Below are 57,671 nucleotides of genomic sequence, written 5' to 3'. Positions count from 1 at the left end.
ACACTTCATCACTTTTTTTTCCAGCTAGGAGGCTGAGAAGAAGAGATGCCAGTTATGTTAAATCATAAAATAAATTTTAATTTTTAAATTATTTTGATATCTATAAAAATAGATTGATTTAATTATGAATTAACTTTTCAAGTAAATTATTTCTGTAATTAAAGAATTCCGAATGGAAAAAATCATTAATTAAAATATAGCCAACGGAGTCATTTTTATAGGGTTGATGATAACAAGGTATTACGCGCATTAACTTGAAAAAATGGGTAGAGAAAATTTCTTTCGTATAAGAAAGTATAAACGGTATGGGTTTTTTGATTATTCCCATATATAACAATGTATTATTTGATTTTCCGTACGATAAGGCATCGAATTCAATTGCTTTACTGACTTTACGGTTTATCGACAAGGTGTTAAATTGATCACGTTTCCGGTAATAAATTGGTAAAAATCATTCTAAATAATTCCATCGAGCTATAACAGCCGGAAACGGGGGATTTATCTGGGCACTGGAACTCAATCGGGCGAGACGTCTTGTACCTTTATATCGAAACACTGAAGCAGAGACTGGATGCGATAAACCAACTCAGGTTAGAACGCGCCTCTACCGCCATGAGTGCGGAATTTAAACAGGTATACAGTTTACTGCCAGTATTATTGCATTATCATCATCCGATGATGCCAGGTTACATTAACGGTAATGTTCCCTATGGCGTATGTTTTTTCGTGCATGATGAAGCACAAAAATCTTATCTTAATGATTTAGAAAATAAATTAGATCACTTCATAGAACAGCCTGCCAATGGTGAACTTCCTATTACCGGTATTTACTCAATGGGCAGTACTTCATCAATCGGGCAGAGCGGTTGTTCTGATTTGGATATCTGGGTATGTCATCAGTCATGGCTTGATAATGATGAGCGCCTTTTGCTGCAACGTAAGTGTACGCTTATTGAACAATGGGCGGCAGCGCTTAGTATTGAAGTCAATTTTTTTCTTATTGATGAAAACCGCTTTCGCCATAATGCGAGTGGTAGCCTCGGTGGTGAGGACTGCGGTTCTACTCAGCATATTCTGTTACTTGATGAATTTTATCGTACCGCTGTACGTATGGCGGGTAAGCGTTTGTTATGGGAAATGGTGCCCGTAGAAGAAGAACGCCATTATGATGAATATGTTTTATCGCTTTATGCGCAAGGTGTTCTGACGCCAAATGAGTGGCTTGATCTCGGTGGATTGGGTGAACTATCTGCTGAAGAGTACTTTGGTGCTAGCTTATGGCAACTCTACAAAAGTATCGATTCCCCTTATAAAGCCGTATTAAAAAGCTTGTTACTGGAAGCCTATTCTTGGGAATATCCCAATGGTAAGTTACTGGCAATGGAGATGAAACAGCGCCTACATGCGGGTGAAATAGTTTCCTTTGGCCTTGATGCATACAGCATGATGCTTGAGCGTGTTACCCGTTATCTGATAGAAATTAATGATACGACCCGTTTAGATCTAATACGTCGATGTTTTTATTTAAAAGTTTGTGAAAAGCTCTCTCTAAATCAAGATGATAAAGGCTGCATTGGCTGGCGACGTCAGGTTTTGACCCAATTGGTCTATGAGTGGAAGTGGGATCCAGAACGGTTGAAAATTTTGGATAACCGCAACTCATGGAAAATTGAACAGGTTCGTGATGCGCATAATGAACTGCTCGATACCATGATGCAGAGCTATCGTAATCTTATCCGTTTTGCTCGCCGTAATAATCTGAGTGTCAGTGCCAGTCCACAGGATATTGGTGTGCTGACGCGTAAACTTTATGCTGCATTTGAAGCATTGCCAGGAAAAGTAACGCTGGTTAATCCGCAAATTTCGCCAGACCTATCAGAGAAAAATTTAACATTTATTTATGTCCCTCAAGGACGTGCAAACCGTAGCGGTTGGTATCTCTACAATCAGGCTCCGGCTATTGGATCGATCATTGGTCATCAACCTCTGGAATATAATCGTTATCTCAATAAACTGGTGTCGTGGACCTACTTTAACGGTTTATTAACAGAAAAATCGTGTATTCATATTCATCATGGCGAAACTCAATGTGATGAGCTGAAGCTGCATGAATTGATTAATGATATTTCTACTCATTTTCCCATCCGTCTGCCATCACCGACACCGAAAGCACTCTATAGCCCATGTGAAATTCGCCATTTGGCAATTATTGTCAATCTGGAAAAAGATCCGACCGCTGAATTCTCCAATCAGGTTGTACATTTTGATTTCCGTAAGCTTGATGTATTCAGTTTTGGTGAATCGCAACAGTGTTTGGTAGAAAGCATTGACTTACTTTATCGTAATTCATGGAATGAAGTGAGGACTTTACACTTTAGTGGTGGGCAATCTGTGCTGGAAGCGTTGAAGACCATATTGGGTAAAATGCATCAAGATGCTGCACCGCCAGCGGCTGTTGAAGTGTTCTGTTACAGCGAACATTTACGAGGGCTTATCCGAACCCGGATCCAGCAACTGGTATCTGAATGTATTGAATTACGTTTATCCAGCAATCGTCAGGACCCTGGTCGTTTTAAAGCATTACGTATTGCCGGCCAGACTTGGGGGCTGTTCTTTGAACGTCTTAACGTATCTGTGCAGAAATTGGAAAATGCCGTGGAATTCTATGGGGCAATTTCTAATAACAAATTGCATGGGTTGCCGGTGAAAATTAATACCAAAGAGACACATTTGCCTGCGGTGGTTGATGGCTTTGCCAGTGAGGGCATTATTCAATTTTTCTTCGAAAATACGCAAGATAATCAAGGTTTTAATATTTATATTCTGGATGAAACCAACCGGGTAGAAATTTATTCTCATTGTGAGGGAAGTAAGGAAGAATTGGTACGTGACGTCAGTCGGTTTTATTCTTCATCTCATGATCGGTTTACCTACGGATCAAGTTTTATCAACTTTAACTTGCCACAGTTTTATCAGATTGTGCAAATGAAAGGCCAGATTCAGGTGATTCCATTTAGTGAATCATCTTTTTCACATTTGTGTGTGGCTCATGATGGGGAAAATGAAGAGCAGCCAGAACCTTATCGTTTTGTGTCACATTACTGATTTACCCCGCGATGCGGGGTAGGTTCAATTATGGAAAACTGAACTGTTCGCCACTTTGTTCGCTGATGGCGTGTGCTAGCATGGTTAAAAAATTGTCACCATTGCGGTCACAAATCCACTGACTTTCTTTGTAGTCAAAATGATAACCACCGCCTTTGGTTGCCAACCAGATTTGATGGAAAGGTTCCTGGCGATTGATAATAATTTTGCTGTCATTATCAAAGCTCAGGGTCATGACGCCGCCATTGGTTTCACAGTCGATATCAGCATTGCCATCATAATTATCTAACTGCCCTTCGATATAAAGCATCAGTTGGTCAGCTAACTGGTGAAATTCACTGTCGTTCATCTTCATTTCCTATTTGCTTTTCGAGGTCTAACTGCGATTATAGAGAATATTGACGTATGAATTACAGGCATTAATGCAATGAAGAAAAAATTACGCGGATTTCTGGCTATCATAACCTTATTTGTACTTTCCGGCTGTGGACTGAAAGGTCCTCTCTATTTTCCTCCAGAACAACCATCGACAGAGAAGGCGACAACTGCGTCTCAGATTTCCCCAAATACTGGGCAGCAAGGGCAGAAAGTGGATAGCACCTCTCAGAAATAAGCGAGATAAGCCGATAGTCAGTAGCTACGGTTTACGGTGGAGCATTATATGCAGTTCTCCAAAATGCATGGTCTAGGTAATGACTTTATGGTCGTTGATGCTGTGACCCAAAATGTTTATTTCTCACCAGAATTGATCTGCCGTTTGGCAGATAGACATACTGGTGTGGGCTTCGATCAATTATTAATTGTTGAAGCACCTTATGATCCGGATATGGATTTTCACTATCGTATTTTTAATGCTGACGGCAGTGAAGTTGCGCAGTGTGGCAATGGAGCGCGTTGTTTTGCCCGTTTTGTCCGTCTTAAAGGATTAATTAATAAGCGTGATATTAAAGTCAGCACGCAATCGGGGCGGATGATGCTGAGCATCACCAATGATGATCAGGTTTGCGTTAATATGGGGGAACCTGAATTTGAGCCGCATCATGTACCATTTCGTGCGTTAAGGGCGGAAAAAACCTATATTTTACGGGTAGTAGAGAGAACCGTTCTTTGTGGGGTTGTCTCTATGGGGAATCCTCATTGTGTGATTCAAGTGTCAGATGTGGAAACGGCCGAAGTAGATATTTTAGGGCCAGCTTTGGAAAGCCACGAAAGATTTCCTGAACGGGCGAATATTGGTTTCATGCAAATTTTAAACCGTGGTCATATCCGCTTACGGGTTTATGAACGTGGCGTTGGGGAAACCCAAGCTTGTGGCAGTGGTGCTTGCGCTGCGGTGGCAATAGGCATTCAGCAGCAACTGCTCGACAATCATGTTCGGGTAGATTTGCCGGGAGGTTCACTGTTTATCTGTTGGGATGGGCCGGGAAAACCGCTCTATATGACGGGGCCGGCGATGCATGTTTATGATGGTACAATTCACCTGTAATCGAGTCTGTTTTGAGCTGCGGAGCATCAGAGATGGAGAAAAAAGAAGAGCAGTTAAGCATCAATGGCATACTTGATGATCAGACTGTTGTGGATTATTTGTTGGAAAACCCCAATTTCTTTATCCGTAATGCATGTGTCGTTGAACAAATGCGGATTCCTCACCCGGTAAGAGAAACGATTTCTTTGGTTGAATGGTATATGAGCCGTCAGAGAACGCGAATTGCTTATCTGGAAGAAGATATAACTCTGCTCATGGAGCAGGCCAGAGAGAATGAACAACTGTTTGAGCAGTTGCTTAAATTACTTGTTAATTTAGTTGCGGCAGAGAGTTTACAAGATATGCTTGGTCGGTTAAGTTCATGGGCTAAGAATATGGGACTAAATAGTGCCAGTATTCGTCTTTTCAATGATAAATGGCATATTGGTGCACCACTTAATGCGCCTGATTTAGCGCTTGCTCGCAATGCTTTTGAACCAATCCGTATTCAGCGTTTTGGTAATAAAAACCACTATCTCGGTATGCTAAATGGGCCGGAAATTCTATTGTTGTTGCCGCAAGTTCGGCATGTCGGTTCGGTTGCCGTCTCTCTACTGGGAACGAGGGGCGAATTGGGGATGGTGATATTTAATAGTCGAAATCATCAACATTATCAAGCCGGTATGGGAACTGACATGCTTGAGCATCTGGCTAATTTATTGCCGGATATATTGTCTCGTTGGATTAAACGAATATGATGCAGGAAATTGACCGGTTACTGGAGCCGATTGAGGCATTTTTGCGGTATCTCAGGGTAGAGCGTCGGTTAAGTCCAGTGACTATCACCAATTATCGTCGCCAGCTTGCCACATTGGCTGAGATGGTTTTAGAAATGGGTGTCAGCCAATGGAAAGATCTTGATCCAGCGAAAGTGAGAATGTTGGTAACACGTAGTCGTCGGGCTGGCTTACAGTCAGCGAGCTTGGCGTTGCGTTTATCTTCCTTGCGCAGTTTCCTTGATTGGCAGGTGACTCAAGGGGAAATTTCCGTTAACCCGAGTAAAACCGTCAGCACGCCGGGAACCAAGCGTCACTTGCCGAAAAATATCGATGTGGATGAAGTGAACCAGCTGCTGAATATCAATTTTAATGATCCATTATCGGTGCGTGACCGGACGATGTTGGAAGTGATGTATGGTGCTGGATTACGTTTGTCGGAGTTGGTGAGCCTTGATTGCCAGCATCTGGAGCTTGAAAGTGGAGAAGTATGGGTTTCAGGTAAAGGCAGTAAAGAGCGGAAGGTGCCTTTGGGACATACCGCGGTTGAATGGCTTAATCGTTGGTTGGCAATGCGGGAACTATTCGAGCCGGAGGATAATGCCGTTTTTGTCTCAAAGAGTGGGCGGCGGATATCAACTCGTAATGTACAAAAACGGTTTGCTCAGTGGGGAATACGCCAGGGAATGAGTAGCCATATTCATCCTCATAAATTGCGCCACTCTTTTGCCACTCATATTCTGGAATCTAGTGGTGATTTGCGCGCAGTTCAGGAATTACTTGGTCATGCCAGCCTATCTTCCACACAAATCTATACTCATTTGGATTTCCAGCATTTGACAAAAGTGTATGATGTAGCCCATCCCAGAGCCAAACGGGGGAAATAGTAATGCGTTTTTACCGGCCTCTTGCGCCAGTGTTAGCGATGACATTTGATCTGGATGATACGCTGTATGATAATCATCCAGTTATGGATAAAACGGAAGAGGAAGTACTGAATTTTGTACGGCGGTATGATCCTAGGTTCAGTCATCTTAATCATCAGGATCTATGTGCTTTCCGTGAATTGACACTTGAGCAGTATCCTGAAATTTGTCATGACATGACTTTATGGCGCTGGCACTCTTCAAAGTTGATGTTTTGCCATTACGGTTTTAGCCGTGAAGATGCTGATCGGGGGGCAGATGATGTCATGGCGCATTTCACCCTCTGGCGTAATCGGATTGATATTCCTGAATCAACACATAAGACCCTGGCGGCACTTGCTGAACAGATGCCACTAGTAGCCATTACTAATGGCAATGCAGAACCCGCTGCTTGTGGTCTTGCCCCTTATTTTAAATTTGTGCTGAAAGCTGGCCCTGATGGGCGTTCAAAACCTTGCAGCGATATGTACTGTTTGGCTGCGGATCGTCTGGGTTTAGCGCTTGGGCAAATCTTACATGTCGGTGATGACTTGAATACTGATGTGGCAGGGGCACTGCGTAGTGGTATGCAAGCTTGCTGGATGAATACTAAGAATAAAAAATTATTGCAGACGATGGAAAGCTGCCTACTGCCTCACATTGAGATTTACGATTTGGCTTCTTTGACAGCATTGATATAATCAAGAAATTATTCTGTATAAAAACACAGCAGCCTCTGGGCGCTGTCTAATCAATTGATGGTAACTATGGACGTCTCCTATCTGCTCGAAAGTCTGAATGACAAACAACGGGAAGCTGTAGCTGCTCCGCGAACCAATATGTTGGTATTAGCTGGCGCAGGGAGTGGTAAAACCCGGGTTTTGGTACACCGAATTGCTTGGTTGTTGTCAGTGGAGAAGGCTTCGCCATTTTCCATTATGGCGGTGACTTTCACCAACAAGGCGGCGGCGGAGATGCGCCATCGGATTGAAAACTTGATCGGTACCAGTCAGGGAGGGATGTGGATTGGTACATTCCACGGTTTGGCTCATCGTTTGTTACGAGCCCATCATCTGGATGCTAATTTGCCACAGGATTTTCAGATTCTTGACAGTGAAGATCAAAATCGCCTGCTTAAACGCATTATCAAAGCAATGAATTTGGATGATAAACAATGGCCAGTTCGTCAAGGCATGTGGTACATCAATGGTAAAAAAGATGAAGGATTGCGGCCCCAGCATATTGAAAGTTATGGCAATCCTGTTGAGGCGACATGGCAGAAAATTTATCAGGCTTACCAGGAGGCTTGTGATCGAGCCGGGTTGGTGGATTTTGCCGAGCTTTTACTGCGAGCTCATGAGTTGTGGTTGAATAAACCTCAGATCCTGCAACATTACCGTGGCCGCTTTACTAATATTCTGGTGGATGAGTTTCAGGACACTAACAGTATTCAATATGCTTGGATTCATCTGTTGGCAGGGGAAACAGGCAAAGTGATGATTGTCGGGGATGATGATCAATCTATTTATGGTTGGCGTGGGGCTCAAGTTGAGAATATTCAGCGTTTCCTGAAAGATTTTCCCGGCGCTGAAACTATCCGTTTGGAGCAGAATTACCGTTCCACCAGTAATATTCTGAAAGTTGCCAATACACTGATTGCTAATAACAGTGATCGTCTGGGTAAAAATCTGTGGACTGATGGTATAGAGGGTGAGCCCATCTCCCTTTATTGTGCATTTAATGAACTGGATGAAGCCCGTTATGTGGTCGGCCGGATAAAAAACTGGCTTGAAAATGGTGGTGCCCTGAAAAACTGTGCCATACTTTACCGCAGCAACGCTCAGTCCCGTGTACTGGAAGAGGCGCTGTTACAGGCATCAATGCCATACCGTATTTATGGTGGTCAACGATTCTTTGAACGTCAGGAAATTAAAGATGCACTGGCTTACCTGCGTTTGATTGCCAATCGTCATGATGACGCGGCGTTTGAACGTGTGGTGAATACGCCTACCCGTGGTATTGGTGACAGAACTTTAGATATTGTGCGCCAAGCGGCTCGTGAACGGCAGCAAACGTTGTGGGACTGTTGTCAGATATTGCTTCAAGAGAAAGTGCTGGCTGGGCGTGCCGCTGCTTCCTTACAGCGTTTTATTGAACTGATTGACGCATTATCGACAGAAACTGAAGATATGCCATTGCATGTTCAGACTGACAGGGTTATCCGTGATTCTGGCCTGCGGGCAATGTATCAGCAGGAAAAAGGTGAGAAAGCGCAGGCGCGTATTGAAAACCTTGAAGAGCTTGTCACGGCGACTCGCCAGTTTAGCTATCAGGAAGAGGATGAAGATTTTACGCCATTGCAGGCGTTTCTCTCCCATGCTGCGCTGGAATCGGGAGAAGGGCAGGCCGATGCCTATCAAGATTCGGTGCAACTGATGACATTACATTCGGCTAAAGGACTGGAATTCCCACAGGTATTTATTGTTGGCATGGAAGAAGGCATGTTCCCAAGCCAGATGTCGATTGAAGAAGGTGGACGTTTGGAAGAGGAGCGTCGTTTGGCTTATGTGGGGCTGACACGTGCAATGGAAAAGCTGACCATCACTTATGCCGAAAGTCGTCGTTTATATGGCAAAGAGGTTTATCATCGGCCATCTCGTTTTATTGGGGAACTGCCGTCAGAATGTATTGAAGAAGTTCGGTTACGTGCGACAGTATCTCGTCCAGTTAGCCATAGTCGGTTAGGTACACCAATTAGCTCCAATGATAGCGGTTATGCTCTTGGGCAACGTGTTCGTCATCCTAAATTTGGTGAAGGAACCATTGTCAATATGGAGGGGAGTGGTGAAAATAGCCGATTACAAATCGCGTTTCAAGGGGAAGGGATTAAGTGGCTGGTTGCTGCTTATGCCAGACTTGAAATGGTCTGAAAATAATATCCAGGTTGAATGTTGACAGGCTTTTTCTTCTAAGCGTAACATTCGCGCCTTACGATCACGTAGGGAGTAAAGGAGACTTATGATACATGCTGAGCGCATTTAAGTTAGAGAATAATCGCCTGCTCCGTCTTGAATTTGAAGAGGGAGAAAAGTTATCTGATTCCTTATGGGTAGATTTGGTTGAGCCGGAAGAACAAGACAGGTTGCAAGTTCAAAATGAATTAGGCCAAATTCTGGCAACCCGACCGGAACTGGATGACATTGAGGCGTCGGCGCGTTTTTTTGAAGATGAAGACGGGATACACGTCCACTCATTTTTTTACTTTGAAGACGCGGAAGACCATGCTGGCAACGCAACAGTTGCATTTACTATTCGTGATGGTCGTCTCTATACGTTGCGAGAGCGGGAGCTCCCTGCGTTCCGATTGTATCGTATGCGTGCTCGTAATCAGACATTAGTCGACGGTAATGCTTATGAAGTGCTGATGGATCTGTTTGAAACCAAGATTGAACAGTTGGCTGATGTCATCGAAAATATTTACAGCGTGCTGGAATCCCTGAGCCGGGTCATTATGGAAGGGAAACAGGGTGATGAGTTTGATATTGCCTTGTCCAGTCTTGCTGAACAGGAAGATATTAGCTGGAAGGTTCGCTTATGTCTTATGGATACACAGCGTGCGCTTAACTTCTTGGTGCGACGGGCCCGTTTGCCGGGAGCTCAACTAGAGCAGGCCCGTGAAATCTTGCGGGATATTGAATCACTGTTGCCACATAATGAATCTTTGTTTCAAAAAGTTAATTTCTTGATGCAGGCGGCAATGGGTTTTATCAATATTGAACAGAGCCGAATTATCAAAATCTTCTCGGTTGTCTCTGTGGTATTCCTGCCGCCAACGCTGGTGGCTTCCAGTTATGGTATGAACTTTGAATTTATGCCGGAGTTACACTGGACATTTGGTTATCCGGGCGCAATTGGTTTAATGATTGCGGCCGGCCTTGCACCGTATCTCTATTTTAAGCGGAAGAACTGGCTTTAGCAAAAACTGCTGTAAACCCTTGCCCAATGTAGCATAGGTATTTACACATCGCTGAACTGATCCAAAACCTTTGCGGCTAGCTGGGTCGAAAACGCCAGACAGCCTGAGTGGCAACAGTTGTTTTTTGGGCGCTGGCGATATCTTTAATTATGGGAGCATTAAGGAAGCGACAGGCGCCAAAATCAGTGATGTTTGTTATCTCTTTATCTTGGTGTAATTGCATAAAGATTTCGGCATATAGTCTAGGTGACTCCCTGATTATTTGGTTCAAGTTGATGGTAGGTGTGAGCAAACTCTTGGTGTGTTTGTTGGTTGATAGCTCTCGCATTGTTTTTCTTGATTCTGCCAGTCAAGCACTTGCATTAGGCTGCCAGTTTTTAGGTAGAACCCGACAGCTACTATGATCAGAACTAATACACCAGGCACTAACGCCCAGCGATTAATGGGCTTTTTTTGCACTATTGGTTGTATAGGTATGTCACTCAGAAGGTTTCGTTGTAACTCTTGTACCAGCGCCAAACGATCATTTACCACACCCTGTGCTTCATTCTGCTCTAACTCTCTCAGATGCTCCTGATAAAGTATCTTGTTAAGCGTATCGCGGTTGGTATTGGTGTTTGCTTTGCCTTGGAGAATTGCAGGTACTACCAGTAGCGCTGAGGCACTAGCTAGTAGCATAATAATTATTAACCAAAAAATCATTAGGGTTTGTTCCTGTCAGTCTCTTTTAGTAACATCACTAAATGTTGTTGCTCCTGTTTGGTAAATCCATCGTCTGTTTCTTGATGACGGCGGAAATGTACAATTACTATAGCACCACCAATCAGTACAAACAGTAGTGGGCTGACCCAAAGGATCAGTGTTATAGGCGTTATAGGTGGTTTATAGGTTACGAAATTACCGTAACGTTCCACCATATAGTCGATGATATGTTGTTTGTTTTTCCCTTGTATTATTAACTCATACACTTTGGTGCGCATGTCTGCTGCAATAATTGAATTGGAGTCTGCGATGTTGTTGTTCTGACATTTTGGACAACGCAGTTGTTTTGTCAGTTCGTGGAATTGTTGTTCTTGTTCTGCTGACTTAAATTGATATGTGTCAATTGTTGCCCAAGTGCTGTAGCTCAGTAGCCCTGCCAACAATAGTGTTACTAGCTTCATGAGTCACCCCCATATTTCTTGTATAGCGGTAGTACTTTCTGCTCCCAAACTCGTTTATTCATGGCTCCGGCGTGGCGATAGAGGATAACGCCTTGTCCGTCAATTAGAAACGTTTCTGGTGCACCATATACACCAAGATCGAGGCCAAACATGCCGTCGCCATCGTATAGACTCAAGATGTATGGGGTTCCTAAATTATTGAGCCAAGCCACAGCTTTAGTACGATCGTCTTTATAGTTTAGGCCAATTATACGTATTCCTTTCGCAGCTAGGGTATTCAGATATTCGTGTTCAGCCCAGCAGGTTGGGCACCATGTCGCCCAAACATTGAGTAGTATTGGTTTGCCGTTGTGCAATATTGTTTGATTGCAGGTTTTTTCTGGTTGATTAAGCAATTCTAGCTTAAATATAGGTATTGATTTGCCGATCAAAGCTGACTCTAGCATGGTAGGCTCTTCACCGTTGTAGATGTTACGTGTCAGCTGCACTATGAACGCCGCCACTAGGAGAAGAAAAAGGATTAGCGGGATAAATAATAGCCTATGTCTCATGTCGGCTCCTTCATTTTACCTTTGCCCGTTAGCTTTCTGCCCATATGATAGCGAGGATCGAAGATGCACAGTATCCCGCCTATTGCCATGAATATGCCACCGAACCAGATCCAGCGTACAAACGGTTTGTAATGCAGGCGTATTGTCCAGGAGCCATCTTCTAATTCTTCACCTAGCACAGCATACAGATCGCGGGTAAAGCCGCCATCTATAGCCGCTTCAGTCATTATGCTACGGGCTATGTTGTAATAGCGTTTCTCGGCATGTAGCGTCGCTTCTGGTTTTCCGTTGCGTGTAACGTCGATAATACCCACACCACTAATGTAGTTAGGTCCGTAGATGCCGTGTATGTCACGGAAGATGAAGTGGTAATCATGGATATTTACTATATCGCCTATCTTCATGCGTACGTTGCGTTCGATACTGTAATTTTGGCTGAAGGTGATTCCGATAACCATTACCGCTAAGCCGAGATGGCCGAATATCATTCCCCAATGGCTACGAGAGAATTGTGTCAAACCACGCCAAAAGCTGTGTCGATGGGTGGCGCGTTCGTGAAGTTCTACCAGCGTCAGTACAATTACCCATAGTGCCATGATTAGTCCGACCACAGTCATCCCAACTATTCGATCCTGCAATAGCCAGGGTAGCAAGATAGAGAGTAGTAGTGTTAATACTATTGCCACGCATAAGCGCTTCCATAGATTGGATGGTTTATCGCGTCGCCAGCGTACCAGAGGTCCAACGCCTAATAGTAGTGCAAACGGTGCCATCAGCCAGGTGAACATAATATTGAAGAATGGTTCTCCGATAGAAATACTGCCAAAGCCGAATTGTTTGTGGATCAACGGTAGTAGTGTACCTAATAGTACTACCATCATTGCGGTGATCAGCAGCACATTGTTACCCAACAAGAATGTCTCGCGTGAGAATACTTTGTGCTGTATGCGGCTACGCATTTGGTCACCCTTCACTGCATATAGCAACAAAGAACCACCAATGATGATCACCAGATAGGCCAAGATAAATATGCCGCGTTCTGGGTTGGAAGCGAATGAATGGACTGATACTAACATACCAGAACGTACCAGAAACGTACCAAGTAGGCATAGTGAGAAGGTAGTAATTGCTAACAATATTGTCCAAGCTTTGAAGGTACCACGTTTTTCTGTCACTGCCAGAGAGTGGATCAGTGCTGTACCGGCCAGCCATGGCATGAAAGAGGCATTTTCTACCGGATCCCAGAACCACCAGCCACCCCAGCCTAATTCGTAGTAGGCCCAAGCAGAGCCGAGTACTATCCCTAAGGTCAAAAATACCCAAGCGGCTATAGTCCAGGGGCGTGACCAGCGTGCCCAGATAGTATCCAGCCGTCCAGATATTAATGAGGCGATGGAGAAGGCAAAGGCCACGGAGAAACCGACATAGCCCATATATAGCAGCGGAGGATGGAAAATTAGTCCAATGTCCTGTAGTAAAGGATTGAGATCTCGCCCATCGGTAGGAAAATTTGGCAGTGTACGAGTGAATGGATTGGAAGTCATAATGATGAACAGCAGGAAGCCTGCTGTGATTATTCCCATTACTGATAACACGTATGCCACGGCGTCCAGTGGCATTTGGCGGTTACATAGTGCTACCGCCAGAGTCCAGCTGCTTAGTAGTAGTACCCACAGTAACAGAGAACCTTCATGTGCCCCCCAAGTAGCAGCAATACGGTAATATACTGGTAGTTGGCTGTTGGAGTTGTTGACCACATAGGTTACAGTGAAGTCGTTGACCACAAATGCATGCACCAAGCAGAAAAATGCTAATACAATGGTGATGAATAGGCCGTAGGTAAGCGGGCGAGCAACGGCCATCATGCGTTCGTCTTGGCGCACTGCACCCCATTGGGGATAAACGCTCAGCAGCATGGAAATTGCTAATGCTAGGCACAGCAGAAAATTTCCTAACTCTGGCATCATGACTTTCTGTTCCTTTCCTGTGGGGTGATGTAGGCTGAAGTTGCCTCTTTATCGTTTTCCGTCATTGCCTCGGTTATTTCAGGCGGCATATATTTTTCGTCATGCTTCGCCAGTATTTCGTGCGCATTTACGACATTACGTTTTTCCAGTACGCCTTGTGCTATCACACTCTGCTCTTCTCTAAACAGATCGGGCAAGATTCCATCATAAATGACATTGATAGTGCCTTGCGCATCATAGATCTTGAAATTCACTTTCAAGGTTTGTGGATCGCGTTTTACTGAGCCGGGCATTACTGTGCCTCCGATACGTAATCTCTGGCCGATTTCCGGTTTCTTATGATTTTTTCCTTTGCCTAGTAGGACTTCGCTTGGGGTATAGAATAGGTCGATATTTGAACGTAGCGCATACAGAACCAGTGAAACGGTCAGTGCAATGCTGATCAACGCTATTATTACTAGGTAAAGACGGTTTCTACGACGAGGATTCACAATAGTTTCTCTCCCGTTGCTGGATGGTATGTCGTTTCATTGGTAGAGAGGTCCGTTTTGACTGGTGGATACGTAGTTCGCGTGTTTGTCGGCGAATGATTTCATCAAATAGTTGTTTACGTCGCCACAGTGTATGTACTACCAGAGCGAGCATTGAGATCAACGTAGCTGCTACCGCTAGCCATACATAGAAAGCGTAGCTACCCATGGCAAAGAATGACTGCCAAGAACTGAATGCTGTATTCATGGTTAATTTTCCTTATTGACCAGTGCAACTACCCATGGGTGTTGGCGTTCTTGGAATAGGATCAGGTTACGCAAGCGCATTAGGGTTAAGGTGATGAAGAACAGTAGATAGCCGAGAATTGTCCAACGCAGTGGTAGGCGCATATTTGGAGCAACGGTTTGTTGCAGATTGGTTGAACCTTGATGGAGGGTATTCCACCATTCAACGGAAAAATGGATAATTGGTAAATTTACTACTCCAATTAACACTAGAATGCTAATTGAGCGTCCTGCTAGGCGATGATCTTCAAATGTGTTGTACAGCGCGATGGTACCAATATAGAGGAATAATAGTATTAGTTCTGAGGTCAGGCGTGCATCCCATACCCACCAGGTACCCCACATTGGTTTACCCCAAGCAGATCCGGTTATCAGAGCGATAAAAGTGAACACAGCTCCCACTGGTGCCATTGCAGCGACTATGGTATTAGACATTTTCATTTGCCATACTAGACCTATTAATGCTGCTATCGCCATCAAGGCATAAATTCCTATTGACCACATTGCGGCTGGTACGTGGATATACATAATGCGGTAGCTTTCACCTTGTTGGTAGTCTGATGGCGCAAAGCCAAAACCCCATATCCATCCCAGTCCTAGGCACAGTATACTGGCTAGCCCTAGCCAAGGAATAAAGTAGCCACACATTTGGTATAGCTTCTCTGGCTTGGCAAATTGATGTAACCATTTCCACATAGTTGTCATTGCTCACTGCAAAATTGAAACTCTGATCGTTCTTCAGATCAATGAAATTATTTGTTGTTTTCAGGATTAGCTCTCATCTGTATAGTCTGGTTCGATAGATTAGTAATCCCCTAGTGTATGTTTACACGCAGAGCGGCAGCGGTAGCGAAAGGTGCCAGAGTTACGCTGCTTATCAGCATAGCGCCCAAAATCGCCAAGTATCCATCGATAGGTATAGCTATCGATGCGGCGTCGATAGCTATGGTGGAAAATATCAGTACTGGAATATACAACGGTAGAGCCAACAGGCTAAGCAATATGCCGCCTTTGCGTGTCTTAACGGTCAGAGCCACACAGATCGCCCCTATCAGGCTTAATATCGGTGTACCTAGTAGTAGGGTTAATGCTATGGCGGTCCAGGTGCTAAAGCTTAATGACAGTAGTAGGGCTACTATTGGTGATAGGATCAACAATGGTAAACCTGTCACCATCCAATGAGCGCATACTTTACCCAACACTATGAGCGGTAGTGGTGCGGATAGTAGGAATAATTGTTCCAAAGAGCCGTCGAGAAAGTCTTCTCGAAACAGTCGCTCTAGCGAAAGTAGCGATGCTAGTAGTGCGGCGACCCAGATATTTCCTGGTGCAATGCGTGTTAGTAACTGTGGTTCCGGTCCAATACCTAATGGGAACAATGCGATAACGATTAAGAAGAACCATAGAGGATTGGCGATCTCTGATCTTTTGCGAAAAACAATTTTCAATTCGTGGCGTAGTATAGTGATAAACATTAGATCACCTCTTGACCTACTAGGTGGATTTTCTTCACAGATGGTGTTATTTCTGCCATATACTGATGGGTAGTCAGTAATATCATTCCCCCCTGTTGTGTATGTTGTTTGAAAAGCGTTATCAATTTTGTCGCACCTTTTTTGTCAATGGCGGTTAAAGGTTCATCAAGAATCCACAACGGGCAGTGGCTTAGCCACAGACGTGCTAAAGCAACACGGCGTTGTTGACCGGTAGAAAGCTGGGCTACTGGCAAATTTTCATAACCGATTAAACTGACTTGTTCCAGCGCTTGCCAAATTGCTTGATTGTCTTTCTGCTGCTTAAGCGATTGATAAAACTTCAGGTTTTCATACGGTGTCAGTACGGTTTTTATCCCTGGTTGATAACCGATAAAAAGCAAATTATGGTAATAATGCTTATAATGACTCAGAATGTTTTTGTCCTGCCAGCGCACTTCACCAGTGTCTGGACGTATCAATCCGGCCAAAATACGTAGTAGGCTGGTTTTGCCTGCACCGTTTGGCCCTTCAACTTGAATTATGTCACCTGGGGTTACTGTAAAGTTCAACCCAACGAACAGAGAGCGTTCATCACAGATATAACTCAAATTTTTCGCTTCCAGCATTAAGGAACTCATATTTTCTTTTTGGGGTGTTGAACCATAGTATAAATGTTATATTGTATATAGTTTGTACTTTATTCAGATCAACTATTTAGAAAAGTGATTTTCTATAGACATAATCATGATTAATATGTATGACTGTTTTTTTCATTAGTATTAATGCTCGTCCTAATTGATTATCCTGGAGCCAATATCGTTCAAATTGAGATCGAGTATAATTAATATTTCCCCAAGCCGGATCAATAATTTGGACGAGAGAAGAGTCTATTCCATTAAATATAACGAAATGATTGGTTCCATTTCTTTTCAGATAAAGGATTGTTGGTGAATTTACCTTTTCAAGTTGTTTTAATGATATCTTTACTCCCATAGATAAAATGTCAAATTTCTTGAGTGTATTCTGTAGATCTATAAATGAATATTCTGGTTTTATTCCTGTTATTTTAATGAGATCCTCTTCCTCTATATTGATTTGATAATTTGTTGCAAGTATATTTATTAATGAGGCGAGCCCACAGGTAAAGTCATACTCTTGTCTTACTATATTTTTGAACTTCAAGTCTATATAGTTACTTACTTTTAACTCTCTCCCAGAAGATTGGCCTGCAAAAAGAACCAAAATTACGAAAATCAGTGTGGTTCTTAGGTGAATTTTAAGTGTTATCATATTATTCAGCCCATCTTATGATAAAAATCATTAAGTAAATAGCAGGTCCCAATAAATAGAGAACATCCAGATTCCTAGTGGTACTTAATATGCCAAGATTTTTTAGGAAAAAAATCATTATGGCATAACCTAATAATATGACTAGAAAAATAAGTGTTACTGTATTGTATTCATTAATATATCCAGAAAATAACATGATAAATGTTGATAAGAGGCGTACACTCCATTTGGGGCCGGGAAAAGCTCTCGTACCCAAATATAGATAACCAGAAATCAGTAACAAAAATACGATGAAATTAATGTTCATTATATGTTCGAATGACAAGAGACACATCCTGAGCTTGCCGACCCTTTACTTATACCTTTGAGTAGAGCATTGGTTGCTCCACCAGCACTGACTCCTAGTGTAGTGCTAGTCGCTACTCCAAGTGTGCTTGGACCCATAATACCACCGCTAAATCCGGTAACAAACCCGGCTGATGCTGCGGTAGCTGCATTTCTCCAATTAACAGGATCTCCGTTAGATTTATCAAGTCCTACGGATAAGCTCGCTCCACCAATAGCGCCGATAGCGCCAACCACTACTGGTCCAACTTTGCCTTTTGTTTCGTACATTTCTTCTGAGTTGAGCTGATTGAATGAGCTATATCCAAGTTCTTTCATTAGATCATCATTTATAGATATAGATTTATCATTATTTTCAGGAATTACAGCATAGGATGTAGTTATTAATGTTGACAAAATGAGTAATGAAGTACAAAAAATTCTTAACATTGTCAGAGTCCTCAGATTTTGTAAGATAAAGAAACAGAAACGGTAGATATTTTATTATTACCGACACCACCTTTGATATTAATATCAGTAGAAACTCTATCAGTCAGATTTACTATTGTTCCAATTAATAGAGATGTATTACTGCTCCAGGATTTTTGAGATAAAAGGTTATTTTGTGTATAGATAAAGTCTTTTGAAAAACCCCAACGAATATTTACTTCAGGATTAACAGCGAAGATGACGGAACCACCTGTAGTATAAGCTGTATAATTGTTTGAAAACCGTTCTCTAGATATGCCATCTAAATATCCTAAAGACAGGTTAAGGACTAAAGGATCATAAATCCAGTTTAGTGATGTTCCTAATGTATAGCTTTTTATTTTGCTTTCTTTTATATTTATTCCACTAAAGAAAACAGTATAATCGGAGAATAAGTAGGTTTGATAGCTTCCTCCTAGTCCAACACCATTAAATTGATATTTGTCATTAACGGCTTTCTTGCCATCATCAAAAGTATATTGATTATTCTGCCATTGGCCATTGGCCATTGACAGTAGCTCCTACTGCAAGTTCATCAGTAATACCATATATTAGTGATGAATGAGCAGAGACACCGTTAGTTTCTTTCTGGTATGTTTGTGTTCCTTTGTTCAAAATATAGTGGCCGGGGGATATCTCGTTTAAATAAAATAAAGGTGAACTTCCATCACCTGATTTATTTAAAATGGAGATTCCAGTCGAGAGAGTCCATTTTTTCTTTTCAGGTAGAAAATCGTCAATTTTTAAAATATTCTTTGGTTTTTCTTTATCCAGTATATCCCTTTCTTGTGGAAGAGAAGATGCAAATGCAGTGTGAGAAAGAGAAATTACTGTGATCGCTGCAAGTCCTGTTGCTATTTTGATCATTTGTTTTGGTCATGTTAAAAAAAATTAACATCATTATTTCTAATGTTAGGTGTTATGTCAATTTATTATTTTAATGTAATTCTTGTTGTTATGGTAAGTTGTTCGTTTATTGAATACACGTTTGTGAAGTCAATAGTCAGTCTTTGTTGGCTGTATTGGCTAATCTAGAGGCTGTCTTCAAAAACTTTTTCGCCGAATGGGTTAGTTTCCTAAAAGCAGTTTTGCATTGTATCATTGACGGGAAGATAAAGATGGTCACTATAAAAAGCTCTATCGGGAAAATATTACGCTTGTGTGCCTATTTGATGATTTGAAGGCAAATTAATCCCAGACACAATCAGTGCAGACAGAAGCGTAGGTATTGATTTATATCTGTCACCTGTATGCATCTTATCTAATGGACATAAAGAAAATAATTCCCGGTTTCTCAGTTCGGGCATACACTGCTTGCAAGTTGCCCAGTGAATACTGTCCCGTAAAAGACCGCCATTTTCAGCACGTAAAAAGTAGAAACAAAAAGCGGTTCTCATCCACGAAAAGGTGTCACAGATTTTAAAGCCTCGTGGCTGCTGGAAAGCCCAAAAAAGTGGTTGTGCGTAAGCTTCTTACGTTTCTGAACGCATGGTCAGAAAGAGCGAGGGATGGGATGCATTTTACCATCGGATGACCTAATGTGAAATTATGTTTCAAGGCAGTTGCTGTCAGAGCAGGGACTGCAACGAAAGTTGTTATCCTTTGCTAATAGGGATCATAGGAAGCCCCCGCCTGAGTCACTTGTGACTTAGTGGCGGGAGCAGGTCACTATATGACCGCCGTAATAGTTGTATTGCGGCGGTCATAATAGAGACATAAAAATAATACGTTAAGAGTTTAATCATCTGTTTGTGCAGTATTGGGTTTTATTATTATTTTAAAAAGTTGATTATTGAGTGGAAACGATATTAACATTATTATAAAATGCTTAAGTAAATATTCCATATGGTTTATATAATATCTGATTGGATATATAACTTGGGGTGTTTTTTGTTTTAAAATAAGCTTTTGCTATTATTTTATATCTTTAATGTAGTTGGGATTTTTATTAAAAAACAGTATTTAATTATTAAAGATAAAGTAGATGTGACGATAAAAGGCATTAATTTACAAAATAGAATTAGCTTATTTTACAGGATGTACTTAATCATACGAATTGCTGTTCCTAATTGAGTATATTCTTTTCTTAAATATTCAAAGCCAAGGGCAATATAAAACCCGGCTGCTTGCGGATTAGCCAGCACCTGCAATGAGACGTTGCCTTTTATGTGAAGATCATTCAATGTGATTTGCACCAATTGCTTGCCAATACCTTGATGCCAAAAGGCCGGTTCAACAAATATTCCATCAGTTAGCGGCAATACAACACAAAATCCCAAGATTACATTAGCTTGTTCCGCAATATAAACATATCCTGCTGCAATATATTCTATCGGCAGTTCTATCATGTGGGGATTTGCTAGTAAGGATTCCCTATCTTCTTCCCACATAAGAGACGCACGTAATTGCAGAGCTTCAAGGGCGATCTGTTCGGTTGTATTGGCTAATCTGATGGCTATTTTCATTGTTTTGCTATCTCTGCGATCTACGCTGTGTATACACGGCATCCAGTGTAAACAGCACTAATGCAGCCCAGATAAAGCCGAAAGTAATCAGACGGTCGGTGCCTATTTGTTCACCATAAACCAAGGTTGCTAGCAAGAACATCAGCGTTGGGCCGACATACTGAAAGAATCCTAGTGTGGATAGGCGCAGGTGAGCTGCGGCTTCCGTGTATAACAGTAATGGCACAGTAGTAATAATGCCCGCGGCAATCAGCAATAAATTGAGAATCGTTGGGTTATTACTTAAATCACTGGTTGGGGTGTTGGCAAAACCAAATAGATAAATGGCGGCAACCGGTAGTAACCACAGTGTTTCAATCGTCATGCCTGTTTGAGCATCAACATTCATCTTCTTACGCAGCAGGGCATACAGGGCAAAAGTGACAGCCAAACTTAGTCCAATGACCGGTATAGAACCAAATTGCCATAGCTGGATTAATACGCCGGTGAAGGCCAGAATAACCGCAGCCCATTGCGTACGGCGGAAACGCTCACTGAGAAACAGCATGCCGAACAAAACGTTAACCAATGGGCTAATGAAATAACCTAAGCTGGCTTCCAGCATATGGCCGTGGTTCACCGCCCAGATATAAATCAGCCAGTTACAGGCAACCACGGTTGCTGTCACGGCCAGAAATAATACTTTTTTAGGTTGACGGAAAATTTTGGCTACCTGTGACCAGTGACGAGTTAATGTTAACAGTAGCAACATAAAGAAAAATGACCAAATAATACGATGGGTCAGGATTTCGTCAGCAGGTACTTGCTGGATATGTTTAAAATAAATTGGTGCGATTCCCCAGATAAAACAGGCACCGAAGGCGTACAATACTCCTTTGGTAGTTTGTGGCTTGTTCATATTGTCCTGATGTTAATAAAGGTGGAAAGAGTGTCATGGGTTTTTAGCCCGTTAACGTGAAAATAATATGTCACCGGGCTGAATATTACGCAAGCGATTAAAATTATATTGTCATCCTACCAAATAGGTCGCCGTTACACTGGCGATATGGGCTCTCTGCTCATTATGTAGTTCTGCTCTGGCAACAGAAACTTTGTTGCCATTGCGGATAATACTACTGGTGGCGGTAAATAATTCACCACGACCGGGGCGTAGATAATCCACCCGCAAATCAATCGTTCCCATTATTGATAATCGTTTTTCTAATTCTTCTAATGATGCGGGTATCAGACGGGTCAAGGCGTTACCGATACAGACCAATCCACCACATACGTCAAGCACTGAGGCAATGACACCACCATGTAAAATTTTTTGTGCGATATTACCTACTAATTTACTTTGGTTACGGAATTGTATTTCTACGTAATCTTGTTCAAACCGAATCAGTTCAAGTCCTAATAATTGGTTAAAAGGCATATCGTGAACAAAAGCATGACCAATCACTTGCCGGGCTTCTTCTAGGGTTAATAGCGTTGTAGACATTTAATTTTATTCCCAAATAAAGATATGTGTTATCAATATGACTTTATATATACCCTATGGATTTCAAGATGCATCGCGACGGCAAGGGAGCGAATCCCCGGGAGCATAGATAACGATGTGACCGGGGTGAGTGAGTGCAGCCAACAAAGAGGCAACTTGAAAGATAACGGATATAGTTAATGAGTTGTTAATGTTATGCTTTTATTGCTAACCTTGCCAGCTTTAAGGAATGTCTGGCAATAATCTGAATAGCATAATTGAATACAACTATAGGTAAGTTGAAACGGAAAATAATATCGGTGCTGGAATTTAATCCACTGAAATTACGTGTATAGGTAAATTATGCAAATAAAGAAGGCAGTACTGTAGCAGCACCGCCTTATATAGAATCGTTAGCATGTTACTGATGAGGCACCATTCTTCATGCTCATTGATAGCTCTATTTTACGAATGACCAAATTTGGCAATTGGGTTAATCAGGTTATCAGCAAACTGTAAACTTTGAGCCGGATCAGCTAAATCAAGCATCTGACGGTTATTCGCTATTTGCAGGCGGTTTAGACAGCAGCGTTTAATCTCTGGTGTAAACAGATCGTAACGTACAAATTGCTCACTTAATTCAGGATGGTTGTGCTGATAGCTTAAAATACAATCTGCTACGGCCTGCCAGAAAAGCTCCTGTGAATAGTCACCCTGTTCATCTAGTATTGCAGCCAGATAGCGGAATATACCGTCAAACACATCAGATAAGATGGTCAGTGTTTTCATATCTTCGGGCATGTCTACTTTGACTCGACGCGCTTTTTCCGGTAAATCGGCGTCGGGATTCATGACCAGAATCTCTTCCGCTAAATCTTTCATGAAGATGTGCTGTGGAACATGGTTTTCCAATACCAGAATGATGTTTTCGCCGTGTGGCATAAACATCAGATCATAAGCGTACAAACAGTGTAACAGTGGCGCAAGATAACTCTCTAAATAGCGACGTAACCATTCCTGAGTAGGTAGGCCGGATGCTGAAATTAACGCGGGCAACAGGGCATTCCCTTGCTGATCACTGTGCAGTAACGCAGCCATCGTCATCACTTGTTGCCCAGGTTCAATGAGTTGCAGTGGGTTTTCTCGCCATAGTGCCGCCATCATTTTTTTATAAGGCGTATCACTACTGATTGCTTGCTCGTAATAGCTGTTTTTGAATCCAACACTGGCGACTTCTCGTAAAATTTTAAAACGATAACGTTGCAGGATGGGATCTTGTGTGACCAAATCGAATAGCCAGTCGTTAATGCCCGGCGTCGTCGCCATGTAATAAGGTGATAAACCGCGCATAAATCCCATGTTCAGAATGGATAACGCCATTTTCACATAATATCGCTGAGGATGAGTGCGATTGAATAAGGTACGGATTGACTGTTGTGCCTGATAGGTATCAGCACCAATACCAAGATAGACCAATTTCTGATTAGCAATATCAGGAGCAAACACCGATGCCAGTTTGTTCTGCCATTGCCAGGGGTGAACTGGCATCAGGAAATAGTCTTCTGGATTAAGGTTAAGCGCGATTAACTGCCGGTTAAATTCAGCTACTGTGGTTGTGCCTAGCTCTTGTTCCAGCAACTGTTGATAATTGAGTTGCTCGATGCAAGCAAAGTGTGCCTTGCTCTTATGTGCGGCCAACCATACTAAATGCATAGCAGAGGCGGCTTCGGGACTAAAGTTCTGGAAATCACCAATATCAAAACCAATCCGGCCATTGTTGGCAACGAAAGAGGGATGTCCCTCCATCATTTCCCCTTCCAGCGCCTGAAAATCAGTATTCACGAGATCCATTGCACTGATACCGATTCTGTTATGCTTAAAAGCACTGCTATAGAGAGTACTGGTAATTTCTTCCAGATAGGTAGGCATTACGACATCACTGATGCCAAGTTGTTGTTTGAACTCAATAATGAATAGCAAGGAATCGAGTGCTTTTTCTTCTCCGTTGGCATTTTTCTGTAACGAATCGGCATCAATCAGCCAGTGATCCAGTGCCATACGCCGTGCTCGGAAAGTATAGCTGACCAGATGGTCAGCGTTATCCAAACGGTAATGGTGATATCCATCACTATCTGCTTTTTCAGTTAACTGTTGAGGCACGAGTAAACATTCATGTGAAAATTCAGAAATCGCTTTACACAAGTGCAGACGATTAACTTTCCGCCAGACCGCCGGTTGCAAGTGTATGGCATTTGTCATCAATGAGCCTGAGTGGGTTGGTGTTGTCGCTTGATGTTCCCGCTGTAACGCAATCTGATGTTGTTCTCTGGTGCAAAAGGCTAACTTGGCTGTTTTATTCGGTAATACCAATGCCTTCTGATAAACAAAACCAGCCTGTAGATTAAGTTTGTGAATTTTCTCATTACGTATATCAGGTTCAACCACAATGCGAGCCACAGTAGGATCACTAAAAATAAAGGCCATGATGGTTTGGAAAATTCCCCAGGTGAAATGCCTTATTTTTTCTTGCGGTGGTGCAACCAGAATATGCATTCCCATATCATCTGGGTGTGCCGGATAATATTTTCCAATCAGATCATCTTGTGCACGATAACACTCTAATAGAAAAGTAGGTTGCCCCCGATATATTCCAATAAAGACACTGCCCGGATGGCTGGATTCTAAATTATGATAAAATTCCCATACTTGTTTCTCAGTATTGTTTTGCATTCCCCAATAATGGGCGTAATCCCGGTTAACCCAGTCAGTTAATATGGGAATGTCCTGTTCCAGATCCAGTGAACGTAATGCAAAGGTACCTATTTCAGGCAAGGATTTTTCAAACAGTGTAGGATTAAAGACGGACATTAGCATGCTCCTTCGGTGTCAACGCTGAACTGCTGGAAAGCGATACTTTTCTCAATCGGATAATGTTCAATACCGGTAATTTCATAAATCAGGCAGGAGTTGCGATAACAGGCCATTCCCAGATCTGGCGTGACGAAACCGTGAGTATGTAATTCCACATTCTGTATGAAAATGGTATTGTTCTGATCGATACTGTAATTACGCTGTACACCATAACGTCCTTTCTCATCCCAACGGATAAGGTGATGTATACCTTCAATAAAAGTCGGGATTTGATACTGAAAGCCGGTAGCCAGAACGACTCCTTCGGTGTCCAGAGAAAATGGTTGCTCCTGTTCGTGTTGGAATAACGCCAATGTTAGGTCGCGGCCATTTTGGGCATGGCTAATTTGTTGTAATTCACTATTGGTATATAAATTGACGTTTAACTTACCATTTAATCGTTTGGTGTACATTAAATCGAAAATATCGTTGATTAATGAACTATTGATACCTTTATAAAGCTGCTTGTGGGACAAATTTAATGCATCACGTTTTTCGCCTGGGAGACTATAGAAATAATCTACATATTCTGGTGACGTCATTTCTAGTGTCAGCTTGGTATATTCCAGCGGGAAAAAACGTGGCGAACGGGTAAGCCAATTAAGTTGATAATCGAATTTATCAATATCACTGAGCAAATCGTAGAAAATCTCTGCGGCACTTTGTCCACTACCCAGAACAGTAATAGATTGCTTTTGTTGTAAAGCTTCTTTGTTCTTCAAGTAATTACCAGATGTCACCATCTGATCAGAGAAGGGTTGGCAACACTTTGGAATATAAGGTGCAGGTCCGGTACCCAATACCAATTTTTTACAAACAAATTGGTGTTGTTGCCCAGTTAACGTATCTGAACAATGTAATGTATATAGCGAGGCATGTTCATCATAGCTAATGCTGTCAACGCGTGTGTTAAAGCGTAGATTAGATAACTGTTCTGTCGCCCACTGGCAATATTGGTTGTATTCCTTACGCATCAGGAAAAAACTTTCCCGGATATAAAAAGAGTATATTCTCCCTTTTTGCTTGATGTAATTAAGGAAGCTAAGTGGATGAGTGGGTGATGCCAGAGTCACCAGATCTGACATAAAAGGGGTTTGCATGGTGGAATTTTCTAGCATCATTCCCGGATGCCAATCAAAGCCCGGTTTTTGATCAATGAACAGGCTATGAACATCTTTTAGTGGCTGAGTTAAACATGCTAGTCCGAGATTAAAAGGACCTATTCCAATGGCGATAAAATCATAAGGGCGAGTTGTCATAAAATTTTCTCCTGGTAAACAGTATTAATCTCATAAGTTGTTGTTATGGGTTGCCAGAAAATCGTTTCCGTGCATTACGATGCTGTGCACAATTTCTTGTAGATGTTGCTGGTTTGTTGCCGGGTTAAGGAAAGTAAATTTCAGATATTGTCTACCATTGACTTTGGTACCCGCAATAACGGTATTACCTTCACGGAATAGTGCCTTACGAATGGCCGCATTGATGGCGTCAATATCTGCATCAGGTAATTTTTGTTTAGGAATAAAACGGAAAACCAAAGTACTTAATTCTGGATAATGAATAAGTTCAAAATAGGGATTCTGTGCCATTAATCGATAGGCATCCTGAGCCGTATCGACCACTTTATCAAAAGCTTGTCCGAGTCGTTTTGCACCCATAATTCGTAATGTCAGCCACATTTTCAATGCATCAAAACGACGAGTTGTCTGGATACTTTTATTGACCAGATTGGGCGTACCTTCTTGTAACGCACTGAGTGGATTTAAATATTCGGCATGATAAGTCAAATGGGATAAATGCTTCTTATTTTTGACGAAGAAAGCACTGCAACTAACGGGTTGGAAGAATGACTTATGGTAATCCACCGTGACAGAATCCGCTAAATTGATGCCTTCCAGTAGATGAGCGCGGCGAGGCGAAACCAGTAAACCGCATCCGTATGCCGCATCCACATGTAACCAGATACCATACTGTTTGGCGATAGCCGCGATAGGATGAAGTGGGTCAATACTGCCGAAATCTGTGGTACCCGTCGTAGCAACAATGGCAAAAGGAATGTTGCCCTGTTCGATGCATTGGTTAATGCTTTGTTCCAATGCTTGAGGGTCCATGCGGAACTCACTGTCATGAGGAACAGAGATAACGGCGTTATATCCCAAACCAAGGATAGCAGCGGCTTTTTGTGTACTGAAGTGGCTGACTGTCGAGGTAAAAATACGTAGTTTATGAAAATCTGTCGGCAGACCATGTAGCTGATTTTTATGTTCAGGATTGCGCTGGTGACAAAAGTGGTCCCGCGCAAGTAGTATTGCCATCAGATTTGATTGGGTACCGCCACTAGTAAAGATACCATCGGCATTTGTGCCTAATGCCATTTTATCTCGTGTCCAGTCGAGAACTTTTTGCTCTATTAGTGTCCCGCCAGCGCTTTGATCCCAGGTATCCAGTGAAGAATTAATTGCGCCAATAATGGTTTCAGCCAGAACAGCGGGTAATACCAGTGGACAATTAAGATGAGCAACATATTTTGGATGATGAAAATAAACAGCATCTTTAAGATAAAGTTGCTGTAGCTCATCTAAGGCTTGGTTTAATGAGGTCAGAGGAAGATCTAAATTCACTTTAGAAAATAGCGGGGATAACTCATGGGGTAATATCCCACTGAAAGGTCTATCTACCCGCTGTAGTATTTTCTTTATTCTGGTAATGACATTATAGGCGTCATCGAGATAGTCTCCAGCACTATGCATATTTAAGAAATATCTGGAAAAATCTTCTTCCGTTATATGACTATCTTCCGTGAGTGGATGGTTTAATAGCAGAGCATCTCCGTACATTATATATCCTTTTTATCTCATATATAGGTTATAATTTGGTTATTTCCCAACATAATTGATTTTATTATGTGTAATATTGGGTTAGAGTAAATAACTGTTGAATAATAGCGCGATTAAATCATAATAATCTCTTTCTACCTAAGCAGATAAAAATTATAGAATAGAATGTTAATGTTTGTTTTCTACTTTGGATTCCAAAGGGCAATCATGGCAATTACCGACGCCAGGTAGTTTATTTCTCTGGCAACAACTGCGACGTTGCATATTGTTATGCCGTAAAATAACAGTACGGTAAAGGGGGTTATCTCTACCATCAGGTAATTGTGGTTCCATAAAAAGACCATTTATAATTTCTTGATATAACTTGCTATTTATTCTTGTGCTGAATTCTGCAAGATACCAATACATAAGATAACCAATATTATTCCACAGGAGACGTCTATTTATCCCTTGATATGATTCAATCTTTTCGCATACGGGAATAATATGGCGCTCCAAGAGAGAATAGTGGCGATGGAGTAATGATGAAGGAGCCTCATTCAGCCAGGTCAAATTATAGTAAAAAATATCTGGCCTACCGCTATCATGGAATTCAACCTGAAAAAGATTGTAATGGGTATCCACTGCTTGTGGATATTCCAGCAACATTAACATCATTGGGGGAATAACTAAACCAAAATACCATTGTGCCCATAAGGAATATAGGGCTTTCTGGTTAGGTTTTATATCATTGTCACCGTAATATTCATCTTGATAGCGCTGAATTAATACTGGAAATTTCCTTGTGTCTGACCACTGAGGGAAATTCATGCTATTAGTAGGGATATTATCTGCATTTATTCTCATGGTGGAAGAAAAATGGCTAAACGTTTGTTCAAATAACTGAATGATATCTTCAATTACCACTGTGGTTAAAGGTGTAATTGAATGCTTTGTCTCTGACACCACCAACTCCCTGCTTACATGTTCATACCACCTGATTGTAGTATCTTACATATGACTAATCATTGTAAATATAATTATGATAATTATTATTATTATCATTGTTATTATCAAGTGGTAAATATTTTGAGCGCCTATATTGCTTGCTTGTTAATACGACAAAACTATATACCCGTTATCTTTCAAGTTGCCTCTTTCTGTTGGCTGCACTCGCTCACCCCGGTCACATAGTTCGCTATGCTCCCGGGGATTCGCTCCCTTGCCGTCGCGATCCATCTTGAAATCCATAGGGTATAGGCAGCTCATTTCCCGTTCAGATAGGATTGTATCTTGGGATAATTAAAGGCTTACCAGATTCTGGATCGCAAATAATACGGCAGGCTAGACCAAACACATCAGCGATACTCTGCTCATTGATAATCTCTTCTGGCACACCTTCGGCGTAAATTTTGCCATTTTTCATCATGATTAAATGTGAGGCGTAACGTAGTGCCAGGTTAATATCGTGTAGTACCAGCACCAACGTTTTTCCCTGTAAATGTAAACGTTGACAAAGATCGAGCATTTCAATCTGATGGGTGATGTCCAGATAAGTGGTTGGTTCATCTAACAGTACAATGGGTGTTTGTTGTGCCAATGTCATAGCAAACCAAGCGCGTTGGCGCTGACCACCGGAAAGCTCATTCACTAACCGTTGCGACATCTCCTGGAGTTCGACCGCATGTAAAGCGTCGTTAACTGCTCGCTCATCTTCTGCTGACCACTGTCGTAAAAAGGATTGATGAGCGTAACGCCCACGTGAAACCAAATCGTATACGGTCAACGCTTCGGTGATGATTGCCCCTTGTGTTAGCAGAGATAGCTCACGTGCTACCGTTTTTGGTTTGTAATGTTGAATATTGTTCCCATCAAGCAGGATTTCGCCATGCTGTGGAGTTATACCTCGGCTAATGGCGCGTAGTAGTGTCGATTTTCCACAACCATTTGGGCCAATGATGACGCTGAATTCACCATCACGAATAGAAATATCCAGACACTCAACAATCGTTTTCTTGCCGTATGCTAGCGAAAGCGCTTGGGCTGTTAGTCGTGAGGCGGTGGTTGAGGAATTCATATCGAATGACATGACTTTGTTCTCCTTAATTCAGCGTACAGCAAATACATCAAATAGACACCGCCTACCCCTGCGGTGATAACGCCTATTGGCAGACGTGCCGAAGTAGGAAGTAGCAAAGTCATTAAATCGGAAGCGAGCAGTAGTAATGCTCCCACCAGTGCTGAGCAGAACAGCGCAGTGCCTTTGGCCCGTACCAAGCGGCGGGCGATTTGTGGAGCAGAAAGTGCGATAAAAGCCACCGGCCCGACAACCAGTACCGCCATTGAGGCCAGTATGACCGCCAGTGACAAACTCATAAGCTGAATGATACGTACTGGTACACCGAGCGTATTAGCAACTTCATAGCCCAGATTAACGTAGTTCAATTGCCGTCCTAGCCAGAGCAGAAGCGGAACAAACAGTATCATCGTTCCATAAATTAACCCAACATCTTGCCAGCGCCGGTTGGCGAGGCTACCGTGCAGCAGCGAAGCAAGTTGTTGCGCCTGCTCAAGGCGCACATTCGAGATAGCAAAATTAACAAATGCCATACAAAGGGCGGCGATAGCAATTCCAGAGATGACAATCCTGGTTGTTTGCATTTGTCCGGAGGCGCTAATGTTTCCTGCGTATACCAGTAGTACTGCGAAGCTGGCTCCTAGCAGCGCACCTAAAGCAACGGGGAAAACGCCAGGCCAGATGATCAGTGTGGTGACGATCCCTGCGGCAGCACCGGCATTCACGCCGATAATATCGGGGCTACCGAGTGCGTTACGGGTTGTTAGTTGAAAAAGTGAACCTGAGAGTGCCAGTGTTGCGCCCGCCCCGATAGCCACTAATGCGCGGGGTAAACGTAGCTGTGTGAGAATAAATTCCTGATAATGAGTTGAAGTTGCTAGCCAGGGGTTATCGATACCTTGCTTACCCAGTGCTAGAGAGAGATAAAATAGCACTGCAAGCAGTAACAATATCAATAAGATGGCTCTTTGGGTCCGTTGTGGAGGTACAAGAAAAACAGCAGTTCCCAACATGAAGGTTCGAATTTTTGCCGGTCTGGATAGGTTAATCTGCGACATAATTAACTCCACGATAGGTTTTAATAACCAGATAGAGCAACGGTCCACCGATTCCTGCGGTGATAATTCCCACCATGATCTCCCCGGGTGCTATCACCAACCGCGCCAGTATATCGGAAGTGAGCAACAGGCAAGGCCCGGCGAATAGACAATAGGGTAGTAGCCAGCGGAAATCGCTGCCAACTAAAGCCCGCATCAAGTGGGGGGCAGCCAAGCCAATAAAGGCAATGGGGCCTGCCATAGCGGTAGCCACTGCCGCCAGCATAGTAGCAGTAATAAGCGACAACACGCGGGTGCGGGCAATATTGGCGCCAAGTGAACTGGCGATGCTTTCACCAAACACCATCACATTCAGGGAAGCGCCGAGTGAAAGAGTCAATATCAAGGCGAATAATAGATAGGGTATCAGTGAACTCGCTTCTGCCAGAGACATTGCGCTAAGCGATCCAATAGTCCAGAAGCGGTAACTATCCAGTACATGCGCATTCATTAATACGAAACCTTGCACAAAAGCAAATAGACAGGCGTTAATGGCAGCACCAGTCAATACCATGCGTGCTGGATTGCTATTACGTTGTCCTCCACTGAGCAGGTAGAACAGCAATGTAGCTAGACTTGCGCCAATAAATGCTGTCCAGAAGCGTGGAAGTTCATTCAGTATGGGTATGAAAGAGAAACTGACGACCACCGCAGCAGCACCAGCGTTAACACCCAGTAAACCCGGTTCGGCGAGTGGATTACGCAGCAATCCCTGTGTTACGGCACCGGAAAGCGCCAGTGCTGCACCGGCCATGATGCCAATTAACGTACGTGGTTTGCGGGCATTGATGACCAGATCGCTATAGCTACCGCTGTCACCTAACCAATAGTGATGCCATATGGTTGATAGTGGTAACATTTTTGCGCCCAGACTCAGGCTGGCAATAATACAAATGAGGGTCAGCAGTATCATGAGACCTAAGCCAAGCAGCAGTAGGGATCGGCGTTTAGGATTTGTCATGATGATTTAATTGCCTCTGCCAGAATCGGCATAAATTGTGATAAACCCCAGCGCAAACTAAGCGGTGTACCGTAAGACATAGCAACGACCAATGATTGATCGGTTAGCGGAATATAACCTCCCTGGTGTACAGCTCGGATGGATTGAAATAACGGCTGTGCTTCCACTGCTTTACGTTCTTGTTCATTATTGAACCAGGTTATTAAGATATCAGCGCCATTAAGATAATCCGCATTTTCCAGTCCAATATTGGCGGCGAAACTGCCGAAGGGATCGGCCAGTGTGCTGACCGATGGCAGTAGCGTTAAACCAAGATGGACTAAGGTATCGACGCGTGGATCGCCTTTGACGTATACCGATAGCATGTTACTGCTGATACCCGCTTTGATATAGGCGAAAGTGTAGCCACTGATACACGGGATGGTATTACCTGATTCGCGTAATATGGCATCCAGTTCAGTAGCGAGTTGCTCTCCTTGCGGCTGTTTATCTAGCGCACGAGCAATTAATTCAATCTGCTGTTGTGGTGTCGTGAGCCAAGGGGCAGATGGATAAGCGATCACTGGGGCGAAATATGATAAATGGTCATAAATTTCTTGGGTGATGCCTGATTGGGTTGCCACAATCAGATCCGGTTTGAGACGAATTACCTTCTCAATGTCTAATTCGGGGTACATATCTATCACAGTTGGCAAAGTCTCGCCACGCTGTTGTATCGCTTGTTTAAACCACGGCAGATAGCCCTGTTCATCCCCGCCCCAACGGTGGGATTCGATACCGACAGGAACGATGCCTAGATCCAGTACGATATCTTCCGCTCCTGCACCCAAGGCAACAACACGTTGGGGTTGATGTGGAATCACCGCTGTACCCAATGCGGTAGTTATTTCTTTAGGATAACCGGGCTTGTCTGACGATATATTGTCTGTTCTGGCTGGCTTATCACAGCCAGCCAGCAGACTGACCAACAGCACCAATACGGCAAACCCTTTGTAACGCTTCAATTTCATTTTTTGTTTTCCTCAAATAAATAGAAACATAAGGTTTGCCGTCCGCAGTGTCATTATGACTTTAAACTCAGAACTTATAACGCAAGATCGCTTCAATATTGCGAGGTGCGCCATAGTAATACTGAGAATATTGGCCGAACTGGGTGTAGTAGGTCTTATCAAAGACGTTATTCAGGTTAACCGTCAAAGAGAGATCCGGTGTGAATTGATAACGGCTCATCAGGTTAACCACCGCGAAACTGTCTTGCTTCGCTTGCATTGATGTTTTCCCAGGCCCATCAACGGTTAACCAGGTTTTATCCTGCCAGTTAACACCACCACCGATGGTCAGATTACTCATCGCACCTGGCAGGGTGTAGGTGGTAAACAGTTTAAACAACCTGTTTGGCGTATTGGTATTGATTCGTACACCATTAGGATCTGTTGCGCGGAATTGCGTGTAACCAGTATAAAAACGCCAGTTATCTGTCAGTTGACCACTGATTTCTGCTTCAAACCCGCGAGTTTTGGTGCCATCCACTGTATAACGAGGAATGGAGAGATCCGGTAGTCTCGGTGCATTGTTATCTACTAATGGCAGGTTATCTTGACGGATTTCAAAGACTGCCAGTGAGTAATCAAGGCTGTTATCGAAGGCAACACCTTTTAGGCCTACTTCATAGTTTTGTCCGGACACTGGGGCAAGCAATTTATTATTGCGGTCACGGTGGCTTTCCGGGTTGAATATTTCGGTGTAACTGGTGTAAATCGACAGGTCTTGAGTAATGTTGTAGATCAACCCACCATAAGGAACAAATTCGTCACTGTAGCTGGCATTCTGTGGAGTATTGAAATTATCACCGCGTGTTTGCCAACTGGTTACCCGGCCGCCGAGGATCAAGGTCAGCGGATCTGCCAGAGAAATCTGAGTGACTGCATAACCTGCGGTCTGTTCATTACGCCCTTTTGAGCCATAAGTTCGCGTATTACTCCACTCTGGTTCAGGATATTGCCAGCCAGGAGAGGTGAAGTCACCCAGTCCGGTGCAACTGCCCTTAGGCATACAAGTTGCGTTGAAGTAATCGTTTTGGAAATCTTGTTGCTGATGATTTAAGCCGAAGCTGACATGATGAGTACGGTTAAATAACCGGTAGTCACCATTCACCTGTAGATCGTAGTTCTTCTGGCGGCGGCTGCCATCAATAAGTGTCATGTTACCTGGCACCATACCAATATTGGTGCTACGGTCAGGAAAACTTGTTGCCCATAGGACTTTTTGGTCCAGAGCGTTATTATCATAAGTAAAGGTGCCTTTTACACTCCAGCCGTTGTCAAAGTTATGTTGCAGGCTGGTAAAGGTAGAGAAGGTCCGAACTTTTGAAAAAGCCCAATCAGGTGCGTAGCTGTCGCTGCGTTTATAGTCTGTTTTGCTGCCGTCTGCAAAGTAGATTGGCAAACCACCAAACATACCGCCGCGGGTGTGGTTACGTTGATAATCAACGCCTATAGTCAGCAAGGTATTTTCTGTCAAATCTGCTTCAAGAACGCCATAGAACGGGTATCTTTCGTTGTTATTGCGATCAATAAAGGAGTTGGCCGCTTGATAGGCTGTAACGAAACGCCCGCGTAGGTTGCCACTGTTATTTAACGGGCCAGAGAGATCAAGGCCAGTGCGCCATTTATCCCAAGAACCGGCGCCAGCAGAGAATTCGCCACGGAAATCACGGGTCGGACGTTTACGAATCAGGTTAACGGCTGCTGAAGGATTGCCCGGGCCAACCATCAAACCGGCTGCTCCGCGTACCACTTCGATACGATCAAACAGGTCAGCATCCAGAAGATTGTCACCATAGTTAAAGCGGGTGTCGTAGTAGGTAGCAACCCCATCACGCAGGATGTTATTGATGGACATGCCACGAGAAGTAAACCCAAAACGATCACTATCAAACTGGCGTACGCTCATACCGGTTGTGCTATCGATGACGCTATTAACACTGTCCAGATTTTCGTCAAGCATACGTTGTTTGGTCACGACACTGACGGTCTGTGGTGTTTCACGCGCCGAGAGGTTTAGACCGGTGGCGGTGACCATCGACGTGGTATTGTACATCCCGGTGTCTTCGGTCACCCCTTCATGTTCTGCTCGTGAAGCGGTGACGAGTATCTTGTCATTTTGGGCAGTGGTTTTATCGCTTGTGCTCTGTGCACTTTCCGCGACTGCGTAGCTATTTCCCATCAATACTAACTGTATCGTCATTGCAAGGGTTGTCTTTTTAATCATGGAATCCTTTCGCAAAAACGGATACATCACTTTCTTATTATTCATTACATCCCCAAATATAAGTCTTTTGGTATTTATCTATGTTGATATTTTTATTTATTGTTGCTCTGCCTGACGAAAAGTAACCGAGTATTCATGGCGTAAAGCGTATAGTGGATTCACTAAAGTTCCGGCGAATTTGAGATTCTTTTCACGATCGTCGAGATCGATCATCTGTTGATTGTTCGCCATTTGCAGACGATTCAGGCAAGTACGAACAAATTCCTGCTTAAACAGATCGAACTTGCGGAATTTTTCAATCTGATGCAGATGTTGTGACTGATAATTATGGACACAGCGTGCAACCAGTAACCAGAAACGCTCTTCGGGTAGATTAAGATCTTTTTGCAACAGCGGAATTAGGTAGCGGAAGAAACAATCGAAAATATCAAGGAAGATGTAATTAATTTTCATGTCGTCTTCGATAGTGACGTGCAGGAAATTAATCTCTTCAGGCAGTTGAAGATCACCATTCAAAATAGCGACTTCTTCACCAATATCTTTCATCAACATTTTTGTCGGGCTGTTATTATCTAATACCAACATCAGGTTTTCGCCGTGTGGCATAAATACCAGATCATAGGTGAAGAAAGAGCGCAGTAATGGCGAGAGGTAAGCATCGAGATAACGTGACACCCACTCTTCTGCGTTTAAGCCGGAATACTTTACCAAAGCTGCGACGACGGAATGACCTTGATAATCGACATGCAGCAACGAAGCCATTGTCATCAGGCGCTGGTTATCCTGCAACAGCGTCATTGGGCTTTCGCGCCACAGTGCTGACAACATTTTCTTATGTGGACTGTCCTTTTTAATGGCTGACTCAAAGTAGTTATTGAAATAACCGAGAGCGGCACGTTCCCGTAGTACGGTAAAACCCTTCTGTTGGAAGAAACTGTCATTATGGACTAAGTTACTGAGCCATTCGTTGACTGATGGGGTTGTGACCATGCTGTGTGGATCGAGCCCGCGCATAAAGCCCATGTTCAACACGGAGAGGGCAGTCTTAACGTAGTTCTTCTTCGGTTGAGTAATATTGAAGAAAGTACGGATAGATTGCTGTGCGAGGTAGCGATCATGACCTTCTCCAAGATAAACAATATGATTATTGGCAATATCTGCCGCAAAGCTGATAGCAATACGGTGCTGCCACTGCCAGGGATGGAGAGGCATCAGATAATAATCTGATGGGCATAATCCCAACATATTAAGATGGCGTTCAAATTGGGCTGGCAGGTATTTCCCTAGCTCTTCTTCTATTAATTGTTGGTATGAGAGATCGGATAATGACGAGAAAATAGCTTTATTCTTATGTACCGCAATCCAGATTAAAGTCACGGGGCTGGCGCTTTCAGGTGCATAACGCTGATAATCATCGGCATCAAAACCAATTCGGCCATTATTGGCAATAAAGACTGGATGGCCTTCACTCATTGTCGTTTCAACGACTTGATAATCGGCATAAGCTAAATCTTGGGCTGTAAGTCGGTTGTACTGATATTTAAAAGCGTGACCGTAGAGCGTACTGGATATCTCGTCGAGATAAATCGGCAGCATTTTTTCCGGGATTTCCAACAGCGGATGCAACTCAATAATCAGTTGAATAGCATCAAGCGGTTGAGATTGATTATCCCTGAATTTGGTTACGGAAGCGGCATCAATATCAATATGATCGAGCTGATAAGTTTCCGCTTGAAAATGGTATTGGTAGTCACCTATTGTCAGAGAATACTGCTGCTGTCCATGATAGGTAGGATTAATTAATTTTTCGTGATATAGCTCACGTAATATTTTTGTCACCAGATGGCGATTGGCATGGAGCCAGTTCTCTGCGTTGAGGTGCAGAGTGTGATTATCGGAGTTAATATGCAGTGAACTCATGGTGATAACAATCCCTATTCATAATCAAAAATCCTATCCAACATAGTCGTTGTACACTGGAAACAAATCGGTACGCTTAATTCTGAAATTTTCGAATATAAGCATCCTTTTTCAAGTATTCATTCCGGTTCTCTTAGACAGGTGACTTTTGGGGTATTCAATTTTGATAACATTAATACAAATTATTATCATTAACAACTGTGTAAGTGTAAGGATTTACTCTATTTTTGCTTAAATAGCAGTCAAAAATGTGGCGTTATGGCGCTGCGTTGGGATGAGTAAGATGAATTGGGGGAGAATTTTTGATCGGCTGTAACCTTCAATTAAACCCGCTTTTATACTGAGATGATGTTCAATGACATGCTGTAATTATTTCCAGAGTGAGATAGCATAATGCCCAGGCGTTTTGAAAAGCGTCTGTGATTTTTTAATATGGTTGAGGAAAAGTGTGTCTACCGCAGAGGTCATTAATACGATATCACTGACAGAGCAGGTATTGCGGGAAACCTTTGGTTATTTGCAATTCCGGCCTGGTCAGCAACAAGTTATCAATACCATTCTTGAGGGGCGTGATTGTTTAGTCATTATGCCGACTGGTGGCGGTAAATCATTGTGTTACCAAATTCCGGCGCTGGTACAGGAAGGGGTAACTTTGGTTGTTTCGCCGTTGATCTCTTTAATGAAAGATCAGGTGGATCAACTGCGGGCAAATGGCGTTGCGGCGGATTGCTTGAATTCAACTCAGGTCCGCGAACAGCAGATTGATGTGATCCGGCGTTGCCGTCAGGGCATGATTAAATTGCTGTATATCGCCCCTGAGCGTTTGATGATGGATAACTTCCTTGAGCAACTTCTGGAATGGCAACCAGCAATGCTGGCTGTGGATGAAGCTCACTGTATTTCACAGTGGGGCCATGATTTCCGACCAGAATATCGGGCGTTGGGGCAGCTCAGGCAACGCTTTCCGACATTACCTGTCATTGCGTTGACGGCCACCGCAGATGAAACGACTCGCAATGATATTGTCCGACTACTGAATCTTAATAATCCACTTATCCATATCAGCAGTTTTGACCGCCCCAATATTCGTTATACCTTGATAGAAAAATACAAGCCATTGGATCAACTGTGGTTATTTATTCGCGGTCAAAAAGGTAAAAGCGGTATTGTTTACTGTAATAGCCGTAGCAAAGTTGAAGAGATATCAGAGCGTTTACAAAAACGTGGCTTGAGTGTTGCGCCATACCATGCCGGGTTGGATAACAGCCAGCGTGCGCGGGTGCAGGATGCATTTCAGCGTGATGATTTGCAAGTTGTAGTGGCAACCGTAGCATTTGGTATGGGAATTAATAAACCCAATGTTCGGTTTGTGGTTCATTTTAATATTCCACGTAATATCGAATCCTATTATCAGGAGACCGGGCGTGCCGGGCGTGATGGTCTGCCGGCGGAAGCGGTGTTGTTTTATGATCCTGCTGATATGGTATGGCTTCGCCGTTGTCTGGAAGAGAAAGAGGTGGGCACACAGCAGGATATTGAGCGGCATAAGCTCAATGCAATGGGGGCTTTTGCCGAAGCGCAAACTTGCCGCCGTCTAGTGTTATTGAACTATTTTGGTGAAAGCAAACAAACCCCTTGCAGTAACTGTGATATCTGTCTTGATCCACCAAAAAATTATGATGGCTTGGTGGATGCCCAAAAAGCGCTTTCTTGTATTTACCGGGTTGGGCAGCGCTTTGGTATTGGTTATATTGTTGAAGTGCTTAGAGGCGCGAATAATCAGCGTATCCGTGATATGAGACATGATCATTTGCCGGTTTATGGTATCGGTAAAGATCAAAGTCAGGAACACTGGGTGAGTGTATTGCGGCAGCTTATTCATTTAGGCTTTATCAGTCAAAACATTGCCAATTATTCTGCATTACAATTAACGGAAGCTGCGCGTCCGATATTGCGTGGTGAAGTTTCGCTAAAACTGGCTGTTCCACGAATACAGAATCTGAAAGGGCGTAATCAGCAAAGTAAATCGTATAGTGGTAATTATGATCGCAAACTATTTGCCAAGCTACGTAAATTACGGAAATCTATTGCTGACGAAGAAAATATCCCTCCTTTTGTTGTATTTAACGATGTCACGCTGATTGAAATGGCAGAGCAATGCCCGGTGACGGAGGGTGAAATGTTATTAATCAACGGGGTAGGGCAACGGAAACTTGAACGTTTTGGTAATGTCTTTATGGCCTTAATACGTGAACATCTAGAGGAGTTTGGATAGTCAGAGGGCAACTTATGACGCCAGAAATGTTGAAAGAAAGTTGGCTCAATCGTGAGATGCAGTTTTCTGCTTTTGCCAACGGGCCTTTAGTAGATTTTTGGCAAGCCAGGGAAGAGTGTGAATTTATTGGTGTCGATAATGTACTGATACGTTATGTCCGTTTTTGTGCAACGATAAAAAATTATAGAGCGGTTGTTATCTTTCCTGGCCGTAGTGAAAGTTATGTTAAATACTCGGAAGTTGCATTTGATTTTTATCACCTTGGCTACGACATTTTTATTATTGATCATCGTGGACAGGGGCGATCCAGTAGGATGCTTGCAGATCCACAAAAAGGGCATGTAGAAAAATTTGATGATTATATTGATGACGTTGAAATATTAATAGAAAGAGAAATTCTTCCTCGTCATTATTCTCACTGTTATGCGTTAGCCCATTCAATGGGTGCGGCAATATTAGGGGGATTTTTATTACGTCACGGCCAGGTATTTGATGCAGCAGCCCTTTGTGCTCCTATGTTTGGTATTAACTTTCCTATGCCACGTTGGTTGGCAACTTTCCTGGTAAATCGGGCTGAAAAGCGGCCAGATATGCGCAACCATTATGCGGTACTAACTGGGAAATGGCGTCCGTTGCCTTATTTGATAAACCTTCTGACACATAGTTATGAACGTTATAGCCGTTACCTCCGTTATTACGCGGATAATCCGGAATTACGCATAGGTGGCCCAACATATCACTGGATGAGGGAAAGTATCTGGATTGGCGATATGCTGATAGAAAAAGCCGGAGAAATTGAGACACCGCTGATGGTCTTAGAAGCCAGTGAGGATAAAGTCATTAATAATCAGAAAATACGGGCTTTTTGTGAATTACGTAGGAGAGAGAGGGCTTTCATTGAAGAGCCGTTACTGTTAATTATTCAGGGGTCGCATCATGAAATCCTATTTGAAAAAGATAAATTACGTAGCCAGGCACTCAACGCCATTTGTGATTTTTTTGACCAGAATTGACTCAATTAAATGATAGGAACGATAACTATGTATCACATTGTTGCTTCAGATTTAGATGGCACTTTGCTGTCTCCTGATCACAAATTGACTTCTTACACCAAGGAAACTCTTAATTTACTGACCAATAAAGGCATTCATTTTATTTTTGCTACTGGTCGTCATCATGTAGATGTTGCGCAAATCCGAGATGTTCTTGGTATTGATGCCTATATGATTACTTCCAATGGCGCTCGGGTACACAATGCTATGGGTGAACTGGTTTTCAGTCACAATGTTGAGCCTGAGATTGTGCATGACTTGTGTCTAATGGAGTTTGATAACGCTGATATTTTGACGAATTATTATTGTCATGATCACTGGTATATGAATCGTGAATGCCCTGAGCAGAAAGAATTTTTTCAGGAATCAGTGTTTCATTATCAACTTTTTGAGCGTGACAACTTCAAAACCGATGATGTATGCAAAGTTTATTTTACCTGCGAAGATCATGATCTATTGGTTGTGTTGGAAGAGAAAATCAAAACACGTTGGGGTGATAGAGTCAATGTGAGTTTCTCGTTGCGCAATTGCCTGGAAGTGATGGCAGGTGGAGTGTCGAAAGGTCATGCACTTGAGCGGGTAGCCCAATCTATGGGCTATAAACTGAGTGATTGTATTGCTTTTGGTGATGGCATGAATGACTTTGAAATGCTGACGGTAGCAGGTAAGGGCTGTATTATGCAGGATGCTCACCAGCGCTTGAAAGATATCCTGCCAGAAATGGAAGTGATTGGCTCAAACGCTGATGATGCAGTTTCCCATTATTTGTGCGAAATGTATCAGGTTTAATTTATTATCCATTGTAATTACAGCGCTATTGGCGCTGTTTTTTCATTTATTTACTGTTTGTCATATTTATAGCTCTGTCATCAATGGTAGTATTTGTAAATCCCGTAAACAGATTTCAATATCATTGGCTTTATTGATATGCTCTTGGTTTTCAATATCAAAAATATCTTTTGTCGTAATAATCAATGAGCCTTTTTTGTCATTTTTATCAGAAACAGGTATTATTTCTTCTGCCCTTGGAACTAAAGTTGGGTCTATTTCTATTGGTAAATAGAGCATCCAGCCGGAATGAATTCTATCTGGAAAAACTTGTTTTTGTTTTAACGAATAACCTCTTGTATCTACTAAAATAAATGGAGAGTTTCTAATCGATATTGAATTTTTTAAAAGCTCAATAATATCTTGAAAATTAAATTTATCTTTTTCTAAATTGATGCTTATAGATATATTAGTTTTACCTAATCTAACAGGATTAACATGGATTTTATCTTCACCCATATATAGAATACTGTTGTTGTTCTCATCTACTCCATCAGATAATGATTTCACAATAAATCCAGAGTTTTCATCATAAGTTTCTTTAAAATCCTCTATAGCATATTTAGTAGGTCCATTTTCATCAAATGCATTATTTTTTAATCTTTCTTCTTGAGTATAACCAGGCAAATACCAACCACTTTTTCTAGTTGTTAACTTATTTATCTTGCATGTAATTTGATATAAATCAAGTAATGCATTTTCAGGAGTTAAAGCCTCATTTGAGTCATGAAATAATTTTATTCTTGAAAAGATCATTGACATTTTTAACTCTCCTTTTTGTGAGAATGATTAAAGTTTAGTGTTAAATACTGTAATGTTAGGAAACATAGAAAATGTCGTAAGAAAGTATTCATAAGATATTGGCTCTAGAAAGTGCCAATGGGATTTTGGAATATTTTTTAATGAAGCACATACATTATTTTGTCTTTCTGCTTGCCACATCATGCTTTCAAGTTCGGCCTTATCTGTTGGTTTTTTCTTAAATTCAGCATAAAACCATTTGGGTAACCCATCTTCAAAAAACTGATCATACAGAGCCTTAGTCTCAAGAAATAAGCATTGTGTAGGTTTCCAACCATTAAAAATCACCATGATCGGTTATGTCGCTTAAACGGATTACGGCTTTGTCTGTCATATTTATAACTCTGTCATCAATGGTAGTATTTGTAGATCCCGCAAGCAGATTTCAATATCATTGGCTTTATTGATATGCTCTTGGTTTTCAATATCAAAAATATCTTTTGTCGTAATAATCAATGAGCCTTTTTTGTCATTTTTATCAGAAATAGATATTATTTCTTCTGCCATTGGAACTAAAATCGGGTCTATTTCTATTGGCAAATAGAGCATCCAGCCAGAATAAACTCTATCTGGAAAAACTTGTTTTTGTTTTAGCGAATATCCTCTGGCATCCATCATGATTATTGGAGAGTAATGGTTGCTAACTAAAGAAGCTACGAAGTCAATACACTTAGAATGATTAAATTTTTCTTTTTCTAAACTAAGATCAATGCCTACATCCGTTTTTCCTAGCCTATTACTATAGTCACGGCTTGAATACATGATTCTGTTTTTTAACTTTACATCACCTGGAACATCAAATAATGTTTTTATGATAGATTTAAAACTCTCATCATAACTTTCTTTGAATTGATTTATGGCATATTCAGTAATACCACTTTCATCAAAAACATTATTTGCTTTTATTTCGTCTAGATCATATCCTGGTAGATGCCATCTACTTGAACTATTAGATACCTTATTTATTTGTTGCATAATGCAGTATGTGTCATCCAATGCTAATTCCGGCGTTATCTTTTCTTTTAAATCATAAAACATTTCTATTCTAGCGTGTATTATGTTCATCTTTTTAACCCTAATTTTAAAATAAATATCCACATTTAAGGTGTATTAAATTTTTTAATGTTAATAAATTTAGAAAAAGCCTTGGTAAAATATCCGTAAGATACTGGTTGCAAAAAATGCCAATGCGATTTAGGGATATTTTTTAATGAAGCACATACATTATTTTGTCTTTCTGCTTGCCACATCATGCTTTCAAGTCCGGTCTTATCTGTCGGTTTTTTCTTAAATTCAGCATAAAACCATTTGGGTAACCCATCTTCAAAAAATTGATCATACAGAGCCTTAGCCTCAAGAAATAAGCATTGTGCAGGTTTCCAGCCATCGAAATTTGTATCCATGTATAACCAAGTTTCAATTATGTTTAATTCAGGGTTGTATATCGTCCCGGCAATTTTTGTTTGGTAGGCAATGGTTATTTCTGAATACGATGTGGTCTTTTCCCAGACCATCATTACTTTCCCAATAGCCGGACATTTCTCACATTCGGTACGGGACGAAGCAATAGTTTGTGTATCCGCTTTTGCCTTGTCTTGCTCACCTTCTTTATCTTTGGTGCTTTCCATCACACCAACGGCGACTAATCCCGATGCACAAGCAGCCAGTGTCCATTCAGCAGCAGCTAAAAGAGCGGGAGCCGCTGGCGCAAGGAGTGGTAATGGCATATCAATTTCTCCTTTTTAATAAATTATCCATGACCCGAAAATAATCACGGTATTTTTCTCGTCTCTCCATTTTACCGGGTTAATGTATTAGCCCGGTAAAATGGAGAAGACAGGCGGAGCGCGTCAGTGTTGCCCTAAATAGGCCAAAGCGATTGTCGTCTCATTAAGCGAGAAAATCCTTCTGGCTGGCAATCAGTTTTGCGCCACAGGCTGTTTGCATACCTTCTAATGCGACAGGTTTTCCCTGATGCTTTAAGTCATTACTCCCTTCCACAATAGGGAAAACTCCTTTGCATTTAGGGCAGTTTACTAAATCACCTTTAGCGGCAATTGGTACGCCTTGATAAACCCAATCATCAATGGCGGTAATGACTTTACCGCCATGATCGGTTAGGTCGTTTAATCGGATTACGGCTCTATTTGTCATATTTATAACTCTGTCATCAATGGTAGTATTTGTAGATCCCGCAAGCAGATTTCAATATCATTGGCTTTATTGATATGCTTCTGGTTTTCAATATCAAAAATATCTTTTGTCGTAATAATCAATGAGCCTTTTTTGTCATTTTTATCAGAAATAGATATTATTTCTTCTGCCATTGGAACTAAAGTCGGGTCTATTTCTATTGGTAAATAGAGCATCCAGCCAGCACTTAAGCGGTCTGGAAAAACTTGTTTTTGATTTAATCTGTAGCCTCTAGCATCTGTCATAATAAATGGAGAATATCTATGAGAAACCAAATGTTTAATAAAATCGATAAAATTTTTAAGGTTGAATTCTTCTTTTTTAAGTTCAAGACTAATAGATATATTAGTTTTTCCCAATCTATTGTAATTAGAATGAATATCATCTTGTGAAATGTATGTAATATTATTTTCTAATTTTTCACTTTCAGAATTATCAATTGTAGGATTGTCAAATAGTGACGTTATAATAGATTTTCCGTCATCCTCATAAATTCTCCTGAATTCTTTTAAAGCATATTCAGTAATGCCATTTTCATTAAATACGTTATTTTCTCTAATTTCTTCTTCACTATATCCAGGTAAATGCCAACCACTTGAATTATTACTGAGATTATTAATTTGATTCATTAACTGATATATATCGTCCAATGCTAATTCCGGTGTGATGGCTTCTCTAAGATCATAAAATAATTTTATTCTTGGGTGTATAATGAACATGTTTCAATTCTCCTATAGATTATTCTGGTTATTAAGACATCATAGTATTAAAAGTTTTAATATTGAGATATGGAGCAAAAGCTTCTGTAAAATATGAATAAGATACAGGTTGTAGAAAATGCCAGTGAGATTTTGGAATGTTATTTAATACGATACATACTTCGTTTTGTTTTCTGGCTTGCTTCAACATACTATCATGCCCAGACAGTTTTTTCTTACCTAACTTTACCTTACGATAAAAACCATTAGGTTCCCCATTTTTAAAGAATTGATCGTAATTCGCCTTAGCTTCAAGAAATAAGCATTGTGCAGGTTTCCAGCCATCAAAATTTGTATCCATGCATAACCAAGTTTCAATTATGTTTAATTCAGGGTTGTATATCGTCCCGGCAATTTTCGTTTGATAAGCAATTGTTATTTCTGAATACGATGTGGTTTTTTCCCAAACCATCATTACTTTCCCAATAGCCGGACATTTCTCACATTCGGTACGGGACGAAGCAATTGTTTGTGTATCCGCTTTTGCCTTGTCTTGTTCACCTTCTTTATCTTTAGTGCTTTCCATCACACCAACGGCGGCTAACCCTGTTGCACAAGCAGCCAGTGTCCATTCAGCAGCAGCTAAAAGAGCGGGAGCCGCTGGCGCAAGAAGTGGTAATGGCATATCAATTTCTCCTTTTCAATAGATTATCCATGACCTGCAAGTAATCACGGTATTTTTCTCGGCTCTCTGTTTTACCGGATTCAGGCACGCCTTGATACACGCAATCATCAATGGCGGTAACAACTTTACCACCATGATCGGTTGTGTCGTTTAATCGGATTACGGCTCTGTTTGTCATATTTATAACTCTGTCATCAATGGTAGTATTTGTAGATCCCGCAAGCAGATTTCAATATCATTGGCTTTATTGATATGTTTCTTGTTTTCAATATCAAAGATATCTTTTGTAGTGATAATCAATGAGCCTTTTTTGTCATTTTTATCAGAAACAGGTGTTATCTCTTCTGCCATTGGAACTAAAATCAGATCTATTTCTATTGGTAAATAGAGCATCCAGCCGGCACTTAAACGATCTGGGAAGACCTGTTTTCTTTTTATTCTATAATTATCAGTTTCTACCATAATATAAGGTGAATTATGGCTAAAAACCAGAAACTTGATAAAATCAATCAACTTAAGAAAGTGAAACTCTTTTTCTTTAATGGATATATTAATCTCTATTTTTGTTTGGCCTTGTCTTTCAACATGATAATTAAAGTAACTAACTGAACATGCTTGCCCATCCTCGCTTCCATCCCAGACGCCTGATATAACCGTAGGATCTTCTTCCGTATAATTTTCTTTAAAGTCGCTTATACATTCGTTTGTTATTCCTCTCTCATCAAAAGCTACCCGAGTTAATGCTTCTTCGCGGCTATTTCCTCCTAAGTACCATATTTTAGTGTATCCAAAGAAGATATCTTCCAATTGTTTTACGATTTTATAGGTATCATTAACTGCAATGTCTGGAGTTAATGGCTTTTTCCAATCTGTATATATTTCTATGTCTAAAGATAAAATAGTCATTCATTTTTCCTATTAGAAATTATTCGGTTAACAAGGAGTATGAAATACTTTAATATTGGAATAAATAGATAATTTCTCTAAATAATAGGCGTAGCTTATAGGTTGCATAAAATGCCAATGAGAATTTGGTGTACTGTTTAATGAAGTACACACCCATTGTTGTCTTTTTCCTTGTTTTTGCATTGAGTAGCCTGACGATTTCCACCAAGGTTTGGGTTTACCATTTTCAAAGAACTGATCATACTTAGCCTTAGCCTCAAGAAATAAGCATTGTGCAGGTTTCCAGCCATCGAAATTTGTATCCATGCATAACCAAGTTTCAATTATGTTTAATTCAGGGTTGTATATCGTCCCGGCAATTTTTGTTTGGTAGGCAATGGTTATTTCTGAATACGATGTGGTCTTTTCCCAGACCATCATTACTTTCCCAATAGCCGGACATTTCTCACATTCGGTACGGGATGAAGTAATTGTTTGTGTATCCGCTTTTGCCTTGTCTTGTTCATCGTCTCTATTTTTGGTGCTTTCCATCACACCAACAGCGGCTAATCCTGTTGCACAAGCAGCCAGTGTCCATTCAGCAGCAGCTAAAAGAGCAGGAGCCGCTGGCGCAAGAAGTGGTAATGGCATATCAATTTCTCCTTTTCAATAAATTATCTATAACCTGCGAATAATCACGGTATTTTTCTCGTCTCTCCATGTTACCGGATTAATGTATTAGCTCGATAAAATGGAGAAGACAAGCGTAGCGCGTCAGTGTTGCCCTAAATAGGCCAAAGTGATTGTCGTCTCATTAAGCGAGAAAATCTTTCTGGTTGGCAATCAGTTTTGCGCCGCAGGCTGTTTGCATACCTTCCAATGCAATAGGTTTTCCATGATGCTTTAAGTCATTACTCCCTTCCACAATAGGGAAAACCCCTTTGCATTTAGGGCAGCTTACTAAATCACCTTTAGCGGCAACAGGTACGCCTTGATACACGTAATTATCAATGGCGGTAATGACTTTACCACCATGATCGGTTATGTCGCTTAAACGGATTACGGCTCTGTCTGTCATATTTATAACTCTGTCATCAATGGTAGTATTTGTAGATCCCGCAAGCAGATTTCAATATCATTGGCTTTATTGATATGCTCTTGGTTTTCAATATCGAAGATATCTTTTGTCGTAATAATTAATGAGCCTTTTTTGTCATTTTTATCAGAAATAGATATTATTTCTTCCGCCATTGGAACTAAAGTCGGATCTATTTCTATTGGCAAATAGAGCATCCAGCCGGCATAAACCCTATCTGGAAAAACTTGTTTTTGTTTTAGTGAGTAGCCTCTTGTATCTACTAAAACAAATGGAGACTTACAATTAGATATTAAATTTTTAATGAATATTATGAATTTCTCAAAGTTAACATCTTCTTTTTTAAGACTAATGTTAATTGATATGTTGGTTTTCCCTAATCGGATAGGGTTATTATGAATTCCATCTTCGCTTGTATATAAAATACTATTATTGTCTTCATTATTTCCATCTGATAAAGATTTAACAATAAGTTTAAATTTTTCATCAAAAGTTGCTTCAAAATGTTTTAATGCGTACTCAGTAGGCCCATTTTCATCAAATGCTCGGTACAATAATCTTTCTTCCAAAGAATTCTCAGGTAAATGCCAACCACTTTGCTTATTTGATAATTTATTTACTTGTTGCACCACCGGATATAAATCACTCAATGCCACTTCGGGTGTTATGCTCTTGTTTAGATCGTGAAATAGTTCTATTCTTGGGTATATTGTTGTCATATCTTTACCTTTTTACGCAAAATATAATTAAACAACTATCAAATCACAGTATTAAACACTTTAATGTTATTAAATTTAATAAATGCTCTAGAGAAATATGCATAAGATACAGGTTGCAAAAAATGCCAATATGATTTCGGCACATTGTTTAAGGTTATACATACTAAATTTTGTTTTTTAGCCTGATAAATCATACTGTCATGCCCAGACATATCTCCTTTTAATTTTACATCTTTATAGAAGTTTTTAGGCTCACCATTCTTAAAAAACTGGTCATACTTAGCCTTAGCCTCAAGAAATAAACATTGTGCAGGTTTCCAACCATCAAAGTTTGTATCCATGCATAACCAAGTTTCAATTATGTTTAATTCAGGGTTGTATATCGTCCCGGCAATTTTTGTTTGATAAGCAATGGTTATTTCTGAATACGATGTGGTCTTTTCCCAAACCATCGTAACGTTGCCAATTGCCGGACATTTCTCACATTCGGTACGGGACGAAGCAATTGTTTGTGTATTCGCTTTTGCCTTATCTTGTTCACCTTCTTTATTTTTGGTGCTTTCCATCACACCAACGGCGACTAATCCTGATGCACAAGCAGCCAGTGTCCATTCAGCAGCCGCTAAAAGAGCGGGAGCCGCTGGCGCGAGAAGTGGTAATGGCATGTCAATTTCTCCTTTTCAATAAATTATCTATAACCTGCGAATAATCACGGTATTTTTCTCGTTTCTCCGTTTTACCGGATTAATGTATTAGCCCGGTAAAACGGAGAAGACAGGTGCAGTACGCCAGTATTGCTTAAAATAGGCCAAAATGATTGTCGTCTCATTAAGCGAGAAAATCTTTCTGGCTGGCAATCAGTTTTGCACCACAGGCTGTTTGCATACCTTCTAATGCGACAGGTTTTCCCTGATGCTTTAAGTCATTACTCCCTTCCACAATAGGGAAAACCCCTTTGCATTTAGGGCAGCTTACTAAATCACCTTTAACAGCAACAGGTACGCCTTGATACAGGTAATTATCAATGGCGGTAATGACTTTACCACCATGATCGGTTAGGTCATTTAATCGGATAACTGTTTTGCTTGCCATAGTTATATCTCTGTTATCAGAGGTAATATTTGTAGATCCCGCAAGCAGATTTCAATATCATTGGCTTTATTAATATGCTCCTGGTTTTCAATATCAAAAATATCTTTTGTAGTGATAATCAATGAGCCTTTTTTGTCATTTTTATCAGAAACAGGTATTATCTCTTCCGCCATTGGAACTAAAGTCGGGTCTATTTCTACTGGTAAATAGAGCATCCAGCCAGCACTTAAACGATCTGGGAAAATATGTTTTCTTTTTATTCTATATGCATTGTTTTCTACCATAATGTAAGGTGCGCTATGAGTAGAAATCAGAAAATTAATAAAATTGATTAGTCGTGATAGCTGAAATTCATTTTCTTCGATAGATATATGAAAATCTATTTGAGTTTGTCCTAACCGATCTCGACGATAATTCATATAACAAATTGAACATGAATGGTCATCATCTTCGCCATCCCAAATCCCTTTAATAACTATAGGATTTTCTTCTGTATATTCTTCTTCAAATTCTTTTATTGCTTCTTTTGTTGCTCCTTGTTGATCAAAAGCAATATGTTGTAAAGATTCTTGACGAGTATCTCCTGGTAAATACCAAGTTTTATGGCGTCCAAAAAATATATCTACTTGTTGTGTGATTTTATATAAATCGGTAAGAACTATTGTTGGAGTTAATGGTTCTTTCCAATCTGTATATAATTTCATATTTAATGATAACGTAGTCATTTATCTTTACCCTTACTTAAATGTTAAATAGTATGAAATACTTTAATGTTGGGATAAATAGAAAATTTTTCTAAATAATAGGCATAGCTTATAGGTTGCATAAAATGCCAGTGAGAATTTGGGATTCCATTTAATGTAGTGCATACTTCTTGCTGCTTTTCTACTTGAGTCGTCATGGATCTATCCCCGCTTTTACTTATTTTCCACCAATCTATAGGTATTCCATTTTTGAAAAATTGGTCATATTTAGCCTTAGCCTCAAGAAATAAGCATTGTGCAGGTTTCCAACCATCGAAATTTGTATCCATACATAACCAAGTTTCAATTATGTTTAATTCAGGGTTGTATATCGTCCCGGCAATTTTTGTTTGATAAGCAATAGTTATTTCTGAATACGATGTGGTCTTTTCCCAAACCATCGTAACGTTGCCAATTGCCGGACATTTCTCACATTCGGTACGGGACGAAGCAATTGTTTGTGTATTCGCTTTTGCCTTGTCTTGTTCACCTTCTTTATTTTTGGTGCTTTCCATCACACCAACGGCGGCTAATCCTGTTGCACAAGCAGCCAGTGTCCATTCAGCAGCAGCTAAAAGAGCAGGAGCCGCTGGCGCAAGAAGTGGTAATGGCATATCAATTTCTCCTTCTCAATAAATTATCCATGACCCGCGAATAGTCGCGATATTTTTCTCGTCTCTCCGTTTTACCGGATTAATGTATTAGCCCGGTAAAATGGAGAAGACAGGTGCAGTGCGCCAGTATTGCCTAAAATAGGCCAAAGTGATTGTCGTCTCATTAAGCAAGAAAATCTTTCTGGCTGGCAATCAGTTTTGCGCCACAGGCTGTTTGCATACCTTCTAATGCGACAGGTTTTCCCTGATGCTTTAAGTCATTACTCCCTTCCACAATAGGGAAAACCCCTTTGCATTTAGGGCAGCTTACTAAATCACCTTTAGCGGCAACAGGAACGCCTTGATACACGTAATTATCAATGGCGGTAATGACTTTACCACCATGATCGGTTAGGTCGTTTAATCGGATTACGGCTCTGTTTGTCATATTTATAACTCTGTCATCAAGGGGAGTATTTGTAGATCCCGCAAGCAGATTTCAATATCATTGGCTTTATTGATATGCTCCTGGTTTTCAATATCAAAAATATCTTTTGTCGTGATAATTAATGAGCCTTTTTTGTCATTTTTATCAGAAATAGATATTATTTCTTCCGCCATTGGGACTAAAGTCGGGTCTATTTCTACTGGCAAATAGAGCATCCAGCCGGCATAAACCCTATCTGGAAAAACTTGTTTTTGTTTTAGCGAATAGCCTCTTGTATCTACTAAAATAAATGGAGAGTTTCGAACCGATATTGAATTTTTTAAAAATTCAATAATATCTTGAAAATTAAATCTATCTTTGTCTAAATTGATGCTTATAGATATATTAGTTTTACCTAATCTGACAGGGTTAATATGGGTTTTATCTTCTCCCATATATAGAATACTATTGTTGTTCTCGTCGACTCCATCAGATAATGATTTCACAATAAATTTTGAGTTTTCATTATAAGTTTCTTTAAAATCCTCTATAGCGTATTTAGTAGGTCCATTTTCATCAAATGCATTATTTTTTAATCTTTCTTCTTGAGTATAACCAGGCAAACACCAACCACTTTTTCTAGTTGTTAACTTATTTATCTTGCGTGTAATCTGATATAAATCAAGTAATGCGTTTTCAGGAGTTAAAGCCTCATTTGAATCATGAAATAATTTTATTCTTGAAAAGATAATTGTCATTTTTAACTCTCCTTTTTATGAGAATAATTAAAGTTCAGTGTTAAATACCGTAATGTTAGAAAATATAGAAAGTGCCGTAAGAAAGTGTTCATAAGATATTGGTTCTAGGAAGTGCCAATGGGATTTTGGAATATTATTTAATGTCTCGCATACTACATTCTGCCTTCTAGCCTGATTAATCATACTGTCATATCCAGACATTTTTCCCTTTAACTTTATATTCTTATAAAAGTCATTAGGTTCTCCATCTTTGAAAAATTGATCATATTTGGCTTTGGCTTCAAGAAATAAACATTGTGCAGGTTTCCAACCATCAAAATTTGTATCCATACATAACCAAGTTTCAATTATGTTTAATTCAGGGTTGTATATCGTTCCGGCAATTTTTGTTTGATAAGCAATAGTGATTTCTGAATACGATGTGGTTTTTTCCCAAACCATCGTAACGTTGCCAATTGCCGGACATTTCTCACATTCGGTACGGGACGAAGCAATTGTTTGTGTATTCGCTTTTGCCTTGTCTTGTTCACCTTCTTTATTTTTGGTGCTTTCCATCACACCAACGGCGGCTAATCCTGTTGCACAAGCAGCCAGTGTCCATTCAGCAGCAGCTAAAAGAGCAGGAGCAGCTGGCGCAAGAAGTGGTAATGGCATATCAATTTCTCCTTTTCAATAAATTATCCATGACCCGCAAATAATCACGGTATTGTTGTTCTGGGCTATCTCCCGTGTTCAACATGTTCTGGATTTCTGATGAGCCGTGAAAATCATGATTAAACGCAACGAAGTATAAATAAGAGCGGACCAACGCTTCATCTTTAAACCCCATCGCAATTAAATCAAGATAAGCCTTCTTTAACCGCTGATGTAGGTTGTGTTCACTTTCATTTTCGACTAATTCACTGTGCTCAACTAGAATACGTTGTCGGATCTGGGTCACATAAGCCTCATCTTCCGCATTAATAAATTTAGCGACCTGCTCCTTGCTGAGTTTTATCATCACTAGACTCCTTTTACAAAATGGTCATTATTATCAAAAGAATACACCCACTCATGAATACCGTCAGTGAATGCCGACAATTGTTCTGGGCTGAAAATATCCCGGATCTGATGCAAGATGCGGGGATCGTAAAAACGCAGCAATGCCGTTTCCCCTGTTTCTAACTCGATATTCAGGTAGTTTTCAAGGTGACGGGTTAGTTTGTCCAAAGACAGCGTGGTGTGTAGCCAAGACACCGAAGGTGCAACCTTTTCCAGCGCAGATAACTTTTCTTCCCATGATTTCGCATAAGCCATATCAAACAACCACGGCCCCGCGAACGCAATTTTGGCATCCGGGTATTGCCGGAACAGAGGATTATTCGTGCCGGCGATATACTTAATCTCCTCAGCAAAATGACGTTCATACTGTAGGCCGCTGACTAAGGCATACCATTTCATTTCGGGATGCATTTCTCTGTATTCACTCCATTCTTTCTGTAATTCCGGCGTCATGACTGCCCCCTTATAACCATTGCTGTGCCATCCTGTTCTGCTTTCATCAGGCAGGTCAGACAGATTTCTTTCAACGGCGCCGTCAGGGCTTTTTCTGCCTGTACGACGCTCGCCTGTTTCAGTTTATCCAGCTTATCTGGCAGCTTGCCGCCCCAACCTGAGCCGCTGCCGGGTGATCCACTGCCAAAGTTAATGCCCGCACTGCTGGTAATACCGCCCGCATCGATTTTAAGGAAGTGCCCGGCGGCCTGTAGAGTTAGTTCACTGCCAGCATCAATCACGACTTTAGCGCCGGAACTTAGGTGAATTTCATTACCGCTTTGAGTTAACAGGGCATCATCTGCCTTGATATGGAGTTTCTGCTCCGTAGATAGGGAAATATCATTGCCCGCCTGTACGCGGTACTCATTGTCAATGCGTAAATGGGCATCATGTTTGATATGATGTGTCCGGTTGTGTCCGATATTACAGGCTTCATCATTCAGAACCCGGGTATTCATATCCCGCTGGGCATGAATAAACACTTCCTCGCTGCCATTTTCATCCTCAAAACGCAATTCGTTAAAGCCATTACCTTTATGTGTTTTGGTTCTGAATGTGGTGCGCGTCTTTTCCGCGGGTAAATTCAGCGGCGGGCGGTTAAGACCGTTGTAAGTGCATCCGGTAATAATAGGCCGGTCAATATCGCCGTTGAGATAGGAGATAATCACTTCCTGACCGACTCGCGGCGTTGCCAGAAAACCAAATCCGTTGCCATTCCACCCTTGTGCAACCCGCACCCAGCAAGAAGCCTGGTCGTCAGGCGCATCATAACGGTTCCAGTGAAAGTGAACGCGAACCGCGCCATCTTTATTGACATAAATTTCTTCAGTGCCCGGTCCGACAACTGTTGCGATTTCATCGCCGTCAGCCAATGGTTTATAGCGGTATGGCGGCCGCCAATCGTTGCGGCCTGGTATAAACCGGGTTTGTGAATTCAGGGTAGTGCCGGTTCCGCCGTCGCCTAAAACCGCAGGGACATGCCCTGTATGTTGGGAAGAGATGACTTGCCAGCGGTCATTCATGGCGTCAATCGGATGGTTGGTTAATGTGAAGATTCTGCCCGGCATTAATCGAATACAATTACTGTTCGCTATCCCGGATTTGCTGTCAGCGCGCAGGGCTTCCAGCCGGTACTGGGTAAACGGAATGGCCTCTTTGTCTTTCTGAAAACGCCCGTAACTTTCGAAAATATGAAATAGTGTGTCGTTTTCTGCCTCAAAATCTGTTGCATTGTGCCGTAAAGCATAATTGGGATTGTGATAATTTCTGTCTTTTTGGGTAGTGGATTCAGGGCGCATGTGGGAGCCAAACAGCCATTTGTAGATAACATTTTCTTCTACTGCGCTGGTAACGTCCGGGTTGTAGATCAGTGTATCCTGCGCTCTCATGTTCAGGTGGCTATCACTCAGATGGAGCCCGTCATCGGCGAACCAGAAGAAAATCCCCTCTTCAGCCGCCAAGCGGGTAAAGAAATCATAGGATGATTCCCTTTTCATGGTGACATATTCCCGCGTTGAATGTGGGTTATTCAAATGTATATTGGCCCTGAGTTGCTTCTGCTTCAGGATGCTTTGTAGAATATCGGGAATGCTGAGTTGGTGATAAATACGGCTGTCCTGATCGAGTGTCAGAAGCCACATTTCTGGCCTGACTGTCAGGTGATACTGGGTTTGATGCCGGTTTGTGGTCCCAACAACTGCGCTTTCAACCAATCCTTTCACTTCGCGTTGCAGAATATCGTCACGGGTGACGGTAAACCGCACGGCTTGGAGCAGGAGGGTATCGGTATCAATATCTGAACGATGTGCCGCTAACGTCAGAGACAGGGTAAATAACGATGAAAGCGCCTCATCTAACGTAAAATCAACCACTGCAAAAGTTTTGGTTTCCAGGTTGCCGATAGTGCAGGAAAAGCGGAGTCCGGTTTTCATAATTTTTCCTCAATTACATTACATGATCTTTTGATGCCCAGGCATATTGTAAAATTCCCAGCATTCGCCTGTGTCGTCATTGATGGCAATTAATTGGTGAAGGCTTGTTTCCACCAGGCAGAGGGAGAAAGCGGTGTGCAATGTCTTAGCGAACGCATACATTTCTCCTTCATGTTGATAATTTGCTGACGTCATGCGAAGCGTGATTCTCTGGGCTCTCACGGGAACACCGTCACCCATATGGTAGAATGGAACAATGTGGATTTTACTGAGACCATCGGCCATGCGCTGAATATGTCGGCTACGCGGGGCGTCCAGATGAGCGAAGGTATCAAGTTGTTTAACCAGAGATCTGACGGTATCAATGTGACTGAGAAAAAATGGCCCAATCGACAATAAGGATAGTATCGGCCAATGCTGATGACTGTTTACTACGGCAGGAAGATTTTTTGACGCCGGCACGATATTTCTGGTCTGAATATGGCTGGGTATCTGCTCGCTTGGTATACAAATTTCCCCAATGCCCAATGCATGTGCTTGCGCATGAAATCGGTGATATTGGCAGTAAAAGTCGCGATAGTGGTGCTCTGTTATAGGTTTTGCCTGATGATCATAAAACGTAAGATTAATTTGGCTGCCACTAAATGGCGATTCTTCCCGTATATAGTTAAAAAGCAATATGTTGTCACTGGGTTCGGCAAAATGGCAGGCTGCCAGTTGCGCGCTATCGATAAGAGGAACGCAGTGGTCAGATCCGTCGGATGTTTCCTCTGGTTCAGATTGGAGTTTAACTTTGTCAATGCTAAAGATTTCATCTGATTTTAATACATAACACGATTTGCCCTTTTCAAATGCAATCGGTTTTGTTTTTGTCGGAACCAGGTTGATAACCGGTACGCAATGGGGAATGAATGCGGGTGTAATGTCCTCTATGGGAATGTTACAGTCAAATTCTAGGATAATGGTAAATTGCTTATCCTCTCCCAAAGGGAGCTCAGCGATCTCCTCTGATAAATCAAATGACATAAAGTCATTAACATGTGGCAGATAAAGGTATTCGTATAACACCTGCAACGGCCAGAAATAGTCATGTGGTCTCGGCAGTACCAAATTTTCCTTCTGGCGGGGAGCGCTCTCAATAGACAGCCACATCTCCTTCTCTTCAAGGGATGTTTTCAGATAAGTGTTATTCAGCGATTGATCTATGTATTTCGTCAGTAAAGACGCCAGTTTTTGATCTTCTCCCAGAAAAAGCGTGACTTGCCCTGTCTTCCACTTGGTAGTTTGTCCATGATATTGAAAAGTCAGTGATATCAGGCTTTTGTCTTGGCTGTGTGTCAGCGTCTTATGGATCAAGGTAACTGGTTCAATACTAATATCTTGGGTAGTTCTGAACGTAATTGATTGTTTATGTTGTATGGCAGAAATTTCACTGCCTTTGGCAATGTTTGTAGTTTCAGTCATGCTGCCCGGTTGAATATCTAACTGGATAATGCTGGTTGAAGGGATCGGATGTAAAGGTATCGGCCATACTTTTCGTAAAAGAGGGTTGATGACTTCCGGGAAACCATCATTAATTTTTTGCTGAAGACCGGCAGTTATAAGCGCAAAACCTTCCAGTACTCGGAGAACATCCGGGTCGCCAGATTCAGGGGTAAATGGGGCCAAGTGTGGGTGTTCCTGTGCGGCGTTGCGCATATCATGCTTTATTTGTGAAAGCGCTTCCCTATAGAAATCCTCAAAATTTTTCATATCTACTTTTGTCTTTTTTCCGATCAAATATTAATGTAAATTTATATTTTGAGCTGATGGATATCAAGGTTGATAATTTAATTATGTGTAATTTTTTGTTTAAAACAGTTAATAATGTAAATTTATTAAGTGTTCAAGTAACTTAATTATGTAATTTATTTCAAGATGTTTGGTGAGCATAAGTTTTACTTAATAAATTTATGGTGCCATGATAGCCAGATGTTGGAAACTGAAATTAATATTTAACCTGAGGTTTGCTTAAGAAGGGAACTAAGTGCCTGAGGCACGATCAAAGTTTTTGTCAAAGAAAACAAAATCGTGGAGATCCTCAGGCATGTTTAATTTAGAAGAACTTTACTGCTGCGTCGAT

62 protein-coding genes are annotated in these 57,671 nt (G+C 41.5%); 11 read left to right on the top strand and 51 right to left on the bottom strand.

Annotated features, from left to right (window positions below; all coding sequences use genetic code 11):
* Positions 1-534: 534 nt before the first annotated feature.
* Entirely contained in the window at positions 535-3,105 is a 2,571-nt protein-coding gene (locus AACQ83_RS09685; RefSeq protein WP_112877292.1) for a class I adenylate cyclase, read from the top strand.
* A 28-nt stretch (positions 3,106-3,133) separates the two neighbouring features.
* Here the strand turns inward: AACQ83_RS09685 and cyaY are convergent, their stop codons facing one another.
* Complete coding sequence (gene cyaY, locus AACQ83_RS09680) at positions 3,134-3,454, bottom strand: iron donor protein CyaY (RefSeq protein ID WP_112877291.1); 321 nt, start codon at positions 3,452-3,454, stop codon at positions 3,134-3,136.
* Between the two features lie 78 nt (positions 3,455-3,532).
* On the opposite strand from cyaY, the gene lptM reads away from it, so the two are divergent.
* The 7 genes from lptM (at position 3,533) to corA (ending at position 10,227) form a co-directional block, all read left to right on the top strand.
* Positions 3,533-3,718, top strand: coding sequence for an LPS translocon maturation chaperone LptM (gene lptM / locus AACQ83_RS09675; protein WP_112877290.1), 186 nt, complete (start codon positions 3,533-3,535; stop codon positions 3,716-3,718).
* 48 nt (positions 3,719-3,766) lie between these two features.
* A complete protein-coding gene (gene dapF, locus AACQ83_RS09670; protein WP_112877289.1) occupies positions 3,767-4,591 on the top strand; it encodes a diaminopimelate epimerase in 825 nt (274 codons plus the stop codon).
* 32 nt (positions 4,592-4,623) lie between these two features.
* Positions 4,624-5,328 carry a DUF484 domain-containing protein gene (locus AACQ83_RS09665; RefSeq protein ID WP_112877288.1) on the top strand — a complete coding sequence of 235 codons (705 nt, stop codon included), beginning with the start codon at positions 4,624-4,626 and terminating at the stop codon, positions 5,326-5,328.
* Entirely contained in the window at positions 5,325-6,233 is a 909-nt protein-coding gene (gene xerC / locus AACQ83_RS09660) for a tyrosine recombinase XerC (RefSeq protein ID WP_112877287.1), read from the top strand. Before AACQ83_RS09665 ends, xerC begins: the two co-directional genes overlap by 4 nt.
* A gap of 2 nt (positions 6,234-6,235) precedes the next feature.
* Positions 6,236-6,952 carry a 5-amino-6-(5-phospho-D-ribitylamino)uracil phosphatase YigB gene (yigB, locus tag AACQ83_RS09655; protein WP_112877286.1) on the top strand — a complete coding sequence of 239 codons (717 nt, stop codon included), beginning with the start codon at positions 6,236-6,238 and terminating at the stop codon, positions 6,950-6,952.
* A gap of 66 nt (positions 6,953-7,018) precedes the next feature.
* Entirely contained in the window at positions 7,019-9,181 is a 2,163-nt protein-coding gene (gene uvrD, locus AACQ83_RS09650; RefSeq protein WP_445260527.1) for a DNA helicase II, read from the top strand.
* 95 nt (positions 9,182-9,276) lie between these two features.
* The gene (gene corA, locus AACQ83_RS09645) at positions 9,277-10,227 is read left to right on the top strand and encodes a magnesium/cobalt transporter CorA (protein ID WP_112877284.1); all 951 of its coding nucleotides are present in this window, start codon (positions 9,277-9,279) and stop codon (positions 10,225-10,227) included.
* 76 nt (positions 10,228-10,303) lie between these two features.
* Here the strand turns inward: corA and AACQ83_RS09640 are convergent, their stop codons facing one another.
* The 27 genes from AACQ83_RS09640 to AACQ83_RS09510 all read right to left on the bottom strand — a co-directional run bounded on the left by AACQ83_RS09640 (position 10,304) and on the right by AACQ83_RS09510 (position 37,237).
* A complete protein-coding gene (locus AACQ83_RS09640; protein WP_157975275.1) occupies positions 10,304-10,450 on the bottom strand; it encodes a hypothetical protein in 147 nt (48 codons plus the stop codon).
* 44 nt (positions 10,451-10,494) lie between these two features.
* Positions 10,495-10,929 (bottom strand): c-type cytochrome biogenesis protein CcmI, encoded by a 435-nt coding sequence (gene ccmI / locus AACQ83_RS09635; RefSeq protein ID WP_112877283.1) that lies wholly within the window; start codon positions 10,927-10,929, stop codon positions 10,495-10,497.
* The gene (locus AACQ83_RS09630; protein ID WP_112877282.1) at positions 10,929-11,390 is read right to left on the bottom strand and encodes a cytochrome c-type biogenesis protein; all 462 of its coding nucleotides are present in this window, start codon (positions 11,388-11,390) and stop codon (positions 10,929-10,931) included. The genes ccmI and AACQ83_RS09630 overlap by 1 nt, the downstream gene beginning before the upstream one ends.
* The gene (locus tag AACQ83_RS09625; RefSeq protein WP_112877281.1) at positions 11,387-11,941 is read right to left on the bottom strand and encodes a DsbE family thiol:disulfide interchange protein; all 555 of its coding nucleotides are present in this window, start codon (positions 11,939-11,941) and stop codon (positions 11,387-11,389) included. The genes AACQ83_RS09630 and AACQ83_RS09625 overlap by 4 nt, the downstream gene beginning before the upstream one ends.
* Positions 11,938-13,908, bottom strand: a complete 1,971-nt coding sequence (locus AACQ83_RS09620; RefSeq protein ID WP_112877280.1) for a heme lyase CcmF/NrfE family subunit — start codon at positions 13,906-13,908, stop codon at positions 11,938-11,940. Before AACQ83_RS09620 ends, AACQ83_RS09625 begins: the two co-directional genes overlap by 4 nt.
* The gene (gene ccmE, locus AACQ83_RS09615; protein ID WP_112877279.1) at positions 13,905-14,399 is read right to left on the bottom strand and encodes a cytochrome c maturation protein CcmE; all 495 of its coding nucleotides are present in this window, start codon (positions 14,397-14,399) and stop codon (positions 13,905-13,907) included. Before ccmE ends, AACQ83_RS09620 begins: the two co-directional genes overlap by 4 nt.
* A complete protein-coding gene (gene ccmD / locus AACQ83_RS09610; RefSeq protein ID WP_112877278.1) occupies positions 14,383-14,646 on the bottom strand; it encodes a heme exporter protein CcmD in 264 nt (87 codons plus the stop codon). The genes ccmE and ccmD overlap by 17 nt, the downstream gene beginning before the upstream one ends.
* Positions 14,647-14,648: 2 nt before the next feature.
* The gene (locus AACQ83_RS09605) at positions 14,649-15,380 is read right to left on the bottom strand and encodes a heme ABC transporter permease (RefSeq protein WP_112877277.1); all 732 of its coding nucleotides are present in this window, start codon (positions 15,378-15,380) and stop codon (positions 14,649-14,651) included.
* A gap of 119 nt (positions 15,381-15,499) precedes the next feature.
* Complete coding sequence (gene ccmB, locus AACQ83_RS09600) at positions 15,500-16,159, bottom strand: heme exporter protein CcmB (RefSeq protein WP_112877276.1); 660 nt, start codon at positions 16,157-16,159, stop codon at positions 15,500-15,502.
* Positions 16,159-16,785 (bottom strand): cytochrome c biogenesis heme-transporting ATPase CcmA, encoded by a 627-nt coding sequence (ccmA, locus tag AACQ83_RS09595; protein WP_112877275.1) that lies wholly within the window; start codon positions 16,783-16,785, stop codon positions 16,159-16,161. Before ccmA ends, ccmB begins: the two co-directional genes overlap by 1 nt.
* Before the next feature lie 88 nt (positions 16,786-16,873).
* Complete coding sequence (locus tag AACQ83_RS09590) at positions 16,874-17,449, bottom strand: C39 family peptidase (RefSeq protein WP_112877274.1); 576 nt, start codon at positions 17,447-17,449, stop codon at positions 16,874-16,876.
* A gap of 306 nt (positions 17,450-17,755) precedes the next feature.
* Positions 17,756-18,223, bottom strand: coding sequence for a hypothetical protein (locus AACQ83_RS09585; protein ID WP_112877272.1), 468 nt, complete (start codon positions 18,221-18,223; stop codon positions 17,756-17,758).
* An 11-nt stretch (positions 18,224-18,234) separates the two neighbouring features.
* Positions 18,235-18,771 (bottom strand): hypothetical protein, encoded by a 537-nt coding sequence (locus AACQ83_RS09580; protein WP_112877271.1) that lies wholly within the window; start codon positions 18,769-18,771, stop codon positions 18,235-18,237.
* Complete coding sequence (locus AACQ83_RS09575) at positions 18,746-19,129, bottom strand: hypothetical protein (protein WP_112877270.1); 384 nt, start codon at positions 19,127-19,129, stop codon at positions 18,746-18,748. Before AACQ83_RS09575 ends, AACQ83_RS09580 begins: the two co-directional genes overlap by 26 nt.
* 1,163 nt (positions 19,130-20,292) lie before the next feature.
* Positions 20,293-20,727, bottom strand: coding sequence for a GNAT family N-acetyltransferase (locus AACQ83_RS09570; RefSeq protein WP_158537764.1), 435 nt, complete (start codon positions 20,725-20,727; stop codon positions 20,293-20,295).
* 7 nt (positions 20,728-20,734) lie between these two features.
* Complete coding sequence (gene rarD / locus AACQ83_RS09565) at positions 20,735-21,625, bottom strand: EamA family transporter RarD (RefSeq protein WP_112877268.1); 891 nt, start codon at positions 21,623-21,625, stop codon at positions 20,735-20,737.
* Positions 21,626-21,736: 111 nt separating this feature from the next.
* Entirely contained in the window at positions 21,737-22,207 is a 471-nt protein-coding gene (locus AACQ83_RS09560) for a thioesterase family protein (RefSeq protein ID WP_112877267.1), read from the bottom strand.
* 444 nt (positions 22,208-22,651) lie between these two features.
* Positions 22,652-25,054, bottom strand: coding sequence for a GNAT family N-acetyltransferase (locus AACQ83_RS09555; protein WP_112877266.1), 2,403 nt, complete (start codon positions 25,052-25,054; stop codon positions 22,652-22,654).
* Positions 25,054-26,355 carry a lysine N(6)-hydroxylase/L-ornithine N(5)-oxygenase family protein gene (locus AACQ83_RS09550; protein ID WP_112877265.1) on the bottom strand — a complete coding sequence of 434 codons (1,302 nt, stop codon included), beginning with the start codon at positions 26,353-26,355 and terminating at the stop codon, positions 25,054-25,056. The genes AACQ83_RS09555 and AACQ83_RS09550 overlap by 1 nt, the downstream gene beginning before the upstream one ends.
* 30 nt (positions 26,356-26,385) lie before the next feature.
* Positions 26,386-27,933, bottom strand: a complete 1,548-nt coding sequence (locus tag AACQ83_RS09545; RefSeq protein ID WP_112877264.1) for a pyridoxal phosphate-dependent decarboxylase family protein — start codon at positions 27,931-27,933, stop codon at positions 26,386-26,388.
* A gap of 168 nt (positions 27,934-28,101) precedes the next feature.
* A complete protein-coding gene (gene fhuF, locus AACQ83_RS09540; RefSeq protein WP_192881004.1) occupies positions 28,102-28,878 on the bottom strand; it encodes a siderophore-iron reductase FhuF in 777 nt (258 codons plus the stop codon).
* A 310-nt stretch (positions 28,879-29,188) separates the two neighbouring features.
* Complete coding sequence (locus AACQ83_RS09535) at positions 29,189-30,001, bottom strand: ABC transporter ATP-binding protein (RefSeq protein ID WP_112877262.1); 813 nt, start codon at positions 29,999-30,001, stop codon at positions 29,189-29,191.
* On the bottom strand, positions 29,986-31,047 hold the full coding sequence (locus tag AACQ83_RS09530; protein ID WP_112877261.1) for a FecCD family ABC transporter permease: 1,062 nt from the start codon (positions 31,045-31,047) through the stop codon (positions 29,986-29,988). The genes AACQ83_RS09535 and AACQ83_RS09530 overlap by 16 nt, the downstream gene beginning before the upstream one ends.
* The gene (locus AACQ83_RS09525) at positions 31,034-32,047 is read right to left on the bottom strand and encodes a FecCD family ABC transporter permease (RefSeq protein ID WP_112877260.1); all 1,014 of its coding nucleotides are present in this window, start codon (positions 32,045-32,047) and stop codon (positions 31,034-31,036) included. Before AACQ83_RS09525 ends, AACQ83_RS09530 begins: the two co-directional genes overlap by 14 nt.
* On the bottom strand, positions 32,044-33,057 hold the full coding sequence (locus AACQ83_RS09520) for an iron-siderophore ABC transporter substrate-binding protein (RefSeq protein WP_112877259.1): 1,014 nt from the start codon (positions 33,055-33,057) through the stop codon (positions 32,044-32,046). The genes AACQ83_RS09525 and AACQ83_RS09520 overlap by 4 nt, the downstream gene beginning before the upstream one ends.
* A gap of 67 nt (positions 33,058-33,124) precedes the next feature.
* Positions 33,125-35,362 (bottom strand): TonB-dependent siderophore receptor, encoded by a 2,238-nt coding sequence (locus AACQ83_RS09515; protein WP_112877258.1) that lies wholly within the window; start codon positions 35,360-35,362, stop codon positions 33,125-33,127.
* Positions 35,363-35,413: 51 nt separating this feature from the next.
* Positions 35,414-37,237: an IucA/IucC family protein gene (locus tag AACQ83_RS09510; RefSeq protein ID WP_112877257.1), complete on the bottom strand. Its 1,824-nt coding sequence runs from the start codon at positions 37,235-37,237 to the stop codon at positions 35,414-35,416.
* A 448-nt stretch (positions 37,238-37,685) separates the two neighbouring features.
* On the opposite strand from AACQ83_RS09510, the gene recQ reads away from it, so the two are divergent.
* Genes recQ through yigL form a run of 3 tightly spaced genes read left to right on the top strand, consistent with a single transcriptional unit; the run spans position 37,686 to position 41,353 of the window.
* Complete coding sequence (gene recQ / locus AACQ83_RS09505) at positions 37,686-39,512, top strand: ATP-dependent DNA helicase RecQ (protein ID WP_112877256.1); 1,827 nt, start codon at positions 37,686-37,688, stop codon at positions 39,510-39,512.
* Positions 39,513-39,526: 14 nt separating this feature from the next.
* Positions 39,527-40,525, top strand: a complete 999-nt coding sequence (gene pldB / locus AACQ83_RS09500) for a lysophospholipase L2 (RefSeq protein WP_112877255.1) — start codon at positions 39,527-39,529, stop codon at positions 40,523-40,525.
* A 27-nt stretch (positions 40,526-40,552) separates the two neighbouring features.
* Positions 40,553-41,353 (top strand): sugar/pyridoxal phosphate phosphatase YigL, encoded by an 801-nt coding sequence (yigL, locus tag AACQ83_RS09495; RefSeq protein ID WP_112877254.1) that lies wholly within the window; start codon positions 40,553-40,555, stop codon positions 41,351-41,353.
* Between the two features lie 66 nt (positions 41,354-41,419).
* On the opposite strand, the gene AACQ83_RS09490 is transcribed toward yigL, so the two are convergent.
* The 23 genes from AACQ83_RS09490 to AACQ83_RS09380 form a co-directional block, all read right to left on the bottom strand.
* Positions 41,420-42,154, bottom strand: a complete 735-nt coding sequence (locus AACQ83_RS09490) for an immunity 52 family protein (protein ID WP_112877253.1) — start codon at positions 42,152-42,154, stop codon at positions 41,420-41,422.
* 27 nt (positions 42,155-42,181) lie between these two features.
* Positions 42,182-42,484: a Tox-REase-5 domain-containing protein gene (locus AACQ83_RS09485; protein ID WP_240000761.1), complete on the bottom strand. Its 303-nt coding sequence runs from the start codon at positions 42,482-42,484 to the stop codon at positions 42,182-42,184.
* Between the two features lie 45 nt (positions 42,485-42,529).
* The gene (locus AACQ83_RS09480) at positions 42,530-43,258 is read right to left on the bottom strand and encodes an immunity 52 family protein (protein WP_112877252.1); all 729 of its coding nucleotides are present in this window, start codon (positions 43,256-43,258) and stop codon (positions 42,530-42,532) included.
* 35 nt (positions 43,259-43,293) lie between these two features.
* On the bottom strand, positions 43,294-43,920 hold the full coding sequence (locus AACQ83_RS09475) for a restriction endonuclease fold toxin 5 domain-containing protein (protein ID WP_112877251.1): 627 nt from the start codon (positions 43,918-43,920) through the stop codon (positions 43,294-43,296).
* 163 nt (positions 43,921-44,083) lie between these two features.
* Complete coding sequence (locus tag AACQ83_RS09470; RefSeq protein ID WP_112877250.1) at positions 44,084-44,347, bottom strand: PAAR domain-containing protein; 264 nt, start codon at positions 44,345-44,347, stop codon at positions 44,084-44,086.
* A 2-nt stretch (positions 44,348-44,349) separates the two neighbouring features.
* A complete protein-coding gene (locus tag AACQ83_RS09465) occupies positions 44,350-45,105 on the bottom strand; it encodes an immunity 52 family protein (RefSeq protein WP_112877249.1) in 756 nt (251 codons plus the stop codon).
* A 31-nt stretch (positions 45,106-45,136) separates the two neighbouring features.
* Positions 45,137-45,769 carry a restriction endonuclease fold toxin 5 domain-containing protein gene (locus tag AACQ83_RS09460; protein WP_112877248.1) on the bottom strand — a complete coding sequence of 211 codons (633 nt, stop codon included), beginning with the start codon at positions 45,767-45,769 and terminating at the stop codon, positions 45,137-45,139.
* Position 45,770: 1 nt separating this feature from the next.
* Complete coding sequence (locus AACQ83_RS09455) at positions 45,771-45,947, bottom strand: hypothetical protein (protein WP_240000760.1); 177 nt, start codon at positions 45,945-45,947, stop codon at positions 45,771-45,773.
* Positions 45,948-45,949: 2 nt separating this feature from the next.
* Complete coding sequence (locus AACQ83_RS09450) at positions 45,950-46,675, bottom strand: immunity 52 family protein (RefSeq protein ID WP_112877247.1); 726 nt, start codon at positions 46,673-46,675, stop codon at positions 45,950-45,952.
* A 27-nt stretch (positions 46,676-46,702) separates the two neighbouring features.
* The gene (locus AACQ83_RS09445) at positions 46,703-47,305 is read right to left on the bottom strand and encodes a restriction endonuclease fold toxin 5 domain-containing protein (protein ID WP_112877246.1); all 603 of its coding nucleotides are present in this window, start codon (positions 47,303-47,305) and stop codon (positions 46,703-46,705) included.
* A gap of 163 nt (positions 47,306-47,468) precedes the next feature.
* Positions 47,469-47,732, bottom strand: coding sequence for a PAAR domain-containing protein (locus tag AACQ83_RS09440; protein ID WP_112877245.1), 264 nt, complete (start codon positions 47,730-47,732; stop codon positions 47,469-47,471).
* A gap of 2 nt (positions 47,733-47,734) precedes the next feature.
* A complete protein-coding gene (locus tag AACQ83_RS09435) occupies positions 47,735-48,469 on the bottom strand; it encodes an immunity 52 family protein (protein WP_112877244.1) in 735 nt (244 codons plus the stop codon).
* A gap of 38 nt (positions 48,470-48,507) precedes the next feature.
* Entirely contained in the window at positions 48,508-49,134 is a 627-nt protein-coding gene (locus AACQ83_RS09430) for a restriction endonuclease fold toxin 5 domain-containing protein (RefSeq protein WP_112877243.1), read from the bottom strand.
* A gap of 163 nt (positions 49,135-49,297) precedes the next feature.
* Positions 49,298-49,561, bottom strand: coding sequence for a PAAR domain-containing protein (locus tag AACQ83_RS09425; protein ID WP_112877242.1), 264 nt, complete (start codon positions 49,559-49,561; stop codon positions 49,298-49,300).
* Between the two features lie 2 nt (positions 49,562-49,563).
* A complete protein-coding gene (locus AACQ83_RS09420; protein WP_112877241.1) occupies positions 49,564-50,286 on the bottom strand; it encodes an immunity 52 family protein in 723 nt (240 codons plus the stop codon).
* 23 nt (positions 50,287-50,309) lie between these two features.
* The gene (locus AACQ83_RS09415; RefSeq protein ID WP_112877240.1) at positions 50,310-50,918 is read right to left on the bottom strand and encodes a restriction endonuclease fold toxin 5 domain-containing protein; all 609 of its coding nucleotides are present in this window, start codon (positions 50,916-50,918) and stop codon (positions 50,310-50,312) included.
* Positions 50,919-51,081: 163 nt separating this feature from the next.
* A complete protein-coding gene (locus AACQ83_RS09410; protein ID WP_112877239.1) occupies positions 51,082-51,345 on the bottom strand; it encodes a PAAR domain-containing protein in 264 nt (87 codons plus the stop codon).
* Between the two features lie 2 nt (positions 51,346-51,347).
* On the bottom strand, positions 51,348-52,082 hold the full coding sequence (locus tag AACQ83_RS09405; RefSeq protein ID WP_112877238.1) for an immunity 52 family protein: 735 nt from the start codon (positions 52,080-52,082) through the stop codon (positions 51,348-51,350).
* Between the two features lie 27 nt (positions 52,083-52,109).
* Positions 52,110-52,736: a restriction endonuclease fold toxin 5 domain-containing protein gene (locus AACQ83_RS09400; protein WP_088374075.1), complete on the bottom strand. Its 627-nt coding sequence runs from the start codon at positions 52,734-52,736 to the stop codon at positions 52,110-52,112.
* Between the two features lies 1 nt (position 52,737).
* The gene (locus AACQ83_RS09395; RefSeq protein WP_049585378.1) at positions 52,738-53,082 is read right to left on the bottom strand and encodes a hypothetical protein; all 345 of its coding nucleotides are present in this window, start codon (positions 53,080-53,082) and stop codon (positions 52,738-52,740) included.
* A 2-nt stretch (positions 53,083-53,084) separates the two neighbouring features.
* Positions 53,085-53,576 carry a DUF4123 domain-containing protein gene (locus tag AACQ83_RS09390; RefSeq protein WP_112877237.1) on the bottom strand — a complete coding sequence of 164 codons (492 nt, stop codon included), beginning with the start codon at positions 53,574-53,576 and terminating at the stop codon, positions 53,085-53,087.
* Positions 53,573-55,549, bottom strand: a complete 1,977-nt coding sequence (gene tssI / locus AACQ83_RS09385; protein WP_112877236.1) for a type VI secretion system tip protein TssI/VgrG — start codon at positions 55,547-55,549, stop codon at positions 53,573-53,575. The genes AACQ83_RS09390 and tssI overlap by 4 nt, the downstream gene beginning before the upstream one ends.
* Positions 55,550-55,567: 18 nt before the next feature.
* On the bottom strand, positions 55,568-57,301 hold the full coding sequence (locus AACQ83_RS09380) for a type VI secretion system baseplate subunit TssF (RefSeq protein WP_240000759.1): 1,734 nt from the start codon (positions 57,299-57,301) through the stop codon (positions 55,568-55,570).
* Positions 57,302-57,671: the final 370 nt, after the last annotated feature.

It is taken from the genome of Photorhabdus sp. S10-54 (genome assembly GCF_963878145.1).
In the GTDB taxonomy this organism is placed as follows: domain Bacteria; phylum Pseudomonadota; class Gammaproteobacteria; order Enterobacterales; family Enterobacteriaceae; genus Photorhabdus; species Photorhabdus kayaii.
The sequence above is the reverse complement of the archived record's forward strand: the minus strand, read 5'-3'. Positions and strand labels throughout refer to the sequence as shown.

Bases quoted from the DNA above. Each gene is read 5' to 3' on its own strand.
- dapF (WP_112877289.1), top strand. From the start codon at position 3,767: ATGCAGTTCTCCAAAATGCATGGTCTAGGTAATGACTTTATGGTCGTT.
- AACQ83_RS09575 (WP_112877270.1), bottom strand. From the start codon at position 19,129: ATGATCAAAATAGCAACAGGACTTGCAGCGATCACAGTAATTTCTCTT.
- AACQ83_RS09425 (WP_112877242.1), bottom strand. From the start codon at position 49,561: ATGGCAAGCAAAACAGTTATCCGATTAAATGACCTAACCGATCATGGT.
- AACQ83_RS09625 (WP_112877281.1), bottom strand. From the start codon at position 11,941: ATGAGACATAGGCTATTATTTATCCCGCTAATCCTTTTTCTTCTCCTA.
- AACQ83_RS09430 (WP_112877243.1), bottom strand. From the start codon at position 49,134: ATGCCATTACCACTTCTCGCGCCAGCGGCTCCCGCTCTTTTAGCGGCT.
- AACQ83_RS09605 (WP_112877277.1), bottom strand. From the start codon at position 15,380: ATGTGGAAATGGTTACATCAATTTGCCAAGCCAGAGAAGCTATACCAA.
- AACQ83_RS09400 (WP_088374075.1), bottom strand. From the start codon at position 52,736: ATGCCATTACCACTTCTTGCGCCAGCTGCTCCTGCTCTTTTAGCTGCT.
- AACQ83_RS09545 (WP_112877264.1), bottom strand. From the start codon at position 27,933: ATGTACGGAGATGCTCTGCTATTAAACCATCCACTCACGGAAGATAGT.
- uvrD (WP_445260527.1), top strand. From the start codon at position 7,019: ATGGACGTCTCCTATCTGCTCGAAAGTCTGAATGACAAACAACGGGAA.
- AACQ83_RS09410 (WP_112877239.1), bottom strand. From the start codon at position 51,345: ATGACAAACAGAGCCGTAATCCGATTAAACGACCTAACCGATCATGGT.
- tssI (WP_112877236.1), bottom strand. From the start codon at position 55,549: ATGAAAACCGGACTCCGCTTTTCCTGCACTATCGGCAACCTGGAAACC.
- xerC (WP_112877287.1), top strand. From the start codon at position 5,325: ATGATGCAGGAAATTGACCGGTTACTGGAGCCGATTGAGGCATTTTTG.
- AACQ83_RS09665 (WP_112877288.1), top strand. From the start codon at position 4,624: ATGGAGAAAAAAGAAGAGCAGTTAAGCATCAATGGCATACTTGATGAT.
- AACQ83_RS09585 (WP_112877272.1), bottom strand. From the start codon at position 18,223: ATGTTAAGAATTTTTTGTACTTCATTACTCATTTTGTCAACATTAATA.
- AACQ83_RS09395 (WP_049585378.1), bottom strand. From the start codon at position 53,082: ATGATAAAACTCAGCAAGGAGCAGGTCGCTAAATTTATTAATGCGGAA.
- AACQ83_RS09415 (WP_112877240.1), bottom strand. From the start codon at position 50,918: ATGCCATTACCACTTCTTGCGCCAGCGGCTCCTGCTCTTTTAGCTGCT.
- AACQ83_RS09510 (WP_112877257.1), bottom strand. From the start codon at position 37,237: ATGAGTTCACTGCATATTAACTCCGATAATCACACTCTGCACCTCAAC.
- ccmA (WP_112877275.1), bottom strand. From the start codon at position 16,785: ATGCTGGAAGCGAAAAATTTGAGTTATATCTGTGATGAACGCTCTCTG.
- ccmB (WP_112877276.1), bottom strand. From the start codon at position 16,159: ATGTTTATCACTATACTACGCCACGAATTGAAAATTGTTTTTCGCAAA.
- AACQ83_RS09515 (WP_112877258.1), bottom strand. From the start codon at position 35,362: ATGAATAATAAGAAAGTGATGTATCCGTTTTTGCGAAAGGATTCCATG.
- cyaY (WP_112877291.1), bottom strand. From the start codon at position 3,454: ATGAACGACAGTGAATTTCACCAGTTAGCTGACCAACTGATGCTTTAT.
- AACQ83_RS09475 (WP_112877251.1), bottom strand. From the start codon at position 43,920: ATGCCATTACCACTCCTTGCGCCAGCGGCTCCCGCTCTTTTAGCTGCT.
- AACQ83_RS09640 (WP_157975275.1), bottom strand. From the start codon at position 10,450: ATGCAATTACACCAAGATAAAGAGATAACAAACATCACTGATTTTGGC.
- AACQ83_RS09465 (WP_112877249.1), bottom strand. From the start codon at position 45,105: ATGTTCATTATACACCCAAGAATAAAATTATTTTATGATCTTAGAGAA.
- ccmD (WP_112877278.1), bottom strand. From the start codon at position 14,646: ATGAATACAGCATTCAGTTCTTGGCAGTCATTCTTTGCCATGGGTAGC.
- AACQ83_RS09435 (WP_112877244.1), bottom strand. From the start codon at position 48,469: ATGACAACAATATACCCAAGAATAGAACTATTTCACGATCTAAACAAG.
- yigB (WP_112877286.1), top strand. From the start codon at position 6,236: ATGCGTTTTTACCGGCCTCTTGCGCCAGTGTTAGCGATGACATTTGAT.
- AACQ83_RS09390 (WP_112877237.1), bottom strand. From the start codon at position 53,576: ATGACGCCGGAATTACAGAAAGAATGGAGTGAATACAGAGAAATGCAT.
- AACQ83_RS09420 (WP_112877241.1), bottom strand. From the start codon at position 50,286: ATGACTACGTTATCATTAAATATGAAATTATATACAGATTGGAAAGAA.
- corA (WP_112877284.1), top strand. From the start codon at position 9,277: ATGCTGAGCGCATTTAAGTTAGAGAATAATCGCCTGCTCCGTCTTGAA.
- AACQ83_RS09570 (WP_158537764.1), bottom strand. From the start codon at position 20,727: ATGAAAATAGCCATCAGATTAGCCAATACAACCGAACAGATCGCCCTT.
- pldB (WP_112877255.1), top strand. From the start codon at position 39,527: ATGACGCCAGAAATGTTGAAAGAAAGTTGGCTCAATCGTGAGATGCAG.
- AACQ83_RS09460 (WP_112877248.1), bottom strand. From the start codon at position 45,769: ATGCCATTACCACTTCTTGCGCCAGCGGCTCCCGCTCTTTTAGCTGCT.
- AACQ83_RS09455 (WP_240000760.1), bottom strand. From the start codon at position 45,947: ATGACAAACAGAGCCGTAATCCGATTAAACGACACAACCGATCATGGT.
- AACQ83_RS09555 (WP_112877266.1), bottom strand. From the start codon at position 25,054: ATGTCCGTCTTTAATCCTACACTGTTTGAAAAATCCTTGCCTGAAATA.
- AACQ83_RS09620 (WP_112877280.1), bottom strand. From the start codon at position 13,908: ATGATGCCAGAGTTAGGAAATTTTCTGCTGTGCCTAGCATTAGCAATT.
- AACQ83_RS09525 (WP_112877260.1), bottom strand. From the start codon at position 32,047: ATGACAAATCCTAAACGCCGATCCCTACTGCTGCTTGGCTTAGGTCTC.
- AACQ83_RS09440 (WP_112877245.1), bottom strand. From the start codon at position 47,732: ATGACAGACAGAGCCGTAATCCGTTTAAGCGACATAACCGATCATGGT.
- AACQ83_RS09560 (WP_112877267.1), bottom strand. From the start codon at position 22,207: ATGTCTACAACGCTATTAACCCTAGAAGAAGCCCGGCAAGTGATTGGT.
- AACQ83_RS09450 (WP_112877247.1), bottom strand. From the start codon at position 46,675: ATGACTATTTTATCTTTAGACATAGAAATATATACAGATTGGAAAAAG.
- AACQ83_RS09485 (WP_240000761.1), bottom strand. From the start codon at position 42,484: ATGGTGATTTTTAATGGTTGGAAACCTACACAATGCTTATTTCTTGAG.
- AACQ83_RS09530 (WP_112877261.1), bottom strand. From the start codon at position 31,047: ATGTCGCAGATTAACCTATCCAGACCGGCAAAAATTCGAACCTTCATG.
- lptM (WP_112877290.1), top strand. From the start codon at position 3,533: ATGAAGAAAAAATTACGCGGATTTCTGGCTATCATAACCTTATTTGTA.
- AACQ83_RS09445 (WP_112877246.1), bottom strand. From the start codon at position 47,305: ATGCCATTACCACTTCTTGCGCCAGCGGCTCCTGCTCTTTTAGCTGCT.
- AACQ83_RS09520 (WP_112877259.1), bottom strand. From the start codon at position 33,057: ATGAAATTGAAGCGTTACAAAGGGTTTGCCGTATTGGTGCTGTTGGTC.
- AACQ83_RS09405 (WP_112877238.1), bottom strand. From the start codon at position 52,082: ATGACAATTATCTTTTCAAGAATAAAATTATTTCATGATTCAAATGAG.
- AACQ83_RS09490 (WP_112877253.1), bottom strand. From the start codon at position 42,154: ATGTCAATGATCTTTTCAAGAATAAAATTATTTCATGACTCAAATGAG.
- rarD (WP_112877268.1), bottom strand. From the start codon at position 21,625: ATGAACAAGCCACAAACTACCAAAGGAGTATTGTACGCCTTCGGTGCC.
- AACQ83_RS09580 (WP_112877271.1), bottom strand. From the start codon at position 18,771: ATGGCCAATGGCCAATGGCAGAATAATCAATATACTTTTGATGATGGC.
- AACQ83_RS09380 (WP_240000759.1), bottom strand. From the start codon at position 57,301: ATGAAAAATTTTGAGGATTTCTATAGGGAAGCGCTTTCACAAATAAAG.
- ccmI (WP_112877283.1), bottom strand. From the start codon at position 10,929: ATGATTTTTTGGTTAATAATTATTATGCTACTAGCTAGTGCCTCAGCG.
- AACQ83_RS09535 (WP_112877262.1), bottom strand. From the start codon at position 30,001: ATGTCATTCGATATGAATTCCTCAACCACCGCCTCACGACTAACAGCC.
- AACQ83_RS09590 (WP_112877274.1), bottom strand. From the start codon at position 17,449: ATGATAACACTTAAAATTCACCTAAGAACCACACTGATTTTCGTAATT.
- AACQ83_RS09550 (WP_112877265.1), bottom strand. From the start codon at position 26,355: ATGACAACTCGCCCTTATGATTTTATCGCCATTGGAATAGGTCCTTTT.
- yigL (WP_112877254.1), top strand. From the start codon at position 40,553: ATGTATCACATTGTTGCTTCAGATTTAGATGGCACTTTGCTGTCTCCT.
- AACQ83_RS09470 (WP_112877250.1), bottom strand. From the start codon at position 44,347: ATGACAAATAGAGCCGTAATCCGATTAAACGACCTAACCGATCATGGC.
- AACQ83_RS09480 (WP_112877252.1), bottom strand. From the start codon at position 43,258: ATGAACATAATACACGCTAGAATAGAAATGTTTTATGATTTAAAAGAA.
- AACQ83_RS09630 (WP_112877282.1), bottom strand. From the start codon at position 11,390: ATGAAGCTAGTAACACTATTGTTGGCAGGGCTACTGAGCTACAGCACT.